Below are 57,671 nucleotides of genomic sequence, written 5' to 3'. Positions count from 1 at the left end.
AAGCGGTCGGTCGATACTGGTAAATGACGGCTCTAACCTGCGCCTTTGGTCAACGTTGTGTCAAGGATCGAGTGGGTTTTTGCACCTGAATCTGACGGCGGGAAATCCGCACTTGACAGAAAAAATCTAAATTAAACAGTCGGTTGTGAACGACCCGTAATCGCGTCTTGAAACCTTTCGCGACGTCCAACTGTCCAGTTCTGCCGCCGCTGAGTCGAATGCGTCAGGAAGATTGTCCTTTCTGCCGGCGATCCATTTTTGCACCGTTAGCGCGCCATCTGATCTGACTGGTTGTTTCACTGAAGCCTGACCAAATACACTAGTTCTGGTGGGATCGGGGGGCGCGAAACGGCAGGTTTTTCACCACAGTTCCGCAGCGTCATCTGAGGCCTTGGACCGTGTTCCGCAGTTGGCCTTTTAACCGCCACGTTGTAGATCTGGGAAACACATTGTACGTCTCGCCAAGGTGTCGGTCCGACAGAATAGACCGAGTAGGCGGGGTGGTTCCGTCACCTTTCTGACGGGGCCGATTTGAATTGGAAACAGCCGGTGGATCCTCTTAAGGGATTGTTGCCGGAATAGATTAAATGCTTACCTTCCAATAGGTTTATTGGGTTCATTGGTGCTAATAGGGCGGAAACAATCTGTTTTCGTCGAATTTGCTGAAAAAGCCCGAGGGTTGGCCACATACATGATCAAGGGCGACCTGACGGCCGTCTTTTCCGGATGACCCTGCTGCTTGCACGGGGGGCTGCCCGAAATGACCGGAGTTCCGCGTGGTGCGGCGGAAACCCGGGCGCGTATTGCGCTGCGACGCACCCGTGATGTGCCCTTGGGGCTGCCACGTAGAATTTGGGAGTGTCTTGGGGTGAAAGACCAATTGTACGAAGACGCAAACATCGCCTCCCTGAGCGATGGCGTTATCGCTGACCATAATGGGTTGGTGATGTCGCTGTTTGGCTCGGGACACCAAGGAAACTCGCCCCCGTCCAACCCGAAGAAGGCCGAGACCCTGCCGTCGGGCAAGTTGCCATGGCTGTATCGTCATATCGGCAAGCGGCTTCTCGATGTTTTTCTGGTACTGCTGAGCCTGCCGCTGACCGTGGTGATTGTCGGACTGTGCGCCTTGGCCCTGTTGTTTGAAGGCGGGCAGCCGTTCTATCGCCAGATCCGTCTGGGCGCACGTGGCGAACGGTTCTCGATCCTCAAGCTGCGAACAATGGTGCGCGATGCAGACACCGTGCTGCAGCGCTATCTGGACAGCGATCCGGCCTTGGCGCACGAATGGGCCACGACCCAGAAACTGAAAAAAGATCCGCGCGTCACCGCTGTGGGAAATCTTTTGCGCAAGACCTCGCTGGATGAGTTGCCGCAGTTCTGGAACGTCCTGACCGGCGAGATGAGCCTGGTTGGCCCGCGTCCGATGATGCCCGATCAATTGAGCATGTATGGCGATCCGCAGAATTATTTTGCCCTGCGCCCGGGAATCACAGGGTTCTGGCAGGTGTCGGCGCGCAATGAGAACCACTTTTCCTTCCGCGCCGAGATCGATGCGCAATACAATCGGTCGCTGTCGTTGCTGGGCGATCTGGGGGTGATGATGCGTACCGTGGGGGTCATGATGCGGCAAACGGGATACTGAAGGCCCGGCTTGAATCGCAACGACCGCGCCCCATCTGTCTGCGGTGACCGGACACCGGTCCCGGATACGCCATACGATCGCCGTTTTGTTGGTAAACAACCGATGTCGGGCACAGTCGGTGTCGCGAACAGGGTCGGGGGCGCCAATGGGCCGCCCGGGCCGGGGCAGGGCAGGGTGTGCACCGCACGGGATTGGTCACGATATGAACGATTTGTCTTTACGGTGCGATCCGTTTGGCACGCGCGTGCAAGGGGAAAGCGATGATTTCGACAGCGAGCGTCAGATGAACGATCCGCGCAAATCCGCGCCGGAGTCCAAGCCGCGTCTGACCCGCGACAGCCCTTGGGCACGCGCGCTGGCCGGGATGGTTGCACAGGCCGCGCCACCTGAAGCAGTTGCGCAGCCCGTCTCGCATCACCTGATTTCGCCCTTTACCGGGGGTCATCCAGCGCAGCACCCGCCTGAAAGACGTTCGCGGTCCCGTGATATTGCGCTGCGGTCGCTGTTTCACGAACCCGTCGAGATCGAACAGCCTGCGCGCACGGAGGCTTGGGGGCAACTGACCCCGGTGATGCCGCGTGCAAAACGCCGCGCACCCGGGGCCGCGCCGTTGATCGACCATTATCGCGACACGAAAGTGGCCGATGCCTTTGATCTGTTGCGCACCCGGCTTGTCCATACGATCCGCAAAAATGGCTGGTCGCGCATTGCGATCGCGTCGCCCGTGCGGGGCTGCGGCAGCACGTTCACCGCGGTCAATCTGGCCATGTCGCTCGCCCGGGTGCCCGGCACCCGGACAATCCTGATCGACATGAACCAGCGCGATCCGGGGATTGCCGAGGCACTGGATCTGCAAACCAACGGCGAGATCCGGAATTTCCTGACCGCTCAGGTGCCGCTGGCGGATTATCTGCAACGTTACAGCGATACTTTGGCACTGGGGCTGACGGCGGAACCTTTTCGCGATTCAGCCGAGGTTTTGCACGACCGCCGCACCGGACAGGTGCTGGATGACATGCAGGCGCGACTGGTGCCCGATGTGGTGCTATATGACATGCCTTCGGTTCTGGACCACGATGATCTGGGCGCGTTCCTGCCGCAGGTCGACGGGGTGCTGCTGATTGCGGACGGCACCCGCACCACGGCCCGACAGATTACCGATTGCGAAAGGATGCTGGCCGATCAGTGCCCCCTGCTGGGGGTGATCCTGAACCGGGCGCGCCAGCCCATACTGAAACGCAATGACCGCTAGACGTTCCGACCAACCCTGACGCTGCTCCCGCCGACCGACCCCGACCCGACACCCAGTTCGACAGACCTCGACCCGTCCGCCCTGATACACGGCGCATACCGAAAAGTGAGTGATTCCCATGGGACCGATCCATTCCCTCGACGATTTGGTCGATATGCTCAGGCGGCATTTTCGCTTAATCGTCGGGCTTGTCCTGCTGGGCTGTTTCGTGTCGTTGATCCATGCGCAGAAAAAGCAACACATGTTCCGGGCGTCCGAGGTGATCCAGATCGAACGCCCGCGCATCGCCAATGAACTTGCCCCGTCCACCGTCGCAGGATCGACGGCGCGGCGGCTGCAACTGATCGAACAGCAGATCATGGCGCGTGCCAGCCTGCAAAGCATCATCGAGAAATTCGCACTTTATAAGGACACGCCCGAGGCGACGTTGACGGAAAAGGTCAACCGCCTGCGCCAGTCGGTGCGCATCGAAGGCGTGGCTGCGGTGCGCGAGGGGTACGGCGATGACGGCACGGTGGCCGTTCTGACGATCAGTGCCGAGATGCCCACCGCCGAACAGGCGCAGGCCGTGGCGCAAGAGTTTTCCGACCGCACAATCGCACTCAGCATCGATTCACGCGTCGAACAGACCCGCGCGACATTGGAATTCTTCGCCCGGCGCGAAGCGGCGCTGATCGCCGAGATCAGCGCTCTGGAAGAACGGATCGAAGTGTTCCGCGCTGAGAACGATCTTGCCAACCCCGGAACGCTCGAAGTCCGCCGGGCCGAGGTGGCGACGATCAATCAGGCCATCCTCGAGATCGACCGCACACGGATCACCGTTCAGCGACAGTTGGAGCGCGTCGACAGCAACGGCAGGCGCGCAACCGTCGAACGCGAAACTGCCGAACTGAATTCGCAGCTTGGATCGCTGGACCAACAGCGCGCTCTGCTGGTCGACCGGGCGGCGCAACTCTCCGATATCATCGAGACGAATCCAGCGGTTGAGCGTGAACTGGCCGCCTTTGAGCGTCAGTTGCAACAGTTCCAAAGCCAGATGGACGTGGCCGCGACCCGCCGCGCCGAAGCCGAGGTCGGCGTGCGGTTGGAGGCGCAGCACAACGCCGAGTCCATGACGGTGATCGAGGCCGCGTCGCTGCCCGACTATCCCTATACCTCAAGCAAGAAGAAGCTGGCTCTGATGGGGGCGCTCGCCAGCGTTCTGGGGGCGCTGGGGATTGCCTTTGTGCTTGACTGGCGCAGCGGCGTGATCCGGACCGCCGCACAGATGAAACGCGAAGTGGGGATCATGCCTGTCGTGTCAATTCCCTATCTGGCGGCCCGACCGGTGCGCAGACCGCTTTCGGTCAGGCTGCGTGGTGCATTCTACCGGCTGATCGGCATGCGCCCCACCGCCAGCCCCAGCCCGCGGGACTGACCGGGGCGGGCACCCGGTCACCGATCATTTGCGGTCAGGTTGCGGCGGCCATTGCCAGTATCGCACCCCAATGCAGCCAGAGCGCCAGCGCGGCACCGATGCCGCCGATGCCGAAAATCAATGCGTCATGCAGCGGATCCCAGACCCCGTGACGCCGCGCCAGCCAGATGGCAATCGGATGGGTGGCAAGCATCGCGATCCCCGTGGCAACCAGCGCGCCGATCAGCCCGAACAGGGTGACTCCGATCAGCAGCAGCCCGACCTGCAAAATCGCGCGCAGGCAGGAAAATACGAAAAATCGCCGCGAATCCCCCGCCGCCAAGGCCGCCTGATCATAGGTCAGACCGGCAACCTGTGAAATCTGCGCCACCGCCAGCAAAACCAGCATCGCGCCGGAATGGGTATAGCGCGCATCATACAGCAGATCGACAATCGCCGGCCCCAGCAGTGCCGCCACCAGCAAAAGCGCCAGAATCGACAGCCCAAGGGCATGGCGCAGACGCCGCAGCTTTGCCGCATTGGCGGGCGAATCCTTTGGCGGGGCCTCGCGGTAGATCGGGATCAGCACCTTGCCCGATACCGCATGGGCCAACGCGAGGGGAAAGGCCGCCAGAAAGTAACCGATGTTGTAAACCCCAAGCGTCTCAAGGCTCAGGAATTTGCCAAGGATCGCCTTGTCCCCCTGAGAGCTGAGGAACCAGAATGCCGTGGACAGAAATATCCATTTGCCGAACCGGATCAACTCGTCCGCCGCCGCCGTTTCCCAGCGAAACCGGTTGACCAGCCCCGGCAACCCCATGTGGGTCAGCAGCAGCGTCGCCAGCGCGCCGATCACTGTGCCAACCACCAGCGCCCAGACCGACTGGAACACCCAGGCCAGAACCACCATCGCAATGATCGCGACGGCCTGACCGGCCAGATCCAGCAGGGTCAGCCGTCCAACCAGCAGCCGTCGCTGCGCCGTTTCAATCCGCGTCGGGTTGAATCCGGCAATCAGCAGCGACAGACCGGCGACCGGCAGGTACAGCGCCAGGTCCGGCGCGTCGTAAAACCACGCCACCGGCCATGCCAACACACATGAGGTGAGCCACAAAGCCACCCCACGGATCACCTGAATCGTCCATGCCGTGTTGAGGAAATCCGGGTCTTCGCCGCGTGGGCTTTGCGAAATCGACGGGCTGATCCCGACATCGGAAAACATCGCCAGACCCACGGTCACGACCCCGACCAGAGCCATCATCCCGAACGCTTCGGGAAACAGCAGACGGGTCAGGATCAGGTTTGCCGCCAGCCGCATGCCTTGGCTGCCAGAGTATCCGATCAGGATCCAGGACGCACTGCGCAACGCGCGCGAGCGCAGACGCGAGCCCCGGAATGCCGCCATCATAGAATTCATGCCATCTGGTTCCTGTCTGCCGCCCTGCACAGTGTTCTGCGGGACATATCGAAGGAATGCCAGTGGCCGCAGCAGAATTTCCCCGCAGCGCCACAGTTGCGCCTCGCCTTGCGCATTGTGGCATGCCAGACCGGACCACATCGCAGCCCGGAACGGGCGCTGTAACAGGAGCCCCCGGTGAAGATCGCTTATGTCCTGAACACCTATCCGATGCCGTCGCACAGTTTTATCCGGCGCGAGGTGCAGGCGCTTGAACGGGCGGGATTTCAGGTCACGCGGCTGGCCATGCGACGGCCTGAGATGGCGCTGGACGATCCGCGAAATCGCGACGAGCAAGAGCGCACTAGCTATGTCCTTGATCGCGGGTTGGCGGCATTGTTTGCGGGGCTGATCGGGCGGGCGGTTCGCAAACCGCGGGCCACTCTGTCGGCGGCGCGGCTGGCATGGCGGATGGCGCGCAACGCGGGGGGCAACCCGCTGCGCCGGCTCGCCTATCTCGCCGAGGCGGCGCATGTGGCCGATCTGTGCGCCACGGCGGGCTTATGTCACATTCACAGTCATTTTGGCACCAATGCAACCGAGGTCGCAATGCTGGCCCATGCCCTTGGGGCGCCGCAATACAGTTTCACCACCCATGGCCCGGAAGAATTCGACGAACCCCGCGCTCTGTCTCTGGCGGCGAAAGTAGAGCATTCCGCCTTTGCCGTCGCGATCAGCCAGTTCGGGCGCAGTCAACTGTCACGCTGGGCGGCCTTTCGCGACTGGGACAAGATCAAGGTCATTCATTGCGGTATTGAACCCGCCGCCTTTGCCGATCCGACACCGGTGCCCAATGGCCCGACCCGGATCGCGGCGATCGGACGGTTTGTCGAGCAGAAGGGCCAGATGGTGCTGGTTCTGGCGATGGCGCGGCTAAGGGACAGTCACCCCGACCTGCATCTGACCCTTCTGGGCGACGGACCCATGCGCGGCGATCTGGAACGCGCGATTGAAACCCATCGATTGCAGGACCGGATCACCCTGACCGGCTGGGTAGACGAGGACCGGGTGAATGGCGAATTGGCGGCGGCACATGCCTTGGTGATGCCGAGCTTTGCCGAAGGTCTGCCCATGGTGGTGATGGAATCGATGGCCGCCGGTCGTCCGGTCATCGCAACCTATATCGCGGGCACGCCGGAACTGTTGACTCCCGATGCCGGATGGCTGGTGCCCGCAGGCGATGTGGCGGCCTTGGCCGATGCCATCGCAGAACTTGACGAAACGCCCCGCGTCACGCGCATTGCCATGGGGCAGGCCGGACGTGCCCGGGTGCTCGCCCGCCACAACATCGACACCGAGGCGGCAAAACTGGCCGCTCATATCCGCGATGCGGTGGCCGCCCGGGCCTGATCGCGCGACGCGTTCAGCGTCCGCGCACCCAGCGATTGCGGCTGTTGAACAGCGGCGTCTTCACCGCCAGCGTAACCGCTGCATAGGTGGCAAACCCCAAAGGGTCGCTCAACAGACGGCGTAGCGCGCCAATCGCCCCGACGCCCGGTGTGGCGTCATTGGCCAGCAGTTCGGGATGACGCCGCGCAAATTCGGCCACACCGGCGTTCTGCCGCCGCCGCACCCGCACCAGATTGGCGAAGCCCTCGACCATCGGCCAGTCATAGGCGGCGGGCAGGCGCAGCCGCTCCGCCGGGGCAAAGTGCAGCCGGGCGAAGGTGTCGTCTGATATGATATCCGGCCAATCGCCCCAGCGTTTCCGCCCCGCTTCGTTCACCGCGAACAGCCCGAAACCGGGCGCGTCACGGGTGACAAAGGGCAGGGTGACCCACAGCCGGGCATAGGCACGGGTCACCGCCGTTTGGGCCCGCACCACCCGGGGTGTTCCCGTAGCATAGCGCGGCTCGGGCCCGTCCAGCGCGCCGGCGATCTGACCCAGCAAAGCCGGCGAAATCACCACATCGGCGTCCAGATAAACCCGGATCGCCCCGGTCGCGGCCGCGTCGCCGATGTTGAGCGCAGAGAGCTTGCCGCCAGTGGCCGTGTCGATAACGCTCAGCTCCCAACCCTTGGTCGCTGCCGCGTCGATCCGGGCGCGCGCCAGATCGGCGGTGTCATCGGTGCAGCCGTTGGCGACCACGATCACCTGCACCTGCGGGTGGTCCGACGCCAGCAACGCATCCAGACACCCGCCAATCCACTCGGCCTCGTTATGGGCGGGCAGAATGACGCTGACGCTCATTGTCCGGCCAACAGTGCGTTCCAGCGTGGATTTTCGTCGTCCAGATGCCTCAGCGCGCCCCAACTGCCCCATTTTGTCGGTGCCTGCACATCGACAAAGGCATTGAACAGCTCACCGCCCAAATCGCGCCACCCATCGATCAGCCTGCTGTAAAGCGCGCCCATTTCATCGGAATAGTTCAGGGCGATCAGAAACTCCGACAGGGCCTCGTCGTCCACCATCGGGCCGATGCCGACCGCATGGGTTCCACCCTCGTACATCACAAGCGCCAGCCCGTTTTCCCGGGCGATCCGCGCGTGATACGGCAGGACACGGTTCAGAAGATCGGCAAGCGTATCTTCGGCCTGCCCATTGACGCTTCCGTCCAAAAGTTCCTGTGCGGCCAGCGCGATGGCATGGGCAAAGGGGCGGCCCGGATCGCGCGCACGGCTTTGCGCCAGCCATTCCTGCACCATATCCGCCCGCTCGGATGTGCCCAGAAAGCCGCCGAAGTATCCGGTGACCGCATAGGCCTCAAAGGCCTCGGCCGGGCGCAGGTTCGCCGGGTTCTCGGCCATATACAGCGGCGCGTTCAGGATCACATCCTCAAGCCCGAGCCAGCCGGTCTGGGTGCCTAGCACATTGATCAGCCGGTCGCGGGGCAACACGTCCGACCACAGCGCGGCAACCTCGGCGGCGCGCAGGGCGTAAAACTGAACCCAAGCATCCCGCGCGCCCCAGCGTTCCTGCGCCATGGCATCGGCCCATGCCGCCTGTTCAAACTGCCAGTTCCACACTTCGTTGCTGAACTCGACAAAGGCCCGCCGTCCGGGGGGCAGCCCGTCGCGGACCATTTCGGCAAAACCGGTGACATAGGCGTCATCGGCCAGATGCGGCATGTTGAACCAGGGATCGGCGTTCAGGGTGTTGGCCAGTTCCAGCATCACTTCGACGGGCACGCCCTTGATCGCAAAGCTGAAATCGCCGGGGCGGGGTCGGTCGGCCCAGGCGGATTGGTGCGAACCGTTCGTCGCCATCCAATCCATGAACCGCACCACGGCGAACCCGTCCAGCCGCGCGATCCAGTCGGGGTTGAAGACCGCGCCCGCGTCGAATGCGGCGGCGTGATCCTGTTGCACGACGGTGATGTTGCGGACCGGATCCGCCGGGTCAGAGCGTTGGATGCGGAGGTCGACCAGACCGGGGCCGGGGGTAAAACTGAATGTGACCTCGTTGCGTCCGTACCGGATGTTGGTGGCGCGGCCCTTCGGCTCGACAATGCCGTTGCCGTCAAAACGCAGGCGATATTGCCCGGCGGTCGATGTGGCCCCGGCGGGCAGATCGGTCAGGATCACGGTGCCGATCGCGCTCAGGTCGCCGGGCTTTTCCTTTGGCCAGCCGTCATCGTCAAGCAGGCCGCGCGCGAGCAGGTCCGAGTATTCAACCCCGCCCCATTGGCCCGGCAGATGGCCGATCCACGGGCGGGCGGTTTTCATCACGTCAAGAAACGGCTGCTGTGTCGACCAGTCGTCGACCCCGGCCAGCCCGATGGCTATGCCGTTCGGCATCGCAGGAATCGACGTTGCGCGGGGGGGCGTGGGCGTTGCGGCTGCTAGCGGGGCGTTGGCGGGCAATCGGTCCGCGACCGGGGCAAATGTTACGCCCGACAGATCAGCGACAACCTCACCGGCGATCTCTTGCAAACGCTGGCCAAACCCCGCGTCCGGCGCAGGGAACGCCCCGCCATAGCGGTCTTTCAACGTCAAGGGCAGGCCGACAGGCGACTGTTCGGTCAGCGCGGCATAGCTGACCAGCGCGACGAAATAATGCCCGATGGCGTTCGGGTGGATGTCATCGGCGAACAGATCACTGATGTCTGACAGGCCGGGCACCGTTCCGGCAATGATCGCGTCTGAAAGCCGCCCCATGGCCTGCCCGGCGGGGATCAGAACCGCATCCCCCGCCAGCGCCTGCCATGCGGGCAGGTCATCGTTCAGCCGCTGACGCCAAGGCACCCCGGCACCGTCGTCATAGGCCACGGGCGCACCGGTGCCACTGTCCAGACTGTGCCATGTCTCCAGCACGAACACCCGCACATCCGGGTTTTCCATACGCGCCGCATCACCCCACAGGGCAATTTGACCGGCGCTGTCGCTCCACTGCAGGTGGTTGGCCAGTGGCACGGCCTCGGTCAGGATCAGCGCGCCGATCCCGCCACGGGCCAGCCGCGCACGGGCGTCGACACCTTCAGCCTCGGGGCCATGGGACCAGTTCCATTGCAGCGGCGCGCCGTTGATGATCTGTGCCTCGACGCTGACAGGGTGTCCGCCCGCCGCCAGCATCTGTTCCAGCATTTCGGGCTGGTCCGGCCCGATCAGCGAATGACCGACCATCAGCACGCCAGTCAGCGCAGACAGCCAGCTCATGCCCTCACCCCGGTTTTCGGATAGGCGATGACCGTCTCCCAGACCGCCGCCTGCATCAGCGCCGCCGCCGCGCCAGACGGGGCATCGGCAGGTGATCCGTCAGCCCGCAACAGGCGGTGCGGCAGGCCACTCGGCGGGCGATGATACAGCACGGCAAAATGGGTCAACGCCACCAGATAGGCCCCCAGATCGTTCAGATGGATCGGATCGCGGGTGCCGTCTGGGGCAACGGCGAACAGATCTTCGCGGCGCGCCAACCCGGGCAGCGGCGCGGACTCGGCCCGCCGCACAACGCGGGCCAGCACCTGACCGGCAGGGATCACGTGAATCGGGCGCTCAGTTTGCCGCGCCAGATCTGCGGCCAGCAAGCGACCTTCCCAGAGGTTCGGCAGATCGGCGTCCAACCGCGCAAGAAACCCGGCGGGATCGTCCAAAGGGTGCCAGGTTTCGTACAGATACACCCGGGTTGCAGGGTTTGCCCGTCGCGCCAGATCGGCCCACCGGTGCAGGTATTCGCCGCTGTCGTGATATTTCACCGCGTCCAGAAGTTCTATCATCTCGGTCAGGATCACCGCGTCATACCCGCCCGAGCCGATGGCATCGCGGGCGGGGCGAAACCGGTTGTGGGCGTTTTCGCTGGTGAATCCGTTGACCGGCAGCGCGGGGTCCCAATGTTCGCGCAGCGAAGTGCCCCAGCCCAACTGACTGTCATACCTGTGGCCCGAACCACCGCCGAACGCCGCCGTGGCCAGTTGCGCCAGCATTGCGGGCATGTCGCGCCCGACCAGACTGTGACCCAGATGGAACACCGCCATCGGGGCCTTGGGCGGCGATAAGGGTGTGGCATAGGCGGCGGCAATCCGGCCCGCCGAGGGCAGGCGCGGCGCGGTGGCAAATCCGGCGACAACCCCGGCAGCGGCAAGGCTGGCTGCGCCCGTCAACCCCAGTGCCGCGCGACGAGTGAGGTGAAACATCGCGGTTCTCAGCCGCCGGGACGACGGCGCAGGGTGATCCCGGTCAGGATCAGGCCCTGCGCACGAACGAACCGCCCCGACAGCCGTGTTCCGGTTGCGAAAGGGCCGACGGAGTGCATGAAGATCGCATCGTAACGCCCTGTTTCAAGGACAAGTTCGATGGAAATGGACTCAAAGTCCAACACGGTCCGGCTCAGGGGGTATTGCGCCTTGTAGGCCGTCTCTTTCGCGCTGAACAGCAGACGCGCCAACCGGCCCATCTCGTCGGCGGGCTGATTATCCAGCCAATTGCGTTCGGGCGGGGTAAGGATGGCATCGAACAACTCGGCGTCCAGCGGCGCGTCCTCTTCGACGTCAACACCCAGCGATTGCACATCGCGCGACCGGCCCATGGCGCAGATACACAGGGAATCACAGTGCGACAGGCTGCCCATCAGGCCGTCGGGCCAGATCGGCGCGCGGTCGGCACCCGGTAGAACCGGTTGCGCCGGATAGCCCAGCTCGGCCATCGCCCGGTGTGCCGCCACCCGCCCGGCGGTGAATTCGCGCTGCCGCTTGTCGACCATGCGGCCCATGCCGGCCCGTTCGGGGCTGAGCAACCCGCCCAATGGCGCACGGGGATCACACAGCGCCAGCGCGATATCGGCATCGAACAAGCCACGCGCATGGGGATCGACCATGGCACCCGATACCGGGCCCTCGTGGGCGGCAATTTTCGACATTGGGATCATATGGTCAGCGTGCTCCGCGTTCAGCCCGCATCGCGCGCCGGCGCGACATGGTGTCGGCCCTTGTGTCGCCCTCGGGGGCGGTGGCGTCAACCGGTGGCGTTTCGCGCCCCTTGCCTGCGTCCACATGGGCGGCCAGCGCCGAGAGGGTGGGAAAGCGGAAGATGTCGGTGATCGACAGGCGCGGTGCTGCCAGTGCCTCTTTCAACTCGCGGTGCGCCTGAACTGCCAGCAGGGAGTGACCGCCAAGGGTAAAGAAGTTGTCGTCGGGACGGATGTCGCCGACCCCGAGAATCCGCTGCCACAATGCGGCGATCGCTGTTTCTGTTTCATTCGCAGGCGCGGCGGCAATATTGGCAGCCCGGACGGATCGCGGCGATTTCGGCTCGGGCAGGGCGTTGCGATCTACCTTCTTGTTCGGGGTCAGGGGGAAACGGTCCAGCACCACCAGATGCGCGGGGATCATGATGTCAGGCAGGGAAGAAAGCTGCGCGCGCATGGCTTTGTCCGACAGCGCCGGATCGGCGATGACATAGGCCACCAGCCGTGTATCGCCGCCCATATTCCTCGAAATGACCACCGCCTGTTTGACCGCCGGATGTTCGGCCAGCCGGGCTTCGATTTCGCCCAGTTCAATCCGGTGCCCGCGAATTTTGACCTGATGATCGGTGCGGCCGAGAAAATCCAGACTGCCGTCGATCCGCCAGCGGACCAGATCGCCGGTGCGGTACATGCGGCCACTGCCGAACGGGTCTGGCGCAAAACGCTCTGCGGTCATTGCATCCTGCTGCCAGTACCCGCGCGCGACGCCTTCGCCCGCGATCACCAACTCGCCTGCAACCCCGAGGGGCACCGGATTTCTCTCGGAATCCAGCACATATACCCGCGTGTTCGCGATCGGCGTGCCAATGGATTGCACATCGGGCGCGGCATCAGTGACGGGCTGCACAGTGGACCAGATGGTCGTTTCGGTGGGGCCATACATGTTCAGGATCGTCGCGCCAGACGCGGATTGCAGCGATTTCACCAGATCGCCGGACAGAGCTTCGCCGCCGACCATTAGCGTTTGCACCCGCGACAATGCGCTGCGCGCGTCGTCGTTCATCGCGATCATCCGCGCCATCGACGGCGTGCATTGCAGATGTGTGACCCCGTGGCGGCGGATCTGTGCGGCGATGGAAAAATCATCCTCGGCAGGGGTCCATCCGGCATTGGCGCGCTTCAACGCCTCGGCCAGCGGTTTCAAACCCTCCATCACGACACCCGGCGCGATGCCATAGTCGATCAGACAGGCGATTTCATCCACGCCGATCTTTTTCAACTGTTCCGCCCGGGCTACCGCATCATCCACGGTGCCAAACATTCCTGAGTCGTCGAAATACCGCTGAAATGCGAAATCAAGGATCGCCTCCAGCTCCTCCTCGGCCAATCCGCCCAGATCCACCTCAAACGGGTTGGTCACGCCTGCGGGACGTTTGAAGGCGGGAAAGGCCCAGGCGTATTGCTTGATCAGGCCCGCCGCGCTGCGCAGGTAATCCTTCATCGGTTCGCGGGCGATGTCGCGCGCCAGATCACGGGTTTCGGCCAGATAGGTGTGCAGCATCAGTGTGACTTTGTGGTCCGCCGGGTCATGGCCCGCTGCGCGCAGGGCCTCGTGATAGAGGGTGATCTTGCCCGCAACCTCATCCACGCTTTGACCCAACAGATGGGTCAGCACATTGGCACCAATGCTGCCCGCCTCGCGCCATGTGTCGGGGTTACCGGCCGTTGTCACCCAGATCGGCAGTACGGCGGAGACCGGGCGGGGTTGCGTCACCACGGCCAAGGGCGTGCCGTCGGCGCGGGGAAACTCCACCGCTTCGCCGCGCCAGAGTTTGCGCAGGGTCTCGATGGCGGCGAACATCGCGGGTTTATTGGCGGGGGGCGTGTTTTCGGGCATCAGCACAAAGTCGTCAGGCTGCCAGCCGCTGGCGATGGCAAGACCGGTGCGCCCGTTGGTCAGGTTGTCGATCACCGCCCATTCTTCGGCGATCCGGGCCGGATGGTGCAATGGCGCAACGCAGGATCCGGCGCGCACAGACAGGTTCTGCGTCACCGCCGCCACGGCGGCCCCGGTGACCGAAGGGTTGGGATAGGGGCCGCCAAAAGCGTGAAAGTGCCGCTCGGGCGTCCAGACGGCGTTGAACCCATGGGTATCGGCAAACTTGGCGCCTTCAAGCAGCAGTTCGTATTTTTTCGGCCCGACACCGTCGTCATTGCCCCAATAAAACAGGTTGAAATCGATATGCCGGTCGCTGACGGCGGGGGTGTCTCCGGCGATCAAGGCGCGGTTTTCGTCCGAGGACAGGATCAGCTTGAAGCCCCGCGCCAGTGTCCAGAACAGCTCCAGAACCGAAATGTCGAAGGACAGAGATGTCACGCCAAGCCAGACGGCACCCGCCGTGTGATCGATCCGCTGATCCATACCGGTGAAGAAGTTCGCAACGTTGCGGTGCTCGATCATCACGCCCTTGGGCAGACCTGTCGAGCCCGAGGTATAGATCAGATAGGCAAGGTCTTCCGGCGCAGCGCCACCCGTGGGGTTGCTGGCGTCGGCCCCGGCGATGCGCGGATCATTGGTGGCAAGCACCTTGGCGTTGGAGGCGGGCAGGGCTGTGATCAGTTCGGGCTGGGCGACGATGACCTGTGCACCGCTGTCCTGCACAAAATGCGCGATACGGTCGGCGGGATAGGCGGGGTCAAGCGGCACATAGGCCCCCCCGGCCTTGAGGATCGCCAGCGTGCCGATCAACAGGTCGGGCGAGCGTCGCACGCAGATCCCGACATTCGACCCCGGGCCGACCCCCATGTCGCGCAACACATGGGCCATGCGGTTGGCGGCAGTGTTCAGGGCAGCATAACTCAGGATTTCGGATTCAAACACCAGCGCGGTCGCGTCCGGGGTTTTCGCCACCTGCGCTTCGAACGCGGCATGGATGGTCAGGGCGCGGTCATGATCCGTTTGCGTCGCGTTCCAACCATCGAACAGCGCGGTTTCACTGGCGGGCAGGGCAGACGGGCGACCGGCGGCGAGTTCGACCGCCAGATGTTCCAGACGTGTGGCCAGCAGGGCGGCGGCGTCATCGGACAGCCGATCACGATCCCAGTGCAGGGTGGGCGTATCGCCCAGCGTCAGCGTCAGCGGCGTGCCGTACACCGGGCCCACCTCGCTGATTGCCACGCCCGGGCGATTGAAGGCGATGTCGGGGTCACGGGTGAACAGATCGCGCGCAAAGCCGGGGGTCTTGGCGATCCGATCAAGCTGCGGTTCGATTGCGGTAATCGTGGCGGGGAGATCGCCGCGCGTTACCCTCAGAAACGCGGTGGTGGCGATCAGGCCCGGCGCGGCCTTTACATGGGCGGCCAGCGCGGCGCTGGAATAGCCGATATCACCCGAGGCCTCGCCGCTGGACAGCAGCGCCCATTGCCCGACCACGGCGATCGTTTCAACGGCGGAAAGTGCCGGCAGGGACAGCGGGCGGTTGGTCCAGTCGGGGGTGCCAAGCCGCCCGGCCAGCGGCATCGGCAGCGGATTCGCCGCGACCAGCCTGCCGCGCCAATATCCATCGCCCGAGGCCAGACTCGCCAGCGTTGCGGCGCTTTGCACGTCAGGTGCGGACAGTCTGTCGCCCACCTTTACAAGGGACGCGATGTCCACCGTTTCGCCCAGCGGACCGGTCAGCCCCGAAAGCACCAGCGCTCCATCGGCGAAGGCAAGAGTGATCGTGCCATCAGCGTTGGACATGACGGTTCCGGGCGTGCCGGTCTCCGTTGAGTCCGCGACCGATCCGATCAGCAGCGGCAGGCGTGGCGTGGCGAGTTTCGCCCGGGTCAGCGGATTGCGATAGCCGCCGAAATCCAGCCCGCGGATCAACGCGACCGCATCCATCACAGACCCTGCGGGATCGATAAAGCCGCCCCCCGCCGGACGATCATCACGGGCGAAATATCGGCGGGTGGTCAGATCCTGCGGCTGGCGGTTCAGCCCGGTTTCCAACTGAGCGACCAGCGCGGGAAAAGACTCCATCGCTGCCGCATAGGCCTTGGAGTTCAGTGAAAACGCCGTGTCCTCGGGCGCAATGTCAAACTCACGCTGCTCAAGGATATCGCCTTCGTCGATACCACCCTCGATCACGTGCCAGGTCACGCCGTGCTGCCCGTGGCCCAGCATCCGCGCCCATGCCGGGGTGTTCAGCCCGGCCATGGCAGGAAGCGGGCCATCGTGGAAGTTCACCGCGCCCTTTGCCGGCATCGCCAGCACCGCACCGGGAATAAGCGACAGGTTGGCGATGGACAGCAACCAGTCGAAAGGGCCAATCGCATCCGTCAGGTCGGCGGGGCGTCGCACACAGGCGATCGCGTGCTTTTCGGCCCAACCGGCGATATCGGCGTCGCGGGAGACCACGGCGGCAATCCGGTGCCCCCGGGAAAGCAGCATGTCGCCACAAGCGATCAACAGGGATTCACCCCCGATCAGAACAGCGGAAAACTGGGTCATTTCGGATCCTCGGTAAGACGGCGTTCAGTCGGCAGAGCTGTCGGTTTCGGGCTTGTATCGCGGCGCAGAGAGAACGCAATCAGGTCGCGCAGGAAAGCCTTTGGGTCGCGCACATCGCGCCTGCTCAGCGCGCAGCGCAGCCGCCACAGCGCCGACCCGGCAATCAGTGACAGTGTTGCGGCACCGGCATAGGCGCGGCCATGATTTTTCGTAAAATAGCGGCGGCGGGAGTCGAACCAGTATTGCGGCATCCGCTCCCATGTTTTCATGCCGGTGCTGACCGACCCCACATGGACGATCCGGCTTTCCGGCACATACCATGTCTGCCACCCGGCGCGGGCGGCGCGTAGAGCCAGATCGGTTTCCTCAAAATAAAGAAAGAACGTCTCGTCGAACAAGCCGATGTCATCCAGCGCCGCGCGGCGCATCATCAGGCTGGCCCCCGCCACCCAATCGACCCGGGTGGCACGGGTTGGAAGCGCCAGCGGCACGATGGAGTTTTTCAACAGGCGCGACACGATACCAGTGCGCACCGCGCCCTCGAATTCGCCGGTGACTGACGGGAAGCGGAAGCAGGTGCAATGGTCCACCCCGTCTTCGCCCCGCACATGGCTGCCTGCAAACCCGGCCTTCGGGTGGTTCTCGAGAAACCCCAGCAAGGCCGGGATGCAGCCCGGATCGGGAAAGGCGTCGGAATTCAGCACATAGATATAATCGGGCGCCAAGCCGTCGGACATTCCGGCGCGGATGCCGAAATTATTGCCCGCCCCAAATCCACCGTTGCGTCCGGATTGCAGCACCCGCACAGGCCAGTTCCGGGACGCCACTTCGGCCGTTAACCGTTCAAACGACCCATCGTCGGAATCGTTGTCGACGATCACCAGCTCGCCCGCGATCCCGGCCATGTCGCGCAGCGCCGCTGCTGCCGCGCGCAGGGTCATGCCGGGCGTGCGCCAGTTCAGCAGCACACACAACAGACGCGGCGCGCTCATTCTGCGGCCGTCCGGTTTTGGGTCCGGGGCGATCGGCGCGCCCGTTCCGCCGCGCGGATCACCGATTTCAGCCGCGCCGCCAATACGTTTACATTGGGCACCAGAACCATGCTGTCATGATCGCCGGGCACCTCGATCACCTCGGTTTGCGGGGCAAAGCGGGTCAGATCATTGTCGGGCAGCACATATTCCCGCGCGGCACTGACCCATGCGCCATCCGACACCTGCCAGCGCCGGTCCAGAGGCGGGCGGAACAGCGTTAGCGGGCCGTCCCAATGGGACAGATCATATTGCGCGACGGCAGTGCGAAACGCCGCCTCGATCCCGGCGTTGTCAAAGGCGGCTTCTTCGGCTTGCGGTCCGAGCGCGCGGCGCTTCTCAATCTCCCACTGCACCCGGTTCTTTGCCCATTCGCCCAGATATGACAGCCCTTTGCGACGGAACTCTTGCATTTTTATCAATACCTTGTCCTGCCGCGTCAGGCTGGGGCGGACAGGCAGAGGCGTGTCGAGCAGCGCCAGTACCGCCACCTCGTCACCTGCTGCGCGCAGCTGCCGCGCCATGTCCCATGCGGTGATTCCGCCGCCGGAAAACCCGCCCAGAAGATACGGTCCCTCGGGCTGAATCCGCCGCAACTCGGCGATATAGGCCGCCGCTGCCTCATGGATGGTGCGGTGCGGCTCGGCATTGCCGGTCAGCCCGCGCGCCTGCAGCCCGTAAACCGGCCGGTCCTGTCCCAGCGACAGACCGAGATGGCGCAGGTTCATCACGTTGCCGAACATCCCTGCCACAATGAACATCGGCGTCTTTGGCCCACCGTTGCCCTGATGCAGCGCGACCAGATGGTCGTACCGATCCGTCGCGGGTGTGGTCGATCCCGCATCCGCCGCGCCGCCGGTCACATGGCCCACCTGCGCGCCGATCCGTTCGGAAATCGTGGCTATGGTGGGCGATTCAAACAGCGCCGAGATTGGAAACTGCACACCGAATGCCTTGTTTATCTGCGCGAACAACCGAACCGCGATCAGGGAATGCCCGCCAAGATCGAAGAAACTGTCGTTCACCCCGACCTGACCGACACCCAGAAGCGCCTGCCAGAATCCGGCCAGTGTTTGCTCGACCGCATTGCGCGGCGCGACGTAATCGCTGTCGAGTTGCGGGCGATCAAAGGTCTGGCCCGGCGTATCGGTGACAGTGACGGCCCGGTCAGCCGCCTGAATCAACGCCGGAAGCGGCAGGGACGAAACGGTGATCTGCGACAACCCTTTTTTGGAGGCAAGCGTCAGCGCCCGGTCCAAAGCAACCGGACCTTCGGCAGGGCGGATCCCCATGGCCACAGTATCGGCAAGCCGTTCCTCATCCGCCGACAGGGTGCGCGGGGCGTCAAAGCTCAGGTCCGACGCGGCCACGGGAGTGCCACGGGCAAAACCGGCGCTGGTGGCCAGCCGTTTCATTGCGAAGTCGAAGACCTCGACACAGATATTGCCATCTGCATCGGTGATCGTGATGTCGAAAGCTGCGAAACCGTCCATCTGATCGCCAGGGGCCAGCCGCATCCAACTGACCACCCGGGCGGGCAGCGGGCGGTGCACCCGGATCGCGCCAAAGGACATCGGCACCCACAAGTGATCGGGCGCGTATTCGGGGATCAGTTCGATCGCCCAGCCGGTCGCAAGATCCATCAACCCGGGATGCAGCCGGTAGCCTTGATCGATGTCATCCTTCAGCGCGTCAGGCAGGGCCAGATCGGCCAGACCTTCGCCCTCGCCAAACGCCATGGTTTGCAACACATGCCAGCGGGGGCCGAATTGCAACTGCGCCTCTTGCGGTGATTGCAGCCGGGTGTCGGATGTGCGGATGTTGCGGCAACGGGCGCGGATACCGGCGATATCAAGCGGTTGCGCGTCGTCGTTCAAGGGAAGAACCGTTGCCTCGGCATGGGTCAGGAACCCGGTGCGCCCGTCATGGTCGACCGCACTGCACAGGACAATCGACAGCCCGTCTTCATTTGCGGCCAGCCGCACCTGCACCCGGCGGGGCACTTCGCCCACGTCCAGCGCGCGTAGAAAATACAGGTCGGCGATTTCATAGGGGCCGTCGTGTTCCTGTGCGGCCAGCGCCTCGGCGATCATTTCGATGAACCCGGTGCCGGGCATCAGGGCGTCGCCCGCCTTGGTCCGATGCTGGTCCAGCACCCAGCGCTCAGAGGCGGTGAAACGGCTCTCAAACACCCGCGCACCATCTGCATCGAAACCGGCAGTATCGAGCAGCGGTTGTGCAGTGGCGGTTTGTTCCGCAATGACAGGCTCTTGCGTGGCGTTGGCGGCCATGCCGACGTCCGCCCAGACCCCCCAATTGACCGAAATCACCCGTGTCTTGCCACCTTTGCGCGCCTTGGCAAACCCGTTGAGATAGGCGTTGGCGGCAACATAATCGATTTGTCCGGCGGCGCGGATCGTCGTTGAGGTGGATGAAAACAGCACCAGAGTGTCCAGTGTGCCATCCGGGAACAGAGCATCCAGAACCCGCAAGCCGTTGATCTTTGGTGCAAATACGGCCTCTACGCTCAACACGTCTTTGGTCAGGAACGGGCCGTCGTCGATTGCTCCGGCGGCGTGGATCACGCCTGTTATCCTGCCAAAACGGGCGCGGGCGGCATCGGCGACGGCGCGCATCCCGTCCACATCGACCACATCGGCGGTCGCTACCATTACATTTTCGCTTTTCGCTTCAAGGTGTTGCAGCGCGGTGATGGCGCGGGACGTCGCGTCCTGAGGTGCATGGGTGCGCAGATGGCGTGGCCAATCCGCACGGGATGGCAGGGCGCGACGTGTCACCAGCACTATGTTGGCGTCGCAGCTGTCGATCAGATGTTCGGCCATGGCCAATCCGATTCCGCCAAAACCGCCGGTTATCAACCATGTAGAGCCCGTCTTGAATGTTGGTGGCGCGTCGGGGAGGGGTGTTGCGCGCAGGGTTTGGGCAAACCGGTGCGCACCGCGCAGGGCGGCGGTTTCCGCGCTTGCGGGGGACAGAAGTTCGGTCAGCAGGCGGTCGGCCAGCATGTCATCGCCGCCGCGCCGTTTCACCGGCAGATCAATGTCGAGACTGGAAAGGGTCAGCCCCGGAAGTTCGCGCGGGATAACCCCGCAGGGGCCTGAAATCATTGTCTTTTCGGGATAGAGCAACGGTTCGTCGGCCACCTGAGCCGCGCCGTTGGTCATCACCGTGACATGCACCGGGCCGATCTCGTGATCCGCCATCGCCTGAGCCATGAACATCAGGCTGTAAAAGCCATGTTCCTGATTTCGGTCGAAAAAACTGCTGCCGGGACGAAACTTTTCGGCCCCGGTGACCAGCCAAAAATGGGCGATACGGTCTGGCAGACGTCCCGTGTCGGCGAGATCGGCGAACAGGCTGTCATAACCGTCACGCCCGCGTTCGGGTGCAAGGGTGTAATCGCCGTCAGCCAGCCGTGCAAATGTATCGCCCGAACGGACCGTGCTAACCATATGGCCCGCTTCGGTCAGGCGTGATGCGACGGCCCGGCCGGTGCCGGAATCATCTAGAAAAATAAGCCATTTCAATGGTGTTATAAGCGTATCTTCAAGCTCTGCATCAAGTCCGGCAAGGCGCGGTCGCCAGACGGTGGACCATCCCCAGTCGGCAATGTCATCCGCCCGTCGCAAGGGTGCGCTTTCTGCCCCGGCAACCGCCTTGCCCGGCTCGATGAAATACCGTGCCCGCTGGAATTGATAGGTTGGCAGGGGCACACGATTGCGCCGCGCCTCGCCCCAGATCTGCGGCCAGTCGATGGAAACCCCAGTGGCCCAGAGCCGCCCCAGTGTCTGAAAATGGAACGCATCATCGGCCATATCCTGATCTGGATGGCGCAGCGATGACAGCACCTGACCCGGCGAAGCACCGCACATCTGGGTCAGCGATGACAGGGCCTTGCCCGGACCACATTCCAGATACACGCGGCGAGGCTCCCGCGTCAGATAGTCGATACAGTCCGAAAACCGCACGGTGTTGCGCAACTGCCCGACCCAATAGTCGGGATCGGTCGCCTGTTCATCACTCAGCGGTTGCCCGGTACGGTTCGAGATCACCGGCAGCATCGGCGCCGACAGTTCAATCCCGGCCAGAAACGCACGATAATCGCTCAGGATCGGGTCGAGCATGCGGGAATGGGCGGCGATGTCGATTGCGATCCGCTGAAACTCGATGTCCTTTTCCCGCAGCACTTCGGCCAGCCGGTCCAGCGCATCCTGCGGCCCGGAAACGGCGGTCAGGCCCGGTGCGTTGGTCGATGCGATGTCGATGTCGTCATTCAGCAGGGGGGCCAGAGCGACGGGCGACAGGGATATCGACAACATGCCACCGGCGGGCACGGTATCGAACAGGCGACCGCGCAGCAGGATCAGGTCAATGCAATCTTCAAACCCGATGACACCGGCCAGACAGGCGGCGACGTTTTCGCCCATGGAATGCCCGACAAGCGCTGTTGGTTTGACGCCCCATGAAATCCACAGCTGCGCCAGTGCATATTCGACGATCATGATCAGCGGCAGCTGGACGGACGGCTTTTGCAGCGCCTTCGCGGCGGCTTCGGATTGTCCGGCTTCGGGCAGCCACAATGCGCGGATGTCATAGTCGAGCTGGGGCGCAAGGTGATCCAGACCGCGATCCATCCACTCGGCAAACACCGGTTCAGTCTCGTACAGATCGCGCGCCATATCAGGATATTGCGCGCCGCCGCCCGGGAACATGAAAACCACCCCGGGATTGTCGGCCACCTTGTCATGGGTGAACACGCGGCGGGTATCGCCGGATTCAAGCAGGGCGATCGCCTGTTCATGGGTTTCCGCCACCAGAACGCGCCGCTTGTCGAAGCCCGCGCGCCCCTCTTTCAGGGTGAAGGCGATATCGGCAAGCGGCTGTTCGGGGTGGGTGCGAAGGTGGTCGGCCAAGGCCTGCGCGTTGGCGTCCAGCGCGGCTTTGGATTTGGCCGAAAGCGTCAGGATCTGGAACGGAAAATCCGAGTCTTCCGATGCGGCGCGGGTCGGTGCCTGTTCCAGAATCGCATGGGCATTGGTGCCACCGACACCCAGGGCGTTGACCGCAGCGCGGCGTGTTCCGGCAATCGGCCAGTCGGTCAGCCGGTCGGCCACCTGGAATGGAGAGTTGTCGAAATCAATCGCAGGGTTCGGGGATTCATAGCCCAGCGATGGTGGAATTTGCCCGTGGTGCAACGCCAGCGCGGTCTTGATCAGCCCGGCAACGCCGGCGGCGGTATCAAGGTGGCCGATATTGGTTTTGACACTGCCGATGCGGGCAAAGGCGGTCGCGTCGGTCTGGCTGCGCCAGGCCTCGGTCAGGGCAGTCACTTCGATCGGGTCGCCAAGAAAGGTGCCGGTGCCGTGGCATTCCACATAGCCCAGAGTTTCTGCCGGAACGCCGGAACGCTCCAACGCCTGCCGGATCGCGGACGCCTGACCATCGACGGAGGGTGCCAGATATCCGGCCTTGGCCGCACCGTCGTTGTTGACCGCGCTGCCCTTGATCACCGCCCAGATGTGATCGCCGTCGCGCAGAGCATCTGACAAGCGGCGCAGGGCGACGGTGCCGGCGCCGGACCCGAATACAGTGCCCTGCGCGCGGTGGTCAAAGGCGTGGCAGTGACCATCGGGCGACAGGATTTCGTTCTCCTTGAATTCATAGCCCCGCCCGTGTGGCAGTTCGATCGTCACGCCGCCCGCCAGCGCCATGTCGCAATCGCCGTCGTTCAGCGCCTTGCAGGCATAATGCACGGCAACCAGCGATGTAGAGCAGGCGGTCTGAAGATTGATCGACGGGCCGTTCAGATCGAACAAATGCGACACCCGGGTCGACAGGAAATCCTTGTCGTTGCCGGTGTGGCGCAGCAGGAACATGCCGGTGTCGTTCACCAGATCGGGGTTCGAGCAGATGTTGAAGTAGAAATAGCTGCCCATGCCGCAGCCTGCAAAGACGCCGACCCGTCCGCCCAGTGTGGCCGGAGGGTGCCCGGCGTGCTCCATCGCGGCCCATGCGGTTTCCATGAACTTGCGGTGCTGCGGATCAAGGATCGCCGCCTCTTTCGGCGAGAAGCCAAAGAAATCGGCATCGAAGTCGGCCAACCCGTCCAGAACGGCAGCCGCGGGGACATAATTCTTGCGGCGCATCCGGTCGGGGGATTCGCCTGCGGCAAGCAGTTCGTCCTCGGACAGGCGGCGGATCGATTCGACCCCGGCTGACAGGTTCGACCAGAACGCATCGGGCGAATCCGCGCCGGGCACAGTCAGGGCCATGCCGACGATTGCGATGTCTTCGCCGGTTTGACGTTTGGGTGTGGTCATGTCCCGCGGCCCCCTGTTCCGCTCGTGTTCTTGTCCTTGGCGCGACGGCACAATCGCCCGGCGGGTTCTCGCAACGGTCTCAACAATCTGCCCGCAGATCGGGACAGGCCCCCGCCGACGTCTGGTCGGGCGGCGACGGGCGCATCTTTGCTGCCAGGCTAACTTGCGAACGCGGCAATTTTATGGAGATGCCGTGATAGACCGCCCATTTCACCAGTTCAGAGCGCACCGTTTCCCGGTTGGCAACAGTTTAAGCCGCGAACCGGGGTTCAACAAGAACGACCGGCGCTGTTTGGCAAAAAAGCCCATAGCACAGGCCGGTTTGCAGGTAGAATCACAGGATGGTGCGGCGCCCTGTCGCAACAGGGGCGGAGCCGATCACCGGCGGGTGGGTCAGGGGGGCGCGCAAAGGATCGCCGGCGCGCACTTTCTCAAGGTGGCCCAGGACCGCACCCGCCAGCATCCAGGTGAATGGAATCAGCGTCGCATTCAACAGCATATCGATCAAAGTGATGGCCAGCATCAACGTCAGCGGAACGGCATGAGGTGAGATCCGCCCGGCCAGATCTGCGCGCATATACCGCGACAACAAGAAGACCGGCAGAGCCAGAAGTCCGAATTCGGCGATATAACCGACCCAGCCAAAGGTGCCGAACACAATGATCCAGCGCCCGTCAGGGATCGACAGGATTTGGCCGGTTTCCGAGTGGCGGATCAGATTGCGCCCCCAGCCGCCCCAGCCGAACAGATCTTTTTCGGCGGCACGCTCCAGCAATATCTGCTCATTGTTGAACCGAAAGCCCAGCGATTGCGCCCGATCGGGGCTGTATGACTCGGCCTGAGCGAGGATCCAGTCCAGCGGGACAAGTTGGAAATTGCGCAGCATTGGATAGGTGACGGCGATCAGGGCAAAAACCAGCGCCACGCGAATCTGTGCCTTGGGCGATGCGAACAGGACCAGTGGAACCAGAGCAACACCGTACATCATCGACGCGAGGCTTTTACACAGCACCAAAAGCACGGCGAGATAGCCCGTTACCATCATCAGGCGCACCCGTTGTTGCCCCTCGGCCTGACGGAACAGCGCGGCGGCGGCCACCAACGTCATCAGCACGAACAGCGCCAGCCACAACCCGTGGGGCAGAAACACGATGGGTCGGAACCCGCCGTCGCGCATCATCTGTTCGAAACTGTGCTGGAAAAAACCGTAAACCCAGATGTTGATCTGCGGTGACACGCGAATTTCGATCAGTGAGGGGACCGAGTAGATCAACCCGCCGATCACAAGCGCCACCAGCATTTCGCGCAGCCCCGTCGCCGTCGCCAGAAACTGCCGCGCCAGAAGGAACGGCAGCAGGGTGATGGCCTGACCGATCAGGACGGACCCGATGTCACGGATGTTCAGCCCGGGCAGAAATCCGGTGACGAACTGAACCGGATCGGAATTTTGCAGAACCTCAAAAAACAATGGGTCGCGGTTGGTCAAAACCGTCGGTATCGCGCCCAGCACAAAGACCAGAACCAGCAGCCGCGCCACCTTGGCCTGTGGTAACAGCGCGAACCGCTTGCCCATCGCAAACACCAGGACCAGCGCCGCAGACAGCGCCGGGATCGATGTCTTGTCCATTGATGGCACCAGCGGCAGGTTGAATTCTGCAAGCGGCGGAAGAAACAGATACCCGCCCAGAATGCTCCAGATCAGTGCCCGTTCGACAGACATCCGACGAAACATAAGCAGTGTGACCAGCGGCCAGATGGCCAGCATCAGATAGGCAAGCGGATTGGGCATGGGGTGTCGGACTGGCCTTGGTGGTTGTGATCGCGCAACACTAACAGGCTGACGCGTGGCTGTCGCCGTCATAGCCGTTTTGATTGGCGTCTGACTGTTGCATGTTGGCACCGCTGCAACACGGGCCGGAAATTGTGCCGCGCCCGGACTGAACGAAATGGACGCGGTTGGGACGATTTGACCAAGCCGCTGGCAAGATTGGGGAAATCCTGTGCATTTTGTCTTCGGCAGGCGCCGGATCACGATCAATATGCCCACCCGGGCCGGGCTGATGCAGACGATCCGGCAACGGTTTGTTTCCGGCCGGGGATTCGCGCTGGCGACGATCAACCTTGATCACATCGTCAAGATGCGCGCCTCGACCGCGTTTACCGATGCCTATTGCAGTCAGGATCTGGTGGTGGCCGACGGACGGCCGATCGTCTGGCTGTCGCGTCTCGCGGGGCAGCCGGTCGAACTGATGCCGGGGTCTGACATGATCGTGCCGCTGTGCGAACTGGCGGTTGAAACCGGGGTGTCGGTGGCGATGATCGGCAGCAAGCAAGAGGCGCTGGACCTTGCGACACGGGCGCTGATGGCGCGCGTGCCGGGCTTGAATATGGTGATGCGCCACGCGCCGTCGGGCGTGTTCGATCCGTCGGGCGCCGAGGCGGCGGCGATTCTGGCCGATCTGGACGCGTCAGGCGCGCAGTTGTGTTTCCTGGCTTTGGGCGCGCCCAAGCAGGAACAACTGGCGGCGCGCGGACGCCGCGAGGTGCCGCGCGTTGGCTTTGTGTCTATCGGTGCGGGGCTGGATTTTCTCTCTGGCCATCAGGTGCGCGCACCCCGCTGGATGCGGGCCGTGGCGCTGGAATGGCTCTGGCGCACGATACAGGAACCCCGGCGCATGGTGCCGCGCTATGCGGCCAGTGCGGCGATCCTGCCGGGGCAGGTCTTGGCGGCCCTGCGTCTGCGGCGCCGCTGAATCAGCGATATTCCAGCAACCCGCGTTTGCGACCCAGAATGCGGTTCAGATGAAAGCTCAGAACGCCCTGCGCTTCGGGGAATTTTCCGAGCACGGTAAAGAACGCCGCCTCAAATCCCATCCGCCGGGTCAGCCGCACGATCTGGGCGGGCAGGGCGGCCAGCAAGGCCAGTGACCATGGGGTGACGACTGCGCCAAGCACGGCAATCGCGGGCAACACTGCACCCCAGATCAATGCGCGGCGCGTCTCGGCGACCCAATGACGATCCGGCGGGCCACCATGCAACGCCGCACCTTCGGCAAAGGCATGGCCGGCGCGGCGGCTGCGGGTCCACCACTGGGCAAAACGGGTCATCGCGGCGTCGTGACACGTCATTTCGGCATTGATCCGGTGCACCTGCCACCCGGCACGGCGCAAACGCAGGCAAAGTTCAGGCTCTTCGCCTGCGATCAGATCCTCGCGGTAGCCACCGAGAGCCTGCACCGCCGCCAGCCGCATCATCGCGTCGCCACCACAGGCCAGAGCGCGACCGACCGGAGTGTCCCATTCGCGGTCCGCCATGCGGTTATAGACCGATACTTGCGGAAACCTTTCGCGTCGCCGCCCACAGACAACCGCGGCATCGGGATGATCGGTCAGAAATTCGCGCGCGGCATCCAGCCAACCCTCCCGCAGGGCGCAGTCGCCGTCCAGCAGTTGCACCAGTGGGGTCTGTTGCGCGTCCAGCAGGGCCAGACCCGCATTGCGTGCCCGCGCGGCCGTGAACGGGCGGCTCAAATCAAGGCTCACCACCTCGGCCCCCTGCGCCCGGGCCGCCGCAATGCTGCCGTCGGTCGATCCTGAATCGACATAGACGATCCGCGCCACCCGCCCCGACAATGAAGCAAGACATTCCGTCAGCCGCTCACCTTCGTTGCGCCCGATGACGACCGCGGCGATGGCGGTCTCACGCAACACTTCAGACCGTCCGGGCATTGGCAACTCTGGCGCTCAGCGCGTTTGAGCGCAGCAGGAACCCATCATCGTACAACTGCTCAACATCACGATATTCCCGCGCATCATGGCTGAACAGGGATATGTCGGGATTGTCGCGCACCGTTTCGACCCGCAGCCGGTCCGCACCATGGGGCACGATCCCGTCGCGAACCGTTTCCAGATCACGACGCAGCGGATCATTGGTGAACTTATAGTGTTTCAGAACGCCCATGGCATCGCTGACCCGTACAAAAGCAGGGCAATGGGGGTGCGGATTGGGCCACACCCCGTTACCGACAAAGACCAACGGATGCTTGGTTAAACAGCACATTTCACCGAACACCTTGAGCCTCACACCCCCAAACATGAAACACATGGCGGGATTGGCCAGCGTGTTCTGCCGAGCGAGCCAGTTGAACGAAATATTCTCGGTGTCGTAATATTCGTACCGCATGACCCGCGTCAGATCGTAGAACCGGTGCGTGTCCAATGCCGTTTCGAACGGCGTGGCGGCATGGGCGTTGATTGGGCCCGGCGCGAACATCTCCAGCATTGGGGCCATCAGAGCGGTGTGACCCCGGTCGCGCAGATGGCGCGCGAGACCGGGCAGACCCAGAGTGGCGGCACCCTCAAAGTCCAGCAATTCATCGGTATCGACAAACATTACCCAATGGTCCCGGGCATAGGTTTCGGCGGCGTGGCGGCGGAATTCAACCTCGAATTCGGCGATTTTCAGGTGCGATTGCAGGATGATCGTTCCGGGTTGGCGGGCGGCGATCTCAATCGTGTCATCATCCGATCCGTTGTCGACGCAGACGAAATGCGACACGCCAAGGTTGCGATAATGGGAAAACAGCGGCTCGAGATAATAGGCGCTGTTGCGCATCAATAACACGACGACCACATCGTCTGGCGCCAGTTCGAACCGCCGGGGTCCATGGATCCGGCGAATCGACGCCAGAAGTTGCAAACGCCGCGCCACATGATCGGCCTTGCGCGCGACGCGGCGCAACAGGGGCGGGGCGGGATCGGTCATGGCAGGTCTCCGGGACGACAGGTGCAGAGCGCATCTTATGAGGCATTCGGGCGGCGGCCAACCTATCTCGCGGTTTTTAGAGTGTTTTTCTGGGTTCAGGCGGTCGTTTAAAAAAAACGACACGCCCGCGAACAGGAATGGCAGATTATTGTGTCGGGTGCCTCGCTTCTTGAGATCAATTCCTTCTGCCAACTCTTGGAAACAACATCTCTACTATGTGGTCGAATTCAATTTGCAACCTAAGGCTGTTTAGCTCAAGACGTTTGCCCGTAATGGTATAAAGGTGAGTCGAATTCATAGTAAGTTTTCACGCGTCCCTAACATAGGTTGCAGACAGCGATCATTTTAAAATTAGTATGGAAATATTAGATTGTAAAAAAATATATAAGCTAAATTTCAGTCGGATTTATCGATTGAATTCCCTGATTGAGGGGTAAGATGCAAAAGTATATGAATCGCGATCAGTTTAATTCTCAAAGATGCGAATTTGCAAATCGATTTTGCCTGGGTGCGGGCATTCCCATTGTGCTGATGGGGTTTTACGATTCCGACAAGCAATCCTTTCATAGAATATGGATTGGCGGAGATGCGGAGCCAGATTCCGAACGTAGTGCCGTGCTGATCAGAACGGCAGAAAGCCGATTGGCGGTTCACACATCCATTCGGATGTCTTCGGATATTGCCAGTTCAAGGGTGGATGAAGCGAGGACCACCATTCCTATCCTGACGGAAAAGAAGACGTTGATCGGTATTGGTGAACCGGTCGGGACGGTCTATCCCGTCGCAGCATTTGAATCCGAGCCTGAAGTCGCTCTGGCGTCGCGACAGGCGCTTTTGCAGATTGGTGTGACCTATGTGGCTCAGCAGCTGATAGAAGACACCAAACCCCGGACCCATTGGGCGGAGGGTCTGCTTGAAACGACATTGCAGGTGCTGTCGATCGAATTTCTTGTGGTGACGGCACAATGCATGATCCGTTTCGACGGTCGCATGGGCAAGTTCAACGCCCCGACCGCCTCGGAATGGACTGTGTGCAACGGGAGATTGTTTCTGCGCGACAGTCAAAACAGACCGGTTCTGGAAGAGGCGGTTCGTGTCGCGACCGGTGCGACGAAGCGAACCTCGATCATTCCGATCCTGGCCGATACGGGTGTTGCGAAACTGGTTGTCGTCACGCCGATCGCGGGGTCCGAGCCGCCGCTGGTGTTGATCCTGTGCGAGGGGCGGCAGGTCGATCACTTCAACCTGCGCGAACAGTTCTTCAGCGCCTATCGTCTGACCCGATCCGAGAGGCTGACCGCCCACGAAATCCTGAGCGGTAAATCTGTATCGGAAACCGCCGAGGCGATGAACCTTTCTCTGGCAACGGTGCGCAGTTACATGAAGCAGGTCTTCTCGAAAACGGGGGTCCACCGGCAGGGTGAACTCATATCGCTCTATTTCATGTCGATCCTGCCGATCTCATCCAATCTTGACTTGGCTGCGACACTTGATACCGGCAAAAACATGTCGGTTCAGGCGCAGCACCCGATTTGATTTCATAAAAACCTGGCTGAAAAGACAATCACTAGATTTCCATATGGTTTCAGGCTGGCACTTGCGTGACCGGTTCTGAAAGCATGGCACCGCCCCCGTTTTCAGGGGCGGTGCCATCTGACTGAGCGTGAATGTCGTACCGTCAAGCGTGTCGTTGTCAGATAAAACAAGCGCCCCGTTGCGGGGGCGCTTGTCCGTTTCACCAGTGATCAAGAATACGGTCAGGCTAGGTCAATGCCTTCTGACAGCAGGTTGATATACAGGTCGCCGCCCGAGATCGAGACGTTGGCGTCTCTTTCAGTGAACAGATCAGCGATCTGCAGTTCGGTCGTCGAGATGGACGTATCGCCGATCGGGCTTTCGGACAGATCGACCTGGCAGTCATTCACCCAGACATAGGGCTCATCACAGTAGACCATGGCCTGATCAGCTTCGTTGTCAGGCAGGGTGACGCATTTGTCTTCGAAGAAGATGATGCCCTTGCCGTCTCCGTCAGTCCCTTCCTTCGTCAGATAATCGATCAGTTTGGTTTCATCGAAGAAGGGGTCGGTTGGATCGATGCCCTCAAGTTCAGACACCAGCCCCTTGATCAGGACGTCACCACCCAGAGAAGACGAGACACGGACGTCGTCGCCTTCGATCGTTGCAGACAGCGTGCCTTCGAAGTCGGTGTGGAAGACGATCCGGTCTTCCTGATCGCCATCAAAGTCGGTGATGACGTTGCTGCCGATATTGGTGTTGGCATAGTCGCCTTCATCGTCGCAATCGCCGTCGCCATTGGCATCGACGCCATGACCGAAGACGAAATCGTCACCATCGGCCCCGCCAGTCAGCGTGTCATTGCCCTCGTCGGCAATCAGGCAATCGCCATCCTTGCCGCCATAGAGCATGTCGTTGCCTTCGCCGCCGAGCAGAGTGTCACTTCCACCGCCAGCCTGGCCCCTGTCGCCGTGAAGGACATCGTTCCCATCATTGCCATAGAGAAAGTCGTCACCCTTTCCGCCATCGAGAATGTCGTTGCCGTCACCGCCATCGAGCGTGTCGGCACCGTTGTTGCCCCAGAGCCGGTCTTTGCCGTCGCCGCCGTCAAGATAATCGTCGCCGTTGCCGCCGCGGATCTTGTCGTTGCCGGCGTCGCCCTGGATCACGTCATTGCCGGAGTTGCCCCAAAGGCGGTCGTTGCCGTCGTTGCCGTGAATGTCGTCGTCACCCCTTCCGCCTTTGACGATGTCATTGCCGTCATTGCCGGCAAGGGTATCGTTGCCATCGTCGCCGTGAATCTTGTCGTTACCTGCATCGCCGGTAACCACGTCGTCATCTTCGCCGCCATAGATCGTGTCGTCACCGTTGCCGCCGGAGATCGAATCACTGGCTTCTCCGAGGGCCGGTGAGCGGTCCGCGTTGTCGCCATAGATCAGATCATTGCCGTCGCCGCCGGAGAGGCAGTCGGCGTTGTCGTTGCCTTCCATGACGTCATTGCCGGCGCCGCCGAACAGGTAGTCGTCGTCGCCGCCACCCTGAAGGTTGTCGTTGCCCCAGCCGCCAATCAGAACGTCTTCGCCACGCTGGCCGAGCAAGGCATCATCGCCGTCTCCGCCAAGCAGGGTATCGTTGCCGTCATAGCCACGCAGAGTGTCTTCGCCCGACCCGCCAAAGGCCAGATCGTTGCCGGTCCCGCCGTTGATATAGTCGTCACCGGCATTGCCCGCGAGCACGTCATCCCCCGCTCCGCCGTACATGGTGTCGTTACCAGTGCCACCCGACATCCTGTCGTTGCCAGCGCCGCCGTCCATGCTGTCGTCACCACTTTGGCCCGCCATGCAATCGTCGCCCGCGCCGCCTTCCATCGTGTCGTTGCCGGATCCGCCGAGCATCGCGTCATTGCCGGTGCCGCCGTTCATCCAGTCATTGCCGGATCCGCCGATCATGACGTCGTCGCCATTGCCGCCGTCCAGCTTGTCATCGCCGCCGCCGCCAGCCATTACATCGTCGCCATCGTCGCCGGACAGTTCGTCATTTCCCTGTGGGCCGCTCAATTCATCGCCCAGCAGCGCGTCATTGCCGTTGCCGCCGAAGAGATAATCGTTGCCGGCATCGCCACGCAGGAAGTCGTCGCCGTTGTTGCCTTCGATCGCGTTGTCGTTCGCGTTGCCCGCAATGTGATCGTCGCCGCCAAGCCCTTGGCCTCTGTTGACTCCGGGGATATCTTTGAAATCCCCGTTATCGGAATTGGGTGTTCCGCCAAGCCAAGGTGCGCCACCAATCAACGCCCATGCTTCGGCTCTGGTTTTCATGCTACCCATTTCTAAATACCCCTCATAAACTTTGTTTAATCAGTCCGCTTGCCCTTGAAATTTGGCATGGCGGCTTTGCGACAAATGCAAGGTGAGAATGCACCCCGCGTGTCTACTTCAGCCGTTAACTTCTCTTAAAAATACCCTCATTTGGGGGTAGGACGGCTTAAATCTCGCGATTCTTTGATGTTACCGCCGCAGTTTGATCTGGCATTGGCTCGGTCGCCTTAAACGTGCGAAATATAGCCGATAGATCGCGGGCACGTCCGATCAAGACCAAAGATGGCCCTGGATCGGAAGACGCACAGCAATCAAAAGTGAAGTCGGTTTTCGCCGGGATTGGCAGTTGCGGCGGCCTCAGCCGTCGTCGCGCATTGCGGTTCTGAAATACCGGGTCAGCGGTTGGGTCAAATAGGCCATCGGCGTATGTTTACCCGTCTTGAGAAATGTATCGGCAGGCATGCCGGGAATGAGAATCTGACCTTTGGCCAGCTTGTCGATCTCGGATGCGGGCAGCATGATTTCCGCACGGTAATACGACCGCCCCGAGCTTGCGTCGACGAAGGCGTCAGGCGAAACCCGCTGCACCTTGCCGAAAAGATCGGGTGTGTCGCGCATGTCGAAGGCGCTGAACCGCAGGACAACTTCCTGACCCACAAATATATCACCCACGTTTATCGGTTCGACCTGCGCCTCGATCAAAAGTGCGCGGTCCTGTGGCACGATATACATCAGCGCGTCGGCCGGGCGGATCACGGAACGCGGGCCGAACAACTGCAGATCATAGAGGACCCCGGATACCGGCGCGCGGATGTCCATCCGGTCAAGCTGAATCAAGAGATTGCGGCGGCGTTCGGCGGCTTCCATTTCGCTGAACTGGAGATCGCGCAGGATGGAGATGGCGTCTTCGCGACGCTTGGTGAACAGACGCAACTCCTGAATTGTCAGCTCGGAAACACGTTCTTCAACCTGGGCACGACGCGCGGACAACTCTCCCATGGAGCCGTCCAGCCGTGCGCTTTCGCGTTGCAATGCGATGAGGCGGGATTTTTGGGCCAGCCCCTTTGCCAGCAGACTCTCCTGAGTCTCGGTTTCCATGTCGATCAATTCGACCTGCCGCTTCATGGCCGAAGCCTGAGCGTCGATCCCGACGATCTGGTTCTGAAGCTGCTGCGCCTGATTGTGCAGCTGGCTGATTTCTTTTTCTATGCTTTCAAGACGCGCTTCGAACAGCCGTGTCTGGCCCTCGACCTGCACAGCAACATTGGGGTGGTGTTCGGCCTGGGCCAGCAACTCCGGGTCGAAGGTGATGGTCTCGGCGTCGCTGCGCTCGGCCTCCAGACGACCGCGCCGGGCCATCAGTTCGAAAAGTTCGCCCTCGACAATGGTCAGTTCCGATTGGGTGACGGTCGGGTCGAGTTTCACCAGCAGTTGATTCTCAGTGACTGTGTCGCCTTCCTGCACGTAGATTTTTTCGACCACTCCGCCGATCGGATGTTGGATCGCCTGACGGTTGAGTTCCAGAATGATCCGCCCCGGTGCGACCACGGCGCCATCGATCTGTGCTGTCATGGCCCAGGTGGAAAAACCGCCCAGCAACAGGATGATCGTGCCGAAGCCGACCAGCATCGGGATAAACGACGATGCAACTTTGGGGGAGTAGTCAGAGGACATCAGGCGACCCCCCCTATGGACTTCGTTTTGCGGATCACCTGCACATTGGACAACATTTCCGACATGACCTGATCGCGCGGTCCCCATGCCTTGCGCATACCGTCCTCAAGCACCAGCAGCTTGTCGCATTCCTTGATCGCCGCGGGACGGTGCGCCATGATCAGCACGGCATTGCCCGCCTCCTTCATCGCGGTGACGGCGTGGTTCAGCGCGATGGTTCCTTCGTTGTCCAGACTGGAATTTGGCTCGTCCAGCACCAACAGGACGGGATCGCCGTAGAGGGCGCGCGCCAGTCCGATCCGCTGAATTTGCCCGCCCGACAGTTGGGTGCCGATGGTATGCACCGGGGTGTTATACCCACGGGGCAACCGCATGATCATTTCATGGGCTGCCGCCCGCTGCGCCGCCTCAACAACACGGGCGGACTCGAACTCGCCCGACAGGCGTGCGATATTCTCGGCGATGGTGCCCTCAAACAGACTGACGCGCTGGGGCAAATAGCCGATATATCCCGCCAGCTTTTCAGGATGATACTGATCCAGTTGTGCGCCGTTCAGACGGATCTTGCCACCCGCCAGCGGCCAGATGCCGGTCAGGCTGCGGGCCAAAGTCGATTTGCCCGAACCGCTCGGCCCGATCACGCCCACGGCCTCGCCGGGGAGGATTGAAAAACTCACCAACCGCAGGGTTGCCTGTGTGCCCTTGGGCGGAATGACCGTGATCTGCTGGACTTCCAGCCTTGCCTGTGGACGCGGCAATTCGAGTGGCTTGGGGTCTTCGCGCACCTCGGACAGCAGGGTGACCAGATCGTCCCATCCCCGCTTGGCCCGCTGCACAGTGGTCCATTGGTTGACCACCATTTCGACAGGGGCCAAGGCGCGCGACAACAGAATAGAGGCGGCGATCATGACGCCCGGCGTCAATTCGCCGCGCAAAACCAGATAGGCGCCAAGGCCCAGCATGGCGGATTGCAGAAACTGCCGGAAGGTCTTGGAGACGGCGGAAAAGCTGCCCCCCATATCGGCGGCGCGCGTCGATTGATGGGCCGCGCTTTGCCGTGTCTTCGACCATTTCTCGAAGGCGTGCGTCTGCATTCCCAGGCTGCGGATCGTTTCAGCCTCGTTCTGGAGCTGGTCTGAATAGCGTTCGGACTTATAGCCCGCAGTCGCCGCCTTGACCGAAGAGGTCTTGGTGAACACCTGATTGAGGACCGCCGAGAGGATCAGCACGCCGCCGCCAAAGATGGCCAATCCGCCCAGCCAAGGGTGAAACAGGATCATCCCGAACAGGAAGATTGGCGCCCAGGGGGCATCGAACAGCGCCGAAAACACAGAAGAGGCATAGAACCGCTGGAGCGCGTCCAAATCGCGCAACTGGTGGCCCATGGTCGAGTTGTCGTCGGGTTGTGGATCGGTCGAAGCCTTCTTGATCATTGCCTCGAACACGCGACGTTCCAACCGGGCCTGAAATCCGGCCCCCATCCGCGTCAGCAGCCGCCCCCGGGCCCAGTCTACAATGCCCATGATGAGATAAAGAAAGGCGACGACGGCAAACAACGCAACAAGCGTTGATTCGGATCGCGCCCCAAGCACCCGATCATAGGTCTGCAGCATGAACAGCGGTCCTGTCAGCATGAGAAGATTGACAAATATGCTGAAAAAGCCTGCGGCCCAGAATAGTGAACGCATCTCTCTGCGGGCCGCGCGTAACTCGGAAAGCCCCAGGATCTTAGTGTCAGACATAGCTACACCGCCAGATTCAATAAACAAAACTTCGAGTTTTAAACGATTCTTCAAATATAATGTCTCTGAGGGTAATCTTATATTTTCGCTCCGTCAGCAAAAATCCGCTGTCAGTCTCGCCGTACCGCAATTGCCCCAGATGTCAGCCGTGCAGCGATCCAGCCGCAGGATACAGTGTGATCGCGCCCGATCCGGCGTGTCGCGCAGGTGGATTTATCGGAAAGGTCGGTATCAAAGCGGTCGAAATGAAACGGTGGACGGTATTCAGCATGCCAGACGTCACAACCATGGGTTGTAATTCGGGATTCCCTTGTCCTGGTCCACTCGGTGCGGTTCGGCAGCGTCGATCAAATCGAAGGACGCGTAAAACTTTTGATTAAAGCGAAGGTTATATTCCCCCTACGGCCCTCTTGCGCAAATCGGATGGTATTCGCATTTCCGCTTTCGTTTTTGCGGGAATGCTCATCCCGCCAAACTACCACACTGGATTCATGCAGTGAATCCCAAGCAGCCTTTGCGCAACAAGACCTCAAATATCTCTCCGACGAAAAATCGGACGGCGACAACAACTTTCGGTGACACAACCACGAATGGAACGAACGAAGGGACCCTGCTCACGTAGGGTCCTTATTTTCTGCCGACGGCAAGGGCAAGAGGCATGGTGCGCGGCATGAAGGGGCATAGTCGGTACCCCCCAAACTCTAAAACGGTGCCATAGAATGACAGGTTTGACCCGAGCCCTTGAAGCTATTGCGGCGCTGCGCTCCCCCAAATAGCGGAGTTTTTCAAGTAATTTCTGGGGGATAGTGGCGGAGAGACAGGGATTCGAACCCTGGGAACGCTTGCACGCTCAACGGTTTTCGAGACCGCCCCGTTCGACCACTCCGGCATCTCTCCGCGATCGACGTTCGATGCTCTAATCCGGCTCGCCGCCGTCTGCAACCGGTTTGTCATGCGATTTTGCGGGATAATTGCATGAACGTGACATCGCGACCCTTGGCAGCACAGCAGCTGCGCCATAGGTTTGCACTGCGCCCGACAACTGTCCGCACGCGGCGTATGTTCCTACCGACCGGAGGTCTCCTTGCGCCGCTTCTTTCTTGCCTTTGCCGTCGCTGCATCCGCAGCCATCCCCGCTGCGGCCGATACGCGTGGGGATGTTCGTCTTCTCTATGATGCGCTCGAAATGTCCGAGGTCATCGGAATCATGCAGGACGAGGGGCGGGACTATGGGAGCGAGCTGCGGGACGAGTTGTTTCCCGGACGCGGCGGACCGGCCTGGACGCAGGTTGTCGACAGGCTGTACGACGCCGCAGCCATGGACGATCTGGTTCTGGCCGAATTCGAGCGGCAGATGCAGGGCGTCGCGCTGGAACCGCTGATCGCATTTTTCACCTCGCAGGACGGCGAACGGATCGTTCGGCTGGAGCTGGAAGCCCGTCGTGCGATGATGGACGATGCGATCGAAGAGGCGGCGAAGGACCGGGTGAAACAGATGCGCAATGACGATGCGCCGCGGCTCGATCTGCTTGACCGGTTCATCGAGGCGAACGAACTGGTCGACTCGAACGTCGTGGGAGCGCTGAATTCGAACTATGCGTTTTACCTTGGTTTGATGGAGGGTGGGGCCTTCGGCAACGACGTGACCGAGGAATCGATCCTGACCGATGTCTGGAGCCAGGAGGCCGATATCAGGGCCGAAACCATCGATTGGGTCTGGTCCTATCTGTCGCTGGCCTATCAGCCGTTGGACGATGCCGAGATCGAAGAATACACGGCGATTTCGGCAAGCGACGGCGGGCGCGCGCTGAACCGTGCAATTTTCGGTGCCTTCGACGAGATGTATAAAACCATCTCGCGCGGGTTGGGGCAGGGGGCTGCGCAGTTCATTCTGGGCGAGGATCTGTAGCAGGGCGCGATGACGCCTTCTCCGGCGGAGTTTCGGGGGCGGCGGCGCAACTGGACTTTCTATGACGAGCTGATGTTGCTCGGGATGATCCGGCGGCTCGGTTTTCTCGTGCCGTCCCGGCGCCAAGGTGGCGGTCTGCGGGCTGTTGAAGGTTGATGGCGACGTTGTTCTGACACAGGTGGCTAGGGTGGTCCGCCATCGCTCGACGCTGATTCTGATTGCGCTGTAGGCGGACCGCCCCTGTGCAGTGATCGACAATGCCTGATCCTATCCGGACCCCTTGAACCGGATCGGAAGTCCTGCGGAATTCGTCGCAAATCTGTACGATCCGGGCCCGATGGCCCGTGCAGTGACGATTCGCGCGCGCTTTGGGCGGATCGACGACAATCCCGACAGGGCTGCCGAACGGTCGAAAGGTTTCTTGGAGTCCCGTCAGGCCGTCCTTGACGGGGCGGGGTTTTTGCCTCAGAGAGACCGTTGCACGGGGCCTTTCGGTCGCGTGTGCCTATTCATTGTCGCCCGTTGGGGCGCGCTGCCCGAGGCGGGACAATCCCGCAAACACCCGCAAGGGGGCCAAAGGGCGCGGAAATTGAAGGATTAGACTATGTTCGCGGTCATGAAGACTGGCGGCAAGCAATACAAGGTTCAGACCGGCGATGTGCTGCGTCTGGAGCGAATTGCGGCCGAAGCCGGTGAAACCATCCAGTTCAACGATATTCTGATGATCGACGCCACCGTCGGCAGCCCCCTGATCGAAGGTGCGGGCGTCCAGGCGCAAGTGATCGACCAGATCAAAGGCGAAAAACTGATCCATTTCGTCAAGCGTCGGCGTAAGCACGGATCGCAGCGCACCAAGGGACACCGTCAAAAACTGACGCTGGTCCGGATTGGCGATATTCTGGAAACAGGCGCTGATGAGACCGGCGTAAAGGCTGCGATCGGCACCGGTTCGTTGTCCGCTGCCGCGCTGGCCGCGATGACTCCGGCCAAGAACAAGCCGGCCAAGCCCGAGCAGGACCGCACCGCGAAACCGGCCAAGCCGAAGGCTGCCAAAGTCGCCAGACCACCCAAGGCCGATGTCGCCGAAGCCGCTGCTTCGACCGGCAGCAAGCCTGCAAACCTGTTGGATCAGGCGCGCGATGGTGGACCGGACGATCTCAAGAAGATCTCGGGTGTCGGACCGAAACTCGAAGAGACGCTGCACAAGAACGGTGTCTTCCACTTTGATCAGGTCGCCGCTTGGACTGCTGACGAAATCGCCTATATGGACGAACAGTTGTCGTTCAAGGGCCGTATCGAACGTGACGATTGGCTGACGCAAGCCGCCGCATTCGCCGCTGAAAAGGAGTAACCGAGCATGGCACATAAAAAAGCAGGCGGTTCATCCCGCAACGGCCGCGACAGTGCAGGCCGGCGCCTTGGCGTCAAGAAGTTCGGCGGCGAGGCCGTGATTCCGGGCAATATCATCGTGCGTCAGCGCGGCACCAAATGGTGGCCGGGCGAAGGCGTTGGTCTGGGCCGGGACCACACCATTTTCGCCACTTCCGAAGGTCGCGTGACGTTCCACAAAGGACTGAAACGCCGCACCTTTATTTCGGTCCTGCCGGTGGCAGAAGCCGCAGAATAGGCTGAAACCTCAGACCGTTTAACGGGGGATCGGCACATCGCCGGTCCCCCGTTTCGTTTCCGACACCCGGGTCCGGTGCCTTCCCCTGCTTGGTAAAGCCGGGGCAATCACGGGCGAAAGGGATCAAACCATGTTGGATGCCGCGAAATATCCGACCGTACTGAGGCCGGCGTTGCTTGCCGCACCGTCCCGATTGGTTTCGGCCGGTCCGAATCACCCGGTGTTCAGATGAGCGTTGCGGTGGGTTCGTTCCTGATCTTTGCAGCCAGTCAGGTTGGCACGCCCGGCCCGGCGAATATGGCGCTGATGGCGACCGGGGCGGCGCATGGTTTACGTGCGGCCCTGCCGTTTGTTGCCGGTGTCGTGCTGGGCAAGCAGTTGATCATCTGGCCCATCGGGTTTGGCCTTATGGCACTGGCGACGCGGTACCCCGGCGTATTCACAGCGCTGAAATACGCCAGCGCCGCCTATATTTGCTGGCTGGCCTGGCGGGTGGCGGGCATGCGGCTGGGCCCGAAAGTCGGAGCGCCGGATCCGCCCGGATTTGTCGAAGGTTTGATCGTCCATCCGCTGAACCCCAAGGCATGGGCGATGATCACCGGCGGATTCACAGCCTTTGTGACGCCGGGCACTGACACCTTGCAGGCCACGATAACAATCGCCATCTGTCTTATGATAGTCCAGATTGTATTTCATCCTGTCTGGACTCTGGGAGGAGATCTGATCGCGCGTTCTTTTGCGGGCACGCGGCAGGAAAGTTATTTGATGCGGACGCTGGCTGCTCTCACTGTAGCTAGTGTCATATTTGTGCTGTTCGGAGGAGGAACGTCATGAAAATGGAGACCATAGCGGATCAAACGGTGATCGATGCCGAAAGATTCATCCTGCGGCCGGTGCGCCGGTCCGATGTCGGGCTTCTGGCCATGCATATGTCGGATGAACGTGTGGCGCGGGGCACCCGGATGTTCCCGCACCCTCTGCCACCCGGTGCGACCGAAGCGTTCATCGCCCGCGCGGGCGATCCGATGCGCGTCGAAGATATCTGGGTGATGGATGGCAGTGCCTCTGGCCAACCCGAGGTTTTGGGCGTCATCGCGCTGGAACGGCTTGACCGCGACCAGTCGGAAATCAGCTATTGGGTGGCGCCTGCGTCCTGGAACACCGGGCTGGCGTCGGATGCCGTACGCGCATTGATCGCGGCCCGCCCGCAGGGGGCAAAAACCATCTTCGGATCGGTGTTTCAGGACAATCCCGCCTCGGCCCGGGTGCTGACCAATGCAGGTTTCGCCTATCTTGGGGACGCCGAAACCTATTCGGTTGCCCGGGGTGGCATGGTCCGCACCTGGACCTATTCGTTGAAGCTGGGCTGAGAGCAGTGAACGGCGTGCCGCACCATTTGCGCACGCCGCGCCTGTTATTGCGCCCGCTGGCGCCCGGGGATGCCGACGAAATCGTCACGGGCGTCGGCAACTATGAGGTGGCGAAATGGCTGGGGGTCGTGCCCTATCCCTATCGCATCACGGACGCCGAAGCTTTTCTGGCCAGCGATGCCGCCGCACCCGGGCAGACCTGGGCGATCTGCGATGACGCCGGGTTGCAGGGAATCATCAGCCACCGCGACCAGCTTGGCTATTGGCTGGCGCGGGCGGCCTGGGGGCGCGGATATCTGACCGAAGCCTGTGATGCAGTGACAGATGCGGTGTTCGCCGACCGGCGTCGGACAATCATTCATGCCGGCCACTTCAGCGGCAACGAAAGATCGTCCCGCGTGCTGATCAAACAGGGGTTCGTCTATACCGGCACGACCGGAGTCGAGGCACGAACTCTGGCGCAGACCATTACATCGCACAATATGGAACTGTCGCGCGAAACATGGGCTGCCCGGCGGGTATATCGATTGAAGACGCCACACCTGACCCTGCGCGAACTGCGCGATGGAGATCTTGCGCCCTTGATGCGGATCGCCGGTCAGGACGCGGTGGCGCGGATGCTGTTCAATATCCCGCTGCCTTGGCCCGAATCCGACGCGCGCCGTTGGCTGGATGCGTGGCGATACCGCGGACGTCTGGGGTTTCGGGTGGCGATCACCCGCTGGGGGCGGATGATCGGCGCCATCGGGATCGGGCACATACCGGGTCGGCCCACCGTCACCTGCATGTATTTCCTCGATCCTCGACATTGGGGGCGTGGGTATGCGAAAGAGGCGCTGGTGCATTTCCTGAACGATACCATGGCGCGATTTGACGTCCAGACTGTCTGGGCCGACCATTTCGATGACAATCCGGCCAGCGGCGGCGTCTTGCGTCATGCAGGTTTCGTTCAGACCCACACCGACACCGGCATTTCGGCCGCACGCGGGCGCGAACAGGGCATAATTGTCTATCGGCTGCAACGCGGTGATCTGCGCGAAATCTGACCGGCACTTGAGCCGCACCCGAAAACCCTTTATCGCGGCAGCACCAGCCGGAAAGCAATAGTCATGAAGTTCCTCGATCTCTGCAAGGTTCACATCCGCTCGGGCGGCGGCGGCGGCGGCGCAATCAGCTTTCGCCGCGAGAAATACATCGAATACGGCGGGCCCGATGGCGGCGACGGCGGCAAGGGCGGCGATGTGATCGTCGAGACGGTGGATGGGCTGAACACCCTGATCGATTTCCGCTATCAGCAGCATTTCTTTGCCAATTCCGGCCAGCATGGCATGGGGCGGCAGAAAACCGGCGCGACTGGAGACGACATCGTGCTGCGGGTCCCCGTGGGAACCGAGATTCTGGACGAAGATCAGGAAACCGTGATCGCCGACATGACCGAGCTGGGCCAGCGTGTGGTGCTGGCCCGGGGCGGCAATGGCGGCTGGGGCAACCTGCAATTCAAATCCTCGACCAATCAGGCGCCGCGCCGCGCGAACGCAGGCCAGGAGGGTGTGGAACGCACGCTGTGGCTGCGGCTGAAACTGATCGCCGATGCCGGACTTCTGGGGATGCCGAACGCGGGTAAATCGACTTTCCTCGCCGCCACTTCCAATGCGCGCCCGAAAATCGCGGATTATCCGTTCACAACCCTGGTGCCCAATCTTGGCGTCGTCGGCGTGGACGGGGCCGAATTCGTCATGGCCGATATTCCCGGCCTGATCGAAGGCGCACATGAGGGGCGCGGGCTGGGCACGCTGTTTCTCGGGCATGTGGAACGCTGTTCGATCCTGCTGCATCTGGTTGACGGCACTTCGGAAGACGTCGCCGCCGACTGGCAGACCATCGTCGACGAACTGGCGGCCTATGGTGGCGAACTGGCCAACAAGCCGTGTATCACCGCACTGAACAAGATCGATGCGTTGGACGATGACGAACGCGAGGCGGCCCGCACAGCGCTTGAAGCCGTTGCTGGCCCGGTGATGATGCTGTCGGGCGTCACTGGCGAAGGTCTGACCGAAGTGTTGCGCGCCGTGCGCAGCCAGATCACCAAAGACCGTCTGCGCACCCATGCCGAAGACGGCACCGGTGAAGCATGGCGTCCCTGATGACATCTGCGGCGGCTTCCAGAACGGCGGCCGTCTCCTTGGTCGCTGCCCGGCGGTTGGTGGTCAAGATCGGCTCGGCGCTTCTGGTCGACCGGGCAACGGGCGCGCTGCGCCGCGACTGGCTGCTGGCACTCGCACAGGATGTGGCTCTGGCCAAATCGCGGGGGACGGACGTGGTTCTTGTGTCCTCGGGGTCCATCGCCCTGGGGCGGGGCGTCCTTGGCCTTGGCTATGACGCACTGGCGCTGGAACAGGCGCAGGCGGCGGCTGCGGTCGGACAAATCCGACTGGCCCGCGCCTATGAGGAAGCGCTTGAGCCCTATGGGCTGATCACCGCGCAGATCCTGGTAACGCTGGAAGACACCATGGATCGGCGGCGTTACCTCAACACCCGCGCCACTTTGGAACAGCTTCTGGCGCTGGGTGTAGTGCCCATCGTCAACGAGAATGACACCGTGGCGACCGACGAGATCCGGTTTGGCGACAACGACCGGCTGGCGGCGCAGATCGCGGTGACGGTCGGGGCCGATCAATGCGTGCTGCTGTCGGATGTTGACGGATTGTACACCGCCGATCCACGCAGCGACCCCGGCGCGCATCGGTTTGACACCATCGATCACATTACCCCGGAAATCGAAGCGATGGCCGGTGACGCCGGATCTGGCCTGTCCAAGGGCGGGATGAAGACCAAGGTGATGGCGGCCCGGACCGCCACCGCAGGCGGCTGTGCCATGGCAATCACCGACGGCTTCGCGCTCTGCCCGCTGACGGCGCTTGAAAATGGTGCAAATGCCACATGGTTCATGCCCCAGGACGATCCGCAGGCGGCGCGCAAACGGTGGATCGGGGCGATGAAATCTCGCGGCGTGATCACGGTGGATTCGGGGGCCGCACAGGCGCTTGCCACCGGAAAATCGCTGTTGCCCGCCGGGGTTGCCGCGGTGTCCGGCAGTTTCGGACGGGGCGATCCGGTCACCCTGTCGGCGCCGGGAGGCAAGACGCTGGGGCAGGGGCTGACGCGCTATACAGCGGATGAGGCACGGGCGATCATGGGACACCACAGCCGCGATATCGAATCGGTTCTGGGTTATCCCGGACGCGCCGCGCTGATCCACCGGGATGATATGGCGCTGTGACATTGGCACGCTGTGACATTCGCGCCCGGTGACATTCACACTCTGTGACTTCGTGTTTCTTCTTTGTATAAATACTCAAAGCACACTCTGCCAAAGGCTCCGACCATGAAGGATTTCACCGACATTCCCGCTCTGATGGCCGACATCGGTCAGCGCGCCCGCGCTGCCAGCGCCACGTTGGCCTTTGCCCCGTCAGCGCAAAAGGCGCAGGCGCTGGATGCCGCCGCCGATGCGGTCTGGTCGGCGCGGGCCGAGATCATCGCCGCCAATGCCCTTGATCTGGATTTTGGCCGGGACAAGGGACTGTCGGAGGCGATGATGGACCGGCTGACCCTTGATGAAACCCGCATTCAGGGCATTGTCGACGGATTGCGCAGCATCGCGGCTCAGGACGATCCGGTGGGCGCAGTGACGGCGGAGTGGGACCGACCAAACGGGCTGCACATCCGCCGGGTCAGGACGCCGCTGGGCGTGATCGGGGTAATCTACGAATCGCGCCCCAACGTGACGGCGGATGCCGGGGCGCTGTGCCTGAAGGCCGGAAATGCGGTGATTCTGCGGGGCGGTTCGGAGAGTTTCCATTCCTCCCGGGCGATCCACGCCTGTCTGGTTCAGGGGCTGACCACCGCCGGTCTGCCACGTGACGCAATTCAGCTTGTGCCGACCCGTGACCGTGCAGCGGTGGACGAAATGCTGACGATGACACAGACGATTGACGTCATCGTGCCGCGCGGCGGCAAAGGGCTGGTCGGGCTGGTGCAGGAAAAGGCCCGCGTACCGGTTTTCGCCCATCTCGAAGGCATTGTTCACATCTATCTGGACAAGGACGCGGACCCGGAAACCGCGCTGCGCGTGGTGCTGAACGCCAAGACCCGCCGCACCGGGATCTGCGGTGCCGCTGAATGCCTGCTGATTCACCGCGACATTGCCGACACCATCGGTCAGGGCGTGATCAACGCGCTGCTGGATGCCGGGGTCGAGGTGCGGGCCGACGGGGTGCTTGCCGCGATCAAGGGCGTGACCCCTGCAGAGACTTCCGACTGGGGGCGCGAGTATCTGGACATGATTATCGCCGCCCGGGTGGTGGATGATATCGATGCCGCCATTGCCCATATCCGCGAATATGGCAGCAATCACACCGATTGTATCATCACCGAGGATGACGAAGCGGTCGCGCGATTCTTTCAGAGGCTCGATTCTGCGATCCTGATGCATAATGCATCAACCCAATTCGCGGACGGCGGCGAGTTCGGCATGGGGGCAGAAATTGGTATCGCCACGGGCAAGATGCACGCGCGGGGGCCGGTGGGGGCCGAGCAACTGACCAGTTTCAAATATCTCGTGACCGGCAACGGCGCGATCAGAAGCTGAGCGTGATGGCACCCCCGGTGATATCGCAATCGACCCGCACGCCCATCTCGGTGGCGGCGCGGTGGGCCAGCGGAAATTGCACCTCGGATGGGGTGATCTCTTCGGTTGCTGTCCCTTGCGAGATCAGAGGCCAGAGGTGGGGCAGTTCCTTGATCCGATCTGCCGTGCCCTTCAGCTGCCAGCGATCGCCGATTTTCGAGACGGTGATCGTGCCGCCCCAGGGCAACGCGCTTTCCATACATTGGATCAGCAGGAACGCCAGCTTGGCTTCGCTCCGCAACGCGCTGTCGGACACCTGCCAATCGATCCGCACCCGCAGCGAGGACAGGGGCCCAAGGATCGAGAGGAGCTCACTGCGCCGGATCTCTTGCGTGGGACCGGCGGCGCCAAAAGCGACGCGGAAAAACCGGATGCGTGCATTGGCATTTTCAACGCTTTCGGAAATCAATGCCATTTCCGGGGTTTGCTTCAGACCGGACATCGCCAAAAGCTCTATCCCGTTGCCAATCGCACCCAGCGGGCTGATCAGGTCATGGCAAATCCGCGACCCGAGAAGGGCGATGAGGTCGAGTGATGGATCGGTCAGGTCACGCATGGCGTCTTTCATCTTGGTATTGGGCGCGCGGCGATGAGAGGGATGAACTCGATCTTGTCGCCCGGCATGTTGGTGCGCCACCCCGATCGCCCCGATTGGGGTCTGGGGCAGGTCCAGTCCAACATTGGCGGGATGATCACGGTGATGTTTCCCCATGCCGGGAAAACCGTGATCAATGGCGCCAATATCGAACTCGTGCCGGTTTTCGATCCCTGATCTTGCTGCAAAGGCCTCTGAATTCGTTAATACATAGTTATGTCGGAAACTGTTAAAATTTTGTCAACGAAACTGATTAGGTTTAAGGCGACCAAGGGATGACCCGCCCGATGCCGCGCCCCGCGCCCCGGTTTACCTGCCGACTGGCAGAAACCGCCGATGATCTGGTTGCGGCTCAACGTCTGCGATATTCGGTATTCGTGCGCGAATTGGGCGCCGGGGGACCCTTGGTCGATCATGTTACAAAGCGTGAGGCCGACCGGTTCGATCCGTTCTGCGATCACCTTTTGCTGTTCGACGATCTGCGTCCAGAGGACGACCGGGTCGTCGGTGTCTATCGCCTGCTGCGCGAGGACGGCGCCCGGGACGCCGGAGGGTTTTATTCCGAAGGCGAATACGATCTTGCGCCGCTGTTTGAGGGGCGACGGCGGTTGCTGGAACTTGGGCGGTCCTGCCTCCACCGCGACTATCGCGGCGGTATGGCAATGATGCATCTGTGGGCAGCCCTGTCCGATTACGTGCAGGACCATGGAATCGAAGTGCTTTTTGGCACCGCGTCGTTTCACGGCACCGATACGGCGGCGCTGGCTGCGCCCTTGTCGGTGTTGCATCACCGGCATCTGGCGCCTGAGCCGTTGCGGGTGCGGGCACGTCCGCCCAACGGAATCGCGATGGATGTGATCACTGAAGCCGCCATCGACCGGGCGGCAGCGATGCGGGCGGTTCCGGCGCTGATCAAGGCATATCTGCGGCTGGGCGGGTTTGTGGGTCTGGGGGCTTGGGTCGATCTTGCGTTCAACACAACGGATGTGTGCCTTGTGCTGGACACTGCAAACATGAACCTGCGGCAGCGGGATCTTTATACGCGGGACCGGCCATGAGTCCGACGTGGGACTCAGATTCCCCGCCAGAGCCGCTGCGTCTTGGCGTGGTGGGCTGGGCGCTGGTTGGGCTGCGCGGCGTGATGTTGGGCGCGGTGGTGTTTGGCGGGCTGGCGATATTGTTGCTGGCGCGGCTGGTCGAAAGACCGTTGTCCGGCGACGCGCGGCCGGTGACACCCTGGATCACGCGAGGGGTGTGCCGGGTTTCGTTTGTGATCCTCGGGATCCGGTACCGTGTTCATGGCCGACCGATGCAGGGGCGCGGCGCTGTGGTCGCGAACCATTCATCCTGGCTGGATATATTTGCGCTGAACGCCGCTGACCGGGTGTATTTCGTGTCGAAATCCGAGGTGGCCGGATGGCCGGCCATCGGCTGGCTGGCGCGGGCGACCGGCACCCTGTTCATCCGCCGCGATCCGCGCGAGGCGGCAAAACACCGCGACAGATTGGCCGCGCGCCTGTTGCAGGGGCACAGGATGCTGTTCTTTCCTGAAGGCACCTCGACCGATGGAAAAAGGGTTTTGCCTTTTAAATCAACACTTTTCGGATCGTTTTTTGCGGATGATCTGCGGGACGTCCTGCAGATTCAGCCGGTGACGGTGATCTATGCTGCACCCGCTGGGCAGGAACCGCGATTCTATGGCTGGTGGGGCGATATGGACTTTGGGACACATCTGTTGAAAATCCTTGGCGCTGTGCGTCAAGGGAGGGTCGATGTGATGTTCCACCCGCCCGTCCCGGTCTCAGGTTTTGCCAACCGCAAAACCATCGCCGGGCATTTGGGCGGTGTGGTGGCAATGGCATTGATCGACGTTGAACCAAAGGCTTAGGCGATGTTCTTCATCAACTCTTGCAACTTGCCCAACGGATCTTCGGCCTGCCAGATCTCTTCGCCGATACCGAAGAAATCGGTAACCGGCGCGAGCGCAGCAATAAGTTCGCCGTGCAAACCGCCCTCGGCAACGACCGGCACTTCGATCATGTCCGACCACCATTCGAAAAGATCGTGGCCGGCGATACTGCCATCGCCCAATTCGCCCGCGACGGGGCCAAAGCTGACGTAATCCGCGCCGGATTCGCCCGCTGCCATTCCGTCATGGCGCGAAGCACCGCAGAACGCGCCGACGATGGCATCGGCACCCAGATCCTTGCGGACCTTGCGCACCGAACGGGTGCCTTCAACCAGATGCACCCCATCCAGTCCAAGCCGCTCGACCAGCAGCACATGGTCCTGCACCACCAACGCCACATCGCGGGCATGGGTGACCTCGCGCAGCGCGTCGGCGGCGCGGGCGATCCGGTCTTCGTCACGGGTGGCAAGGTGCAGGCGCACACAGGCCACCTCGACCGAATCGAGCAGCCGCGACAGCGTGTCGGGGAACTGTGAAAGGTCGGGATCGGGCGGTGTGATCAGGTAAAGCTGCGGGCGGTCGGCATCGGCCATCGGGATGTCCTTTGGAAGCGTTCGCGCCCCTATAGCGGGGTTCGAGGGGCTTGGCTACTTTGCCGGCAGGGCACCGACGAATTCCTTTGCCATTGCCAAAGCGGCGGCGCGCACTGTGTCGTCTCCCATCGCCGTCTCGTCCAGATCAACGAAGCCGGTCATCGACCGTCCGGTCATCGCCATCGGGCGCACGCCGGGCAGGGACAGCGCCCGGGCGTGCCAGTCTTTGCCCACCCGCATCAATCCGCCGCCGCCGTTCTGCCCATGCGCACCGCACAACATGTTGCCGCGCCACATGAAACACAGCCCGCCGAACATCTTTACCTCACGCAAACCTTCGAGATCGCCCAGATCGTCGCGCAGCTGCGCCGCCATTCCATCATCGTATGCCATCCGTCCTCCTTGCCTGCACGTCTTGAACGTGCCGCCCGCGCACCGTATCACGCAGCCGGCAACCCGGCGAGGATATGATGACCAACCCACAGCCCGCCATCGTGCTGGTGCGTCCGCAAATGGGCGAAAACATCGGCGCGGCGGCGCGGGCGATGTTGAATTTCGGCCTGTCGCGGATGCGGATTGTCGATCCGCGCGATGGCTGGCCCAATCCGCGTGCCAATGCTCTGGCCAGCGGGGCGGGGCGGGTTCTGGATGCGGCGACGGTGCACGGCGATCTTGCCGGTGCGATTGCTGATTGCACCTTCACCTTTGCCACCACGGCGCGCACCCGCGACATGACCAACCCGGTCTACACCCCCGAGGCGGCGATGGCCGAAGCGGCGGCGATGATCGCGGCGGGCGGCAAGGTCGCGGTGCTGTTTGGTGCCGAACGCGCGGGGCTGGAAAATGACGATATCGCGCAGGCCAACGCGCTGATCTCGGTTCCGGTCAATCCCGAGTTCGCCTCGCTCAATCTGGCGCAATGCGTCTTGCTGACCGCCTATGAGTGGCGCCGTCAGGTGGATCGCCCGGCGCCGCAGACCACCCATTGGGCCGGGCATGCTCCCGCCACAGGTGCCGAGATCGACGCGCTGGCCCGCCACTATGAAGATCGGCTGGATGACGCGAATTTCTTCTTTCCTGAACACAAGGCGGCGTCGATGAAACTGACCCTGCGCAACCTGTGGTCGCGGCTGCCTCTGACAGATGCCGACGTGCGGATGCTGCACGGGGTGCTGCGCCAGTTGCTGCGTCGTCATGACCGGTGAACAGATGCCGCAAACCGGCGCGGCGTTATTGACACCCGGGGGCGCGAAGCTAGGGTCCGGCGCAACCGAGAGGGCGACATGAGCGAAAAAAGATCAGGCGGCCGGGCGATTTTCGAAGAGGTCGGGGCCGACCGCCCCCGTGACACCACCCCGAAAGGCGGCATGATCGATGCCCGGCCGCGCGGCGCGCGACGGGCGATCCGGGTCTGGCTGATGGTGCTGTTTGCGCTGGTTGTGGTGATGATCTCGGTTGGCGGTCTGACCCGTCTGACCGATTCCGGCCTGTCGATCACCGAATGGCGCCCCCTTGCCGGAGCGCTGCCGCCAATGGATGCCGCAACCTGGCAGTCCGAATTCGAAAAATATCGCGAGATCCCGCAATATCAGTTGCAAAACAAAGGGATGACCCTGTCCGAATTCCAGTTCATCTATTGGTGGGAATGGGGCCATCGCCAGCTTGGTCGGGTGATCGGGCTGGTCTGGGGCTTGGGTTTCTTCGGCTTTCTGCTGGCGCGCAAGATCCCTGTGGGCTGGACGGGCCGGCTGCTTGGTATCGGCGTGCTGGGCGGCATGCAGGGCGCAATCGGCTGGTGGATGGTGACATCGGGGCTCAGCGGCGCGGCGCTTTTCGTGGCGTCTTATCGGCTCGCGACCCATCTGGGACTGGCCTTTGTCATCCTCGGGCTGATCGCTTGGTATGTGTTGCAACTGGGCCGGAGCGAGGCTGACCTGTTGCAGGCGCGGCGCAACCGCGAGGGGGGACTGGCCAGGGCCGGTGCATGGCTGACCGGCGCGGCCTTTGTGCAGATCCTGCTTGGGGCGCTGGTTGCAGGCATCGATGCAGGGCGGTCGTTTCCCGACTGGCCTTTGATGGCGGGCGGTTTCTTTCCCCCCGATCCGTTTGGGCTGACCCCGCTGTGGCGGAATTTCTTCGAGGATCCGGGGTTGGTACAATTCATGCATCGGATGGCCGGTTACCTGCTGTTCGCGCTGATTGTCGGCATCTGGTGGCGCGCCCGCCGCTCGCCCCGCAAGGCAACGCGGTTCGGCTTTAACTCTGTGCTGGCGATGGCGGGGTTGCAGATGCTGCTCGGCATCGGCGCGGTGATCTATCAGGCGCCCTGGCATATCGCCATTGTCCACCAATGCGGTGCTGTGGTGCTTTGGGTGTTGATCCTGCGCGCCAGTCATCAGGCCCGTTTCCCCGTGGCCCAATCCCTGCGCGGCTGACCCCGCGCCGTTGCCTTTGCGCGGCTGACCCCGCGCCGCTGACCTCACTTCAGGAGCTTTCCATGTCTGCATTCGATGAACTGATGGCATTCCAACGCGAAACCGAGGCGCTGGCACAGGTTGCCATGCGGCTGGGGTGGGATCAGGAAACCGTGATGCCGCGCGGGTCCGCCACTCAGCGGGGTGAGGAAATGGCCGCGATCGAAGGCGTCCTGCACGCCCGCCGTACCGATCCGCGGATCGGTGCGCTGCTGGAATCGGCACAGGCGCCGGACGACAGCGGCACGGCCAACCTGCGCCTGATCCGCCATACCTATGATCGAACCACGCGGGTGCCCGCCCGGTTGGCTTCGGAACTGGCGCGGACGACCAGCCTGGCACAGGGTATCTGGGCGGAATCCCGGGCGCAGGAAAATGTGGGGGAATTTTTGCCCACCCTGCGCACCGTGCTGGATCTGACCCGCGAAAAGGCCGCTGCACTGGCCGATGGCGGCGATCTTTATGACGCACTGCTTGAGGATTACGAGCCCGGTGCAACCGGCGCGGGGCTGGAACAGATGTTCGGCGCCCTGCGTCCGCGTCTGGTCGCCCTGCGCGAACGGGTGCTCGGGGCCGAAAGACAACCGGCGTCTCTGAGCGGCACCTATGACGAGGCCGGCCAGATGGCTCTGTCGGCGGAACTGGCGCTTGCCTTTGGCTATGACACCGGGCGCGGGCGGATCGACAAAGCGGTGCATCCGTTTTCGTCGGGGTCGGGAAACGATGTCCGCATCACCACCCGCACCAGCGCCATCGATCCGTTCAACTGTTTCTATTCGACGATTCACGAGGTCGGCCACGGCGCCTATGAACAGGGCATCGATCAGGCACATCTGCTGACACCGCTGGGGCAGGGCGTCTCCATGGGCGTGCACGAAAGCCAAAGCCGGATCTATGAAAACCAGCTGGCCCGCTCCTCTGCCTTTACCGGCCATCTGTTCAAGAGAATGCGCGCGACCTTCGGCGATTTCGGCATCAGCGATGCGGCGGATTTCCACGGTACCGTCAACCGCGTGTCACCCGGTTTCATCCGCACCGAGTCGGACGAGGTGCAATATAACCTCCACGTCCTGCTGCGGTTCGATCTTGAACGGCAGTTGATCGCCGGCACATTGGACGTTGCTGATCTTGAGGCGGCATGGAACGCCCGTTTTCTGTCGGATTTCGGAATCGCGGTCGACCGTCCGTCGAATGGCGTGTTGCAGGACGTCCATTGGCCCGTCGGGCTGTTTGGCTATTTTCCGACCTACACCTTGGGAAATGTCTATGCGGGGTGCCTGCACAAGGCGTTGCGCGATGCCGTTCCCGATCTGGACGATCATCTTGCCCGGGGCGACACCACGCCTGCGACCGACTGGCTGCGCCGCAACTTGCAGACTTTCGGCGGATTGCGCCCACCCCGCGACACGATCCGCCACGCCTGCGGTTTCGAACCCTCCGAAGTGCCGCTGCTCGACTATCTCGAAGCCAAATACGCCGCCATCTACCACTTGTGAGCGCCGGGTGCGGGGTGCGCGCGCCCGGGCTTCTTCTTTGCACAAATACTCAAATCCTGACCCTGCCAAGGGCCGAACGGTCAAAAACAAGGCGGTCCGGCGTCAGACGGGGCGGATTTTCAACCGGGTGATCCGGTTGTCGTTGCGCTGCGCCACTTCGAACCGGAAGCCGTGGAACGAAAACACCTGCCCTTGATTGGGGATCGTCTGCGCCTCGTGAATCACCAGTCCGGCCACGGTGTTCGCCTCGTCATCGGGGAGGTTCCAGTCGGTGGCGCGGTTCAGGTCGCGGATCGTCATTGAACCGTCGACGATATAATCGCCGCTCTCTACCTTGCGCAGGGGGTATTCCGCATCCCTGTCGAACTCATCGGTGATCTCGCCGACGATTTCTTCCAGAATATCCTCAAGCGTGATCAACCCCTGCAGCGCGCCGTATTCGTCCACCACCAATGCGAAATGGATGCGCCGGTGCAGAAACTGGCGCATCTGATCGTCGAGGGTCGAAGTTTCGGGCACGAAATACGGTTTCATTGCCACTTTCAGGATGTCGAACCCTGCAAAAGGGTCGCCATTGTCGGGCACGTCCTGCCGCCGGGCGAACATCGCGCGCAACAGATCCTTGGCGTGGATCACGCCGACAATCTCTTCTTGTGTGTCGCGAAAGATCGGCAGCCGGGTGTGCGGTGATTTCAGGCACTGGTCCAGAATATCCTGCGCCGGGGTGGTAATGTCGATCATCTCGATCTTGCTGCGGTGAAGCATGATTTCCTCGACCGTCCGCTCGGCCAGATCCAACGCTCCCAGAATCCGGTCACGGTCTTCCTTTTCGACCACGCCTTCGGAATGTCCAAGGCTGAGCGCTCCGGCGATTTCGTCGCGCACGGCCAGAATTCGCCCGTCGGGGTCGGCGTTGACGCCAAAAAGGCGCAGCACGCCGCGCACCAGCGCGCGCACGGCGCTGACCAAGGGGGAAAACATCTTGATGACCAGCATGATCGGACGGGACACACCCGAGGCTGCGGTTTCGGCGTTGGTGATCGCATAGGTCTTGGGCAGGACTTCGGCAAAGATCAGCACCAGCAGCGTCATCACCACCGTGGCCACCACCACGCCGGATTCGCCGAACTGCCGGGTGAACATTGCCGTCGCCAGCGAAGTGGCAAGGATATTGACCAGATTGTTACCCAGAAGGACCGATCCGATCAGACGTTCGTTGTCCTCGGTAATCTCAAGCGCGCGCGCGGCCCCCTTGTTTCCCTTGTCGGCGCGCGACCGCAGCTTGCCACGCGATGCGGCGGTCAGCGCGGTTTCCGAACCCGAAAAGAACGCCGAGCAGACCAGTAGCGCCAGAATGGCGCCCGAGGTGATCCAGAAGGCAGTGTCGAACACGAGGGTGCCCGTTTCCATAGCAATAGGCTTTCCTGAGATTGCCCAGATGGCGGGCAGGTGACTTATGCGCAGAGAACCGCCGTTTTTCAAGGGCGGCGCGGGTGCGAGACGGCGCGCCTGCATCGCAATTGAGGGTCGAGGCAACTGCATCGCGTTTAAGGGTCGAGGCGACTGCACCGCAATTGAGGGGCGAGGTGACTGCATCGTTATTCGGAGGCGAGGTGGCTGCACCGCTACCAGGGGGCGAGGCTACTGCATCGCGATCAGGGGTCAAGGATACCATCACGATTTTATCAACGCGGCTTTCGATCAATGATCTTTCGGCATCAGGGTCACAGGTGCGTCAAGTTTCCTGCGCAAGCGGGTGATGCTCCAAAACAAGTTCGCGCAACCGATCCTCCAGAACATGGGTATAGATTTCAGTGGTCGACACATCCGCATGTCCCAGCAGGGTCTGGATCGAGCGCAGATCGGCACCCCCGGCCAACAGATGCGTGGCAAAGGCATGGCGCAGGGTGTGCGGCGTCACCTTGTCGGGGCTGACACCGGCGTTCACGGCCATTTCCTTGATCAGGGTATAGAACCTGTGCCGGGTCAGATGACCCAGCGCCGCTCCGGTGGGGAACATGAACTTTGATGGTGGTTTACCGGCGGATTTGATTGAGGGTTTACCGCTTTCTTCGGCCTCGTCACGGACGGTCAGCCAGACGGCCAGAGCATCGCGCGCACCGGGCGAAAGTGGCACCATGCGTTCCTTGCCACCCTTGCCACGCACCAACAGCATTCGCGGATCGCCACGCCCGGCGGCCATTGGCAAAGATACCAACTCGCTGACCCGCATCCCGGTGGCGTAAAGCAGTTCCATCAGGCAGAAGTTGCGCAGCCGGTCATTTCGGGTGCGCCCAGTTGTGCGGGCCGCGTCGATCAGCCGGTCAACCTCGTCAACGCTCAGCGTCTTGGGTAGACGTTTGCTGCGCCCCGGGCCTTTGATCTGGATCGCCGGATTGTCCATCCGCCAGCCGTCTTCAAAGGCAAAGCGGTAAAGCTGTCGGATGGCCGACAACCGCCGCGCCCGGGTTGACCGGGCCAGACCTTCGGCATCGCAGGCAATCATGAAGCCTTCGATATGGTCGCGCATGGCGGTTTCAAAATTCAGCCCATTCCTGTCCAGCCAGTCTGAAAACGCCTTCAGATCGCGGGCATAGGCCAGCTGGGTGTTTTCGGCGGCGTCCAGTTCGGCGGCCTGCGCCTCAAGGAAGGTCTGGATGCGGCGCGGCATCGACACCTGAATGTCGTCGGTCATGCCCGCCGGTCCAGGATCAGCAGGTGCAATGCGGCGCGGGTGGCGACATCGCCCAGACCAACGGCGCGCAGCAGGGCGACAGCATCCTGCAAGGCGTCGAAATTGCCATCAGCCCCCAGACGGAACAGTCCAAAGGCACGCAGGATCGCTTCGCCCTTGCGGTTCTGGTCCAGCAGGGATTGCAGACGCACGGGGGCGCCTTCGGCCAGAAATCCGTCGCGCAGGGCGATGGCCAGATCACCCGAGGGGACGGTCGCCTCGGGGGTGCCGGCGGCCAGCGCCAGCCAGAACGCCTGATCCGGCGTCGGCGCTTCGGGCGCCGCGGCGTTGGACGGAGTTTCGGACAGCAGGGCGAGTTGCAGCCGGATATCCGCCGCCGCCCCAGTCAGCGGCAGATCGCTCAGAAGGTCAGACAGCGCATCGGCCAGCGCGACCTCGGTCTCTGTGTCCTTGGCGCCGTGCCAGACATCGGGCAGGGCGGCGGCAATGGCGGGCTCGTCGGCATGATCCAGCGCCACGCCCAGGACCTGCATTGCCTGGACCCGTTCCCAGACCCCGCCCGAAGCCGCGGGCTCGCGCTCGGAATAGATCGCGATCAGTGTGTCACCCGTCAGCACTCCGGCCCGGGCCAGCCGTTCGGCGGCAGCGATGCGCGGCTTCCACCCGGTTACCGGGCGCAGATCGGCATGGGCAAAGGCAATCGGCAGGTTCCCCGTCGCGATCGGTTCGCCCACGGCGGCATACATGGAAAACACCAGCGGTGTCGGGTTGCGTTCGTGCGGCAAGGGGGCCGCGTGGTCGGTCAGCTCATCCAACAGGAACCGGCCAAGCAGTTCATCCTCGCGCGGATCGACAAGACCAAGGGCCTTGGCCGTGCCCAGTGTCAGCGCCGCCGCTTGCCAGTCGCCGCCCCGGGCCAGACAAAAAATCCGCGCGGCATAGGTTGGCGAAATCTTTGGCAGGGCCCGCATTCTGGTACAGGCGCGATTTTCGGTTCCCGTCAGCAGCGAGATGTCGAACCAGCGGCGAAAATAATCAGGCTCGGTGCGTCCGGCCCGGTCCAGCAGCTCTGACGCTTCGCTTAGCGCACCCATGGACAAGAGCGCATCGATCCGCGCCAAGAACAACGTCCGGTCGCTGCCCGAATCGGTGGGCGGATCGAGTTCGGCGATCAACATGGATTTGAGCAATTCGCGCAGGGCCGGCAGTTGCGGAATATCAAGTTCGCCCAGACGCCGCGCCAGCGTCACCGAAGACGATGCGCCCCACAGGTCGTCCGGCAGACCCAACCGCCGCGCAGGCACCAGCCCGACAGAATCAGGCGATGGTGCCCCCAGCGGCGACACGGTGATCTGTTCGGGCAGCGCCGAAATCGCGACATCGGGTTCCGGGGGCGTGGCGGGGGCTGCGCGCGGCATGGCAACGGGGGCGGGCAAAATCACACTGTCCGACAGCCAGTCGATTGCCGAAAGCGGCCCCTGTGCCATGGCTGCCCCGGGCAGCGACAGCAGCAGGCACGTCAAAACATGGCGCAACGGGTCACTTGCCATCCAGGGTCACCGGCTCCACCACTTCGGACTGAACCGGGCTCATATCCCCAAGATAGGCATAGCCGGTCAGCCCGACAAAAGCGACAAGTGCAAGAAATACGAGAACTTTGAATAGTCTGAACATTTGGTTTCCCTTCCCGGGGGCCTGCCTTGGGCGGACTCTATGGTCCTTGGCAGGTTTTATATATGGTCTTTCGGGTAAGATCACGCCATTCAAGGGATCGAAACCATGAATAAGCGGGACGATGCCAGAGTGCCATTTCAACTACACAAGACGGTTGTGCTTGTCGGGATGATGGGTGCGGGCAAAACAGCGGTAGGCACGGCGTTGGCCCGGCAGTTGTCGGTGCCATTCCGCGATTCCGATCACGCGCTTGAGGCAGCGGCGAACCGCACCATCGCAGAAATCTTTTCCCGCGATGGCGAGACGTTCTTTCGCGCCCGGGAAACTCAGGTGATCGGGCGGCTGTTGCAGGACGATCCGGCGATCCTGTCCACCGGGGGTGGCGCCTTCATGTCCGAGAGCAACCGCCAGATGATATCGCAGCGGGGCGTGTCGGTGTGGTTGAGCGCCGATCTGAAACTGCTGTGGAGCCGGGTACGCCACAAGGATTCGCGCCCGTTGTTGCGCACAGCCGATCCGTTGGGCACCTTGTCAGAGCTGTTCGAGGCGCGGGTGCCGATCTATGAGCAGGCCGATCTCAAGGTGCAAAGCGCGGCGGGTTTCACGATCGAGGACATGGTTGATCGGGTGATTGCCGCGCTGCTGGAACGGCCCGACGTGTTGACCGGGCCTTGA

43 protein-coding genes and 1 tRNA gene are annotated in these 57,671 nt (G+C 62.2%); 22 read left to right on the top strand and 22 right to left on the bottom strand.

Annotated elements, in window-relative coordinates; all coding sequences use genetic code 11:
- Positions 1-760 precede the first annotated feature (760 nt).
- From FQ320_RS06995 to FQ320_RS06985, 3 genes are all read left to right on the top strand, one after another.
- Positions 761-1,642, top strand: coding sequence for a sugar transferase (locus FQ320_RS06995; RefSeq protein ID WP_370513029.1), 882 nt, complete (start codon positions 761-763; stop codon positions 1,640-1,642).
- Positions 1,643-1,844: 202 nt separating this feature from the next.
- A complete protein-coding gene (locus FQ320_RS06990) occupies positions 1,845-2,894 on the top strand; it encodes a CpsD/CapB family tyrosine-protein kinase (RefSeq protein WP_148470993.1) in 1,050 nt (349 codons plus the stop codon).
- Positions 2,895-3,012: 118 nt separating this feature from the next.
- Positions 3,013-4,311 carry a DUF874 domain-containing protein gene (locus FQ320_RS06985; RefSeq protein WP_148470992.1) on the top strand — a complete coding sequence of 433 codons (1,299 nt, stop codon included), beginning with the start codon at positions 3,013-3,015 and terminating at the stop codon, positions 4,309-4,311.
- 34 nt (positions 4,312-4,345) lie between these two features.
- On the opposite strand, the gene FQ320_RS06980 is transcribed toward FQ320_RS06985, so the two are convergent.
- Positions 4,346-5,707 (bottom strand): oligosaccharide flippase family protein, encoded by a 1,362-nt coding sequence (locus FQ320_RS06980; protein WP_148470991.1) that lies wholly within the window; start codon positions 5,705-5,707, stop codon positions 4,346-4,348.
- 177 nt (positions 5,708-5,884) lie between these two features.
- Here FQ320_RS06980 and FQ320_RS06975 point away from each other — a divergent pair, with 177 nt between their 5' ends.
- The gene (locus FQ320_RS06975; protein WP_148470990.1) at positions 5,885-7,096 is read left to right on the top strand and encodes a glycosyltransferase; all 1,212 of its coding nucleotides are present in this window, start codon (positions 5,885-5,887) and stop codon (positions 7,094-7,096) included.
- Between the two features lie 13 nt (positions 7,097-7,109).
- On the opposite strand, the gene FQ320_RS06970 is transcribed toward FQ320_RS06975, so the two are convergent.
- The 8 genes from FQ320_RS06970 to FQ320_RS06935 form a co-directional block, all read right to left on the bottom strand.
- Positions 7,110-7,937 carry a glycosyltransferase gene (locus tag FQ320_RS06970; protein ID WP_148470989.1) on the bottom strand — a complete coding sequence of 276 codons (828 nt, stop codon included), beginning with the start codon at positions 7,935-7,937 and terminating at the stop codon, positions 7,110-7,112.
- Positions 7,934-10,342, bottom strand: coding sequence for a hypothetical protein (locus FQ320_RS06965; RefSeq protein ID WP_148470988.1), 2,409 nt, complete (start codon positions 10,340-10,342; stop codon positions 7,934-7,936). The genes FQ320_RS06970 and FQ320_RS06965 overlap by 4 nt, the downstream gene beginning before the upstream one ends.
- The gene (locus FQ320_RS06960; RefSeq protein WP_148470987.1) at positions 10,339-11,316 is read right to left on the bottom strand and encodes a hypothetical protein; all 978 of its coding nucleotides are present in this window, start codon (positions 11,314-11,316) and stop codon (positions 10,339-10,341) included. The genes FQ320_RS06965 and FQ320_RS06960 overlap by 4 nt, the downstream gene beginning before the upstream one ends.
- A gap of 8 nt (positions 11,317-11,324) precedes the next feature.
- On the bottom strand, positions 11,325-12,038 hold the full coding sequence (locus FQ320_RS06955) for a 4'-phosphopantetheinyl transferase (RefSeq protein WP_187393801.1): 714 nt from the start codon (positions 12,036-12,038) through the stop codon (positions 11,325-11,327).
- A 13-nt stretch (positions 12,039-12,051) separates the two neighbouring features.
- Positions 12,052-16,581: a MupA/Atu3671 family FMN-dependent luciferase-like monooxygenase gene (locus tag FQ320_RS06950; protein ID WP_148470985.1), complete on the bottom strand. Its 4,530-nt coding sequence runs from the start codon at positions 16,579-16,581 to the stop codon at positions 12,052-12,054.
- On the bottom strand, positions 16,578-17,573 hold the full coding sequence (locus tag FQ320_RS06945) for a glycosyltransferase (protein WP_148470984.1): 996 nt from the start codon (positions 17,571-17,573) through the stop codon (positions 16,578-16,580). The genes FQ320_RS06950 and FQ320_RS06945 overlap by 4 nt, the downstream gene beginning before the upstream one ends.
- Positions 17,570-23,953, bottom strand: a complete 6,384-nt coding sequence (locus FQ320_RS06940; RefSeq protein ID WP_148470983.1) for a type I polyketide synthase — start codon at positions 23,951-23,953, stop codon at positions 17,570-17,572. The genes FQ320_RS06945 and FQ320_RS06940 overlap by 4 nt, the downstream gene beginning before the upstream one ends.
- A gap of 334 nt (positions 23,954-24,287) precedes the next feature.
- Positions 24,288-25,742 carry a hypothetical protein gene (locus FQ320_RS06935; protein ID WP_148470982.1) on the bottom strand — a complete coding sequence of 485 codons (1,455 nt, stop codon included), beginning with the start codon at positions 25,740-25,742 and terminating at the stop codon, positions 24,288-24,290.
- Between the two features lie 211 nt (positions 25,743-25,953).
- Here FQ320_RS06935 and FQ320_RS06930 point away from each other — a divergent pair, with 211 nt between their 5' ends.
- Positions 25,954-26,706, top strand: coding sequence for a WecB/TagA/CpsF family glycosyltransferase (locus FQ320_RS06930; RefSeq protein WP_148470981.1), 753 nt, complete (start codon positions 25,954-25,956; stop codon positions 26,704-26,706).
- Between the two features lies 1 nt (position 26,707).
- Here FQ320_RS06930 and FQ320_RS06925 read toward each other — a convergent pair whose 3' ends face one another.
- Both FQ320_RS06925 and FQ320_RS06920 read right to left on the bottom strand, forming a co-directional pair.
- Entirely contained in the window at positions 26,708-27,682 is a 975-nt protein-coding gene (locus tag FQ320_RS06925; RefSeq protein ID WP_148470980.1) for a glycosyltransferase family 2 protein, read from the bottom strand.
- On the bottom strand, positions 27,666-28,718 hold the full coding sequence (locus FQ320_RS06920; RefSeq protein ID WP_148470979.1) for a glycosyltransferase family 2 protein: 1,053 nt from the start codon (positions 28,716-28,718) through the stop codon (positions 27,666-27,668). Before FQ320_RS06920 ends, FQ320_RS06925 begins: the two co-directional genes overlap by 17 nt.
- 741 nt (positions 28,719-29,459) lie before the next feature.
- On the opposite strand from FQ320_RS06920, the gene FQ320_RS06915 reads away from it, so the two are divergent.
- Positions 29,460-30,254 carry a helix-turn-helix transcriptional regulator gene (locus tag FQ320_RS06915; protein WP_187393800.1) on the top strand — a complete coding sequence of 265 codons (795 nt, stop codon included), beginning with the start codon at positions 29,460-29,462 and terminating at the stop codon, positions 30,252-30,254.
- Positions 30,255-30,475: 221 nt separating this feature from the next.
- Here FQ320_RS06915 and FQ320_RS06910 read toward each other — a convergent pair whose 3' ends face one another.
- From FQ320_RS06910 to FQ320_RS06895, 4 genes are all read right to left on the bottom strand, one after another.
- A complete protein-coding gene (locus FQ320_RS06910) occupies positions 30,476-32,548 on the bottom strand; it encodes a calcium-binding protein (RefSeq protein WP_187393799.1) in 2,073 nt (690 codons plus the stop codon).
- 357 nt (positions 32,549-32,905) lie between these two features.
- Positions 32,906-34,222, bottom strand: a complete 1,317-nt coding sequence (locus FQ320_RS06905) for an HlyD family type I secretion periplasmic adaptor subunit (protein WP_148470976.1) — start codon at positions 34,220-34,222, stop codon at positions 32,906-32,908.
- The gene (locus FQ320_RS06900; RefSeq protein ID WP_370513038.1) at positions 34,222-35,910 is read right to left on the bottom strand and encodes a type I secretion system permease/ATPase; all 1,689 of its coding nucleotides are present in this window, start codon (positions 35,908-35,910) and stop codon (positions 34,222-34,224) included. The genes FQ320_RS06905 and FQ320_RS06900 overlap by 1 nt, the downstream gene beginning before the upstream one ends.
- A gap of 861 nt (positions 35,911-36,771) precedes the next feature.
- Positions 36,772-36,861 (bottom strand) — tRNA-Ser (locus tag FQ320_RS06895).
- A 187-nt stretch (positions 36,862-37,048) separates the two neighbouring features.
- Between FQ320_RS06895 and FQ320_RS06890 the strand changes: the two genes are divergently transcribed.
- From FQ320_RS06890 to FQ320_RS06850, 9 genes are all read left to right on the top strand, one after another.
- Positions 37,049-37,873 carry a DUF2059 domain-containing protein gene (locus FQ320_RS06890; protein ID WP_148470974.1) on the top strand — a complete coding sequence of 275 codons (825 nt, stop codon included), beginning with the start codon at positions 37,049-37,051 and terminating at the stop codon, positions 37,871-37,873.
- A gap of 604 nt (positions 37,874-38,477) precedes the next feature.
- Positions 38,478-39,224, top strand: coding sequence for a 50S ribosomal protein L21 (locus tag FQ320_RS06885; protein WP_148470973.1), 747 nt, complete (start codon positions 38,478-38,480; stop codon positions 39,222-39,224).
- A gap of 6 nt (positions 39,225-39,230) precedes the next feature.
- On the top strand, positions 39,231-39,500 hold the full coding sequence (rpmA, locus tag FQ320_RS06880) for a 50S ribosomal protein L27 (RefSeq protein ID WP_148470972.1): 270 nt from the start codon (positions 39,231-39,233) through the stop codon (positions 39,498-39,500).
- 228 nt (positions 39,501-39,728) lie between these two features.
- Positions 39,729-40,334 (top strand): LysE family translocator, encoded by a 606-nt coding sequence (locus FQ320_RS06875; protein WP_148470971.1) that lies wholly within the window; start codon positions 39,729-39,731, stop codon positions 40,332-40,334.
- Positions 40,331-40,870 (top strand): GNAT family N-acetyltransferase, encoded by a 540-nt coding sequence (locus FQ320_RS06870; protein WP_148470970.1) that lies wholly within the window; start codon positions 40,331-40,333, stop codon positions 40,868-40,870. The genes FQ320_RS06875 and FQ320_RS06870 overlap by 4 nt, the downstream gene beginning before the upstream one ends.
- Before the next feature lie 14 nt (positions 40,871-40,884).
- Entirely contained in the window at positions 40,885-41,916 is a 1,032-nt protein-coding gene (locus FQ320_RS06865; protein ID WP_187393798.1) for a GNAT family N-acetyltransferase, read from the top strand.
- A gap of 63 nt (positions 41,917-41,979) precedes the next feature.
- Complete coding sequence (gene obgE, locus FQ320_RS06860; RefSeq protein WP_148470968.1) at positions 41,980-43,014, top strand: GTPase ObgE; 1,035 nt, start codon at positions 41,980-41,982, stop codon at positions 43,012-43,014.
- Entirely contained in the window at positions 43,014-44,150 is a 1,137-nt protein-coding gene (proB, locus tag FQ320_RS06855) for a glutamate 5-kinase (protein ID WP_222861577.1), read from the top strand. Before obgE ends, proB begins: the two co-directional genes overlap by 1 nt.
- A gap of 105 nt (positions 44,151-44,255) precedes the next feature.
- Complete coding sequence (locus tag FQ320_RS06850; protein ID WP_148470966.1) at positions 44,256-45,521, top strand: glutamate-5-semialdehyde dehydrogenase; 1,266 nt, start codon at positions 44,256-44,258, stop codon at positions 45,519-45,521.
- On the opposite strand, the gene FQ320_RS06845 is transcribed toward FQ320_RS06850, so the two are convergent.
- Complete coding sequence (locus FQ320_RS06845) at positions 45,511-46,116, bottom strand: histidine phosphotransferase family protein (RefSeq protein ID WP_187393797.1); 606 nt, start codon at positions 46,114-46,116, stop codon at positions 45,511-45,513. The two genes, FQ320_RS06850 and FQ320_RS06845, sit on opposite strands and share 11 nt — an antisense overlap.
- 33 nt (positions 46,117-46,149) lie before the next feature.
- On the opposite strand from FQ320_RS06845, the gene FQ320_RS06840 reads away from it, so the two are divergent.
- From FQ320_RS06840 to FQ320_RS06830, 3 genes are all read left to right on the top strand, one after another.
- On the top strand, positions 46,150-46,332 hold the full coding sequence (locus tag FQ320_RS06840) for a DUF3553 domain-containing protein (protein WP_148470964.1): 183 nt from the start codon (positions 46,150-46,152) through the stop codon (positions 46,330-46,332).
- Between the two features lie 98 nt (positions 46,333-46,430).
- Entirely contained in the window at positions 46,431-47,213 is a 783-nt protein-coding gene (locus FQ320_RS06835) for a GNAT family N-acetyltransferase (RefSeq protein WP_255509396.1), read from the top strand.
- Positions 47,210-48,043 (top strand): 1-acyl-sn-glycerol-3-phosphate acyltransferase, encoded by an 834-nt coding sequence (locus FQ320_RS06830; protein ID WP_148470963.1) that lies wholly within the window; start codon positions 47,210-47,212, stop codon positions 48,041-48,043. Before FQ320_RS06835 ends, FQ320_RS06830 begins: the two co-directional genes overlap by 4 nt.
- On the opposite strand, the gene FQ320_RS06825 is transcribed toward FQ320_RS06830, so the two are convergent.
- Together FQ320_RS06825 and FQ320_RS06820 are read right to left on the bottom strand one after the other, a co-directional pair.
- Positions 48,040-48,657 (bottom strand): thiamine phosphate synthase, encoded by a 618-nt coding sequence (locus tag FQ320_RS06825; RefSeq protein WP_148470962.1) that lies wholly within the window; start codon positions 48,655-48,657, stop codon positions 48,040-48,042. The two genes, FQ320_RS06830 and FQ320_RS06825, sit on opposite strands and share 4 nt — an antisense overlap.
- 54 nt (positions 48,658-48,711) lie before the next feature.
- Positions 48,712-49,050 carry a TfoX/Sxy family protein gene (locus FQ320_RS06820; RefSeq protein ID WP_148470961.1) on the bottom strand — a complete coding sequence of 113 codons (339 nt, stop codon included), beginning with the start codon at positions 49,048-49,050 and terminating at the stop codon, positions 48,712-48,714.
- A gap of 77 nt (positions 49,051-49,127) precedes the next feature.
- Between FQ320_RS06820 and FQ320_RS06815 the strand changes: the two genes are divergently transcribed.
- From FQ320_RS06815 to FQ320_RS06805, 3 genes are all read left to right on the top strand, one after another.
- Positions 49,128-49,862, top strand: a complete 735-nt coding sequence (locus FQ320_RS06815; protein WP_370513028.1) for an RNA methyltransferase — start codon at positions 49,128-49,130, stop codon at positions 49,860-49,862.
- Between the two features lie 78 nt (positions 49,863-49,940).
- Complete coding sequence (ctaA, locus tag FQ320_RS06810) at positions 49,941-51,092, top strand: heme A synthase (RefSeq protein WP_148470959.1); 1,152 nt, start codon at positions 49,941-49,943, stop codon at positions 51,090-51,092.
- A gap of 62 nt (positions 51,093-51,154) precedes the next feature.
- Positions 51,155-52,627, top strand: coding sequence for a carboxypeptidase M32 (locus FQ320_RS06805; RefSeq protein ID WP_148470958.1), 1,473 nt, complete (start codon positions 51,155-51,157; stop codon positions 52,625-52,627).
- A gap of 102 nt (positions 52,628-52,729) precedes the next feature.
- Here the strand turns inward: FQ320_RS06805 and FQ320_RS06800 are convergent, their stop codons facing one another.
- From FQ320_RS06800 to FQ320_RS26320, 4 genes are all read right to left on the bottom strand, one after another.
- On the bottom strand, positions 52,730-54,037 hold the full coding sequence (locus FQ320_RS06800; RefSeq protein ID WP_148470957.1) for an HlyC/CorC family transporter: 1,308 nt from the start codon (positions 54,035-54,037) through the stop codon (positions 52,730-52,732).
- Positions 54,038-54,362: 325 nt separating this feature from the next.
- A complete protein-coding gene (locus tag FQ320_RS06795; protein WP_148470956.1) occupies positions 54,363-55,322 on the bottom strand; it encodes a site-specific tyrosine recombinase XerD in 960 nt (319 codons plus the stop codon).
- The gene (locus tag FQ320_RS06790) at positions 55,319-56,872 is read right to left on the bottom strand and encodes a hypothetical protein (protein WP_148470955.1); all 1,554 of its coding nucleotides are present in this window, start codon (positions 56,870-56,872) and stop codon (positions 55,319-55,321) included. The genes FQ320_RS06795 and FQ320_RS06790 overlap by 4 nt, the downstream gene beginning before the upstream one ends.
- Entirely contained in the window at positions 56,862-56,996 is a 135-nt protein-coding gene (locus FQ320_RS26320) for a hypothetical protein (RefSeq protein ID WP_255509395.1), read from the bottom strand. Before FQ320_RS26320 ends, FQ320_RS06790 begins: the two co-directional genes overlap by 11 nt.
- A gap of 105 nt (positions 56,997-57,101) precedes the next feature.
- On the opposite strand from FQ320_RS26320, the gene FQ320_RS06785 reads away from it, so the two are divergent.
- Positions 57,102-57,671: a shikimate kinase gene (locus FQ320_RS06785; protein WP_148470954.1), complete on the top strand. Its 570-nt coding sequence runs from the start codon at positions 57,102-57,104 to the stop codon at positions 57,669-57,671.

It is taken from the genome of Oceaniovalibus sp. ACAM 378 (genome assembly GCF_008085915.1).
In the GTDB taxonomy this organism is placed as follows: Bacteria; Pseudomonadota; Alphaproteobacteria; order Rhodobacterales; family Rhodobacteraceae; genus Oceaniglobus.
The sequence above is the reverse complement of the archived record's forward strand: the minus strand, read 5'-3'. Positions and strand labels throughout refer to the sequence as shown.

Bases quoted from the DNA above. Each gene is read 5' to 3' on its own strand.
- FQ320_RS06870 (WP_148470970.1), top strand. From the start codon at position 40,331: ATGAAAATGGAGACCATAGCGGATCAAACGGTGATCGATGCCGAAAGA.
- FQ320_RS06955 (WP_187393801.1), bottom strand. From the start codon at position 12,038: ATGTCGAAAATTGCCGCCCACGAGGGCCCGGTATCGGGTGCCATGGTC.
- FQ320_RS26320 (WP_255509395.1), bottom strand. From the start codon at position 56,996: ATGTTCAGACTATTCAAAGTTCTCGTATTTCTTGCACTTGTCGCTTTT.
- FQ320_RS06845 (WP_187393797.1), bottom strand. From the start codon at position 46,116: ATGCGTGACCTGACCGATCCATCACTCGACCTCATCGCCCTTCTCGGG.
- FQ320_RS06910 (WP_187393799.1), bottom strand. From the start codon at position 32,548: ATGAAAACCAGAGCCGAAGCATGGGCGTTGATTGGTGGCGCACCTTGG.
- FQ320_RS06875 (WP_148470971.1), top strand. From the start codon at position 39,729: ATGAGCGTTGCGGTGGGTTCGTTCCTGATCTTTGCAGCCAGTCAGGTT.
- FQ320_RS06985 (WP_148470992.1), top strand. From the start codon at position 3,013: ATGGGACCGATCCATTCCCTCGACGATTTGGTCGATATGCTCAGGCGG.
- FQ320_RS06965 (WP_148470988.1), bottom strand. From the start codon at position 10,342: ATGAGCTGGCTGTCTGCGCTGACTGGCGTGCTGATGGTCGGTCATTCG.
- FQ320_RS06935 (WP_148470982.1), bottom strand. From the start codon at position 25,742: ATGCCCAATCCGCTTGCCTATCTGATGCTGGCCATCTGGCCGCTGGTC.
- FQ320_RS06945 (WP_148470984.1), bottom strand. From the start codon at position 17,573: ATGAGCGCGCCGCGTCTGTTGTGTGTGCTGCTGAACTGGCGCACGCCC.
- FQ320_RS06795 (WP_148470956.1), bottom strand. From the start codon at position 55,322: ATGACCGACGACATTCAGGTGTCGATGCCGCGCCGCATCCAGACCTTC.
- FQ320_RS06960 (WP_148470987.1), bottom strand. From the start codon at position 11,316: ATGTTTCACCTCACTCGTCGCGCGGCACTGGGGTTGACGGGCGCAGCC.
- FQ320_RS06820 (WP_148470961.1), bottom strand. From the start codon at position 49,050: ATGGCATACGATGATGGAATGGCGGCGCAGCTGCGCGACGATCTGGGC.
- FQ320_RS06790 (WP_148470955.1), bottom strand. From the start codon at position 56,872: ATGGCAAGTGACCCGTTGCGCCATGTTTTGACGTGCCTGCTGCTGTCG.
- FQ320_RS06800 (WP_148470957.1), bottom strand. From the start codon at position 54,037: ATGGAAACGGGCACCCTCGTGTTCGACACTGCCTTCTGGATCACCTCG.
- proB (WP_222861577.1), top strand. From the start codon at position 43,014: ATGACATCTGCGGCGGCTTCCAGAACGGCGGCCGTCTCCTTGGTCGCT.
- FQ320_RS06995 (WP_370513029.1), top strand. From the start codon at position 761: ATGACCGGAGTTCCGCGTGGTGCGGCGGAAACCCGGGCGCGTATTGCG.
- FQ320_RS06950 (WP_148470985.1), bottom strand. From the start codon at position 16,581: ATGACCCAGTTTTCCGCTGTTCTGATCGGGGGTGAATCCCTGTTGATC.
- FQ320_RS06925 (WP_148470980.1), bottom strand. From the start codon at position 27,682: ATGCCCGGACGGTCTGAAGTGTTGCGTGAGACCGCCATCGCCGCGGTC.
- FQ320_RS06785 (WP_148470954.1), top strand. From the start codon at position 57,102: ATGAATAAGCGGGACGATGCCAGAGTGCCATTTCAACTACACAAGACG.
- FQ320_RS06940 (WP_148470983.1), bottom strand. From the start codon at position 23,953: ATGACCACACCCAAACGTCAAACCGGCGAAGACATCGCAATCGTCGGC.
- FQ320_RS06885 (WP_148470973.1), top strand. From the start codon at position 38,478: ATGTTCGCGGTCATGAAGACTGGCGGCAAGCAATACAAGGTTCAGACC.
- FQ320_RS06830 (WP_148470963.1), top strand. From the start codon at position 47,210: ATGAGTCCGACGTGGGACTCAGATTCCCCGCCAGAGCCGCTGCGTCTT.
- obgE (WP_148470968.1), top strand. From the start codon at position 41,980: ATGAAGTTCCTCGATCTCTGCAAGGTTCACATCCGCTCGGGCGGCGGC.
- FQ320_RS06900 (WP_370513038.1), bottom strand. From the start codon at position 35,910: ATGCGTTCACTATTCTGGGCCGCAGGCTTTTTCAGCATATTTGTCAAT.
- FQ320_RS06990 (WP_148470993.1), top strand. From the start codon at position 1,845: ATGAACGATTTGTCTTTACGGTGCGATCCGTTTGGCACGCGCGTGCAA.
- FQ320_RS06840 (WP_148470964.1), top strand. From the start codon at position 46,150: ATGAGAGGGATGAACTCGATCTTGTCGCCCGGCATGTTGGTGCGCCAC.
- FQ320_RS06905 (WP_148470976.1), bottom strand. From the start codon at position 34,222: ATGTCCTCTGACTACTCCCCCAAAGTTGCATCGTCGTTTATCCCGATG.
- ctaA (WP_148470959.1), top strand. From the start codon at position 49,941: ATGAGCGAAAAAAGATCAGGCGGCCGGGCGATTTTCGAAGAGGTCGGG.
- FQ320_RS06825 (WP_148470962.1), bottom strand. From the start codon at position 48,657: ATGGCCGATGCCGACCGCCCGCAGCTTTACCTGATCACACCGCCCGAT.
- FQ320_RS06970 (WP_148470989.1), bottom strand. From the start codon at position 7,937: ATGAGCGTCAGCGTCATTCTGCCCGCCCATAACGAGGCCGAGTGGATT.
- FQ320_RS06920 (WP_148470979.1), bottom strand. From the start codon at position 28,718: ATGACCGATCCCGCCCCGCCCCTGTTGCGCCGCGTCGCGCGCAAGGCC.
- rpmA (WP_148470972.1), top strand. From the start codon at position 39,231: ATGGCACATAAAAAAGCAGGCGGTTCATCCCGCAACGGCCGCGACAGT.
- FQ320_RS06980 (WP_148470991.1), bottom strand. From the start codon at position 5,707: ATGAATTCTATGATGGCGGCATTCCGGGGCTCGCGTCTGCGCTCGCGC.
- FQ320_RS06805 (WP_148470958.1), top strand. From the start codon at position 51,155: ATGTCTGCATTCGATGAACTGATGGCATTCCAACGCGAAACCGAGGCG.
- FQ320_RS06815 (WP_370513028.1), top strand. From the start codon at position 49,128: ATGACCAACCCACAGCCCGCCATCGTGCTGGTGCGTCCGCAAATGGGC.
- FQ320_RS06835 (WP_255509396.1), top strand. From the start codon at position 46,431: ATGACCCGCCCGATGCCGCGCCCCGCGCCCCGGTTTACCTGCCGACTG.
- FQ320_RS06850 (WP_148470966.1), top strand. From the start codon at position 44,256: ATGAAGGATTTCACCGACATTCCCGCTCTGATGGCCGACATCGGTCAG.